The following is a 56178-nucleotide window of genomic DNA, read 5'->3' as shown; positions in this document are numbered from 1 at the left end:
CCATGGCCAGCGGCCGATACGCCGCCGGCCAATTGATGCACCGGTTGAGTGGGTGAGAGCCGCTACATCACCGGGTTGAGCGTGGTGTGGGGGCTCTGGCCGTAGGTCTGTCGATACAGCACCGCGAACCGGCCGGTGTGTGCGAAGCCCCAACGCCGCGCGATTTCGGCCACGGTGGTGGTAGCGCGCTCCCCGGCGATCAGCTCTTGGTGCACGCGGTGTAGCCGGACGCGACGCATGTACTCGGTGGGGGTGGTATCTAGCTGGCGCCGGAACAGGTACTGCACCGCCCTCGGGGTCAGGTGTACGGCCGTCGCGATGTCGTTGATGCTCACGTCGTCGGCGGCATGCCGGTGGATGAAGGCCACCGCGTCCTTCAGCGTTTCCGGCAACGACGGGTCACCTGCCACGTGCTGTTCGGTCACGTTGGACGGGTAGCACTCAAGCAGCGCGCCGGCCAGCAAAGGAGCCATCGCCGCCACGATCATCGGCTGCTGGGCGGTGTCCGGGACGGCCAAGGTGGCGGTCACGTAATCCAGCGCTCGATGCCACGCGCGCACGGCGCCGCGCGAGATCGGGCGCCAATTCAGGAACCGGATGTGCTTCGACAGCGGCGCCTGCCAGTCCGCGGCGACCTTTTGCAGCGCGTCCGCCGGGACGGTCACCACATCGAAGCGCGCGCCGTTCACCCGCAGCGCACACGACATCCCGTGAGCGATCAGGACGGGGCAATCCACATTCGGCAAGGGAGCACCCCGCACGGTCAGCGCTCCCGACCGGGGTTGAATCACGACAACGGTTTCGCCGGAAGGGATTTCGAAGACCGATGGGCCCTGAATCAGCACCTCGTCGACCGCCATCGAACCCGCCGCGCAGCGCCCATGGGTCACGGACGAGCGGCTTGTGAGCCCGCTGACGCCCCAGCCCGGCGCGTAGGCACGGGCAAAAAACCGGCGCGCAGCCTCCGGCTCTACGGTGCGGAATTGCTCGTACCGAACCGCGGCCGTGTTTCGGGCCGGCCCGAGGTCGCGCGCGACGGCGTCACGGGCGGGGCTCAATTCGACCTGGATCGCGTCGGGCGACGCGTCCTCCGTGATGCTCGGCATGGTCGTCGTCATGGCAGGCCCGTTACCTCACCGTCTCTTCGTCGACTGCAGCTCTCGTCGGTCGCTGCGCAGCGACAGGAGCTGTCGATAGACGTTTAACGAGTCGAGCGCGATCCGGTCCCAGGAGAAGCGCGACACCGCCCGGCTCCGGCCCGCCGCACCCATGCTGTCACACTGAAAGCTCTGCGCCAGAAGGCTTCTCAACGCCACGGCCACTGCGGCCGGACTTTGTCGCGACAGCACCAGTCCGGTGACGGCGTCCACGACCACGTCGGTCAGGACACCGACGGGGAGCGCGACCACGGCCACTCCGCTGGCCATGGCCTGTAACACCGGGGTCGCCCGCGACGGCTGCCGGGGTGTGCACGCGACCACGTCGGCGGATCGCAGCAGCAATGGCAGCTCGTCATCGCCGATCGCGCCCGCAAAGCGGACCCGGTCGGCCACCCCCAACTCGGTGGCGAGGCGTTCGAGCCGGGCCCGCGCCTGGTCGTGGCCGGGTTCGCTGGCGGCGGTTTCGGCGATCACAAGCTCTGCCGCCGCGACCCTGGGCAGCGCGCGAATGGCGATATCAAACCCATTGGATTCCAAGGGATTTGGTGCGACGCAGAGGATGCGATGCAGGCCATCGCGAGCAACCGCGGGGCCCACCGGGCAGAATCGCCCGACATCGACGCCGCTGCACAGAGCGGACACTCGAGCGCGACCGTGGCGTAACCGGGCCAGCACGTTCACATCGGCTGTGCACTCGCCGGTCACCCACGTGGCGCTGCGCACCAAGAGCGGCTCGATACGCTCGCGTTCGCTGTCTCGGTGCGGGCCGCCAACAGAGTGGGCGCGCGACGTCGCCGCGAGGCCCTGGAAGCTTTGCATGATCGGTATCCGCTGCCGTCGCGCGGCAAGCTGGGCGGCCAACCCGCCCAGCCAGCCGTATGCGTGCACGACGTCAGGCTGTTCGGATGACCACAGGCGCTCCAGCGCGACTGCCCACTCCCCGACATACGGCAACACCGCCTCGACCGGCGCGGCAGCGCGGGGGCCGATGTGGATCGAGCGGGCTCGGTAGTCCCCGTCGGCGCTCAACCCCACGGGTCGCCGGCCTTGTCCCCTGACGTAGGCAGTCGCCTCATGGCCTTGGGCCGCGAGCGCGGCACAAAGTCGCTGGGGGTCATCTCCGACGAGGTCGTCACCGGTGACAATGGCGATCTTCACAACGGCGGCTCCCTTCTAACGCGCGCTACGCCCAGCCAAGAAGTTGTTACCCCGCCCGACAGAAACGAAACGCCGCCCCCGCGCTCTTCGTTCAGCGGCCTGGTGTTTCGCATAGCGGATCTCTTTCGCGCGGCGTCGCCGAACTGTGCTGCGGGCGCGCGCGGGTGGACACTGAGGACATGACGACCGACGAACCGCGGCCGGCGATCGAGCTGGTCGTGCTGCTGGCGTCGGCGGGCGGCTTGGACGCCTTGTCCATCGTCTTGCGCGACTTGCCGGCGGAGTTTCCCGCCGCCGTCGTCGTGCAGCAACACCTCGGCGGCCTGAGCAGCGTGCTACCGACGATCCTGGGCAGACAAACGCCCCATCGGGTCAGCTGGGCGGAAGACGGGCAGGCCGTCGCCCCGGGTGAGGTGATCGCGTGTCCGCCCGGGGTGCACCTGGAATTGACGCCGGACGGCCGCTGTCGCCTGCGGGAGGCGAAGCCCCACAACGAGCAGCGCTTCGACGTGCTGCTGGCGTCGGTGGCGAAGTCGTACGGAACACGGGGTGTGGCGGTCGTATTGTCGGGTTCCGGGCAAGACGGCGCGGTCGGCACCGTCGCGATGAAGCGGGCCGGCGCCATCGTCATCGCACAAAGCCCGGACACCGCCCAGTACGCCTCGATGCCGATCGCGGCCGCACGAGCCGGCGCCGATCTGGTGTTGCCGATTTACGAGATTGGGCATGTCCTCGCCGACATCGTCGCCGGAGCGCCGCCACCCAAGCCGCGGCCGCGCGGCGAGAGCCGGGAGATACCGCCGGGATCGTTGGGACAATGTCCGGCGGAGGGGAACGCCGGCGACGCGCCCGCCGCACAGCGCGACGGTCTTACGGGGCTATCCCCGAACCACTCGGCGGACAGCGCCGCCAGTCGCGCCGAACTGGCACGGCTGCGCGCGGCCGAACTTCGGCGCAGACACCAGGATCTGTCCGCGGGATTCGGTGCCAGCAAACAGACGGTGGCCGCGGCGCGACGCCGCGCCGCGGAGTCTCTGCGCCGCGCGCAACTGGCTCACCAAGCGGCCGAAGAGGCGGCCGCGCGGTGGGGGCAGTGACCGCGCCGCCGCGCTAAGCCCCGGCTCAGCCCAAGACCTCCATCAGCAACAGTGCACCGCCGACGGTTCCCAGGCTCGACCGAAAAGAAGTGCACACGACCCGTATCCGAGCCGGGCGGCCGCGGCGGTTGACCGCGTCCACCACCGCTTCGCCGGAGCTGTCGGGATCGACGAACGCGTTGCCGATCAAGGGCCGCACGCCGTCCAGCGGCAGCCCGATATCCAGCTCGGTCAACCGGGTTCCCGTCGTCTCGTCGGCCCTCAGCCCCCACAGGTCTTCGCATCCGCGGTTCCACACCACCACCCGCATCTCCCGGTCCACCACGACCATCCCCAGCTGAACCGAGCTGATCAGCGAATCCAGGAAATTCTTGGCGTTGTCCAGTTCCACGCTGCGTTCATGCAGCGTGCCGTTGATGGTGTGCAGTTCGTCGTTGGTGGACTGCAGCTCCTCGTTCATCGTCTCGAGCTCTTCGTTGGTGGACTGCAGTTCCTCGTTGGTCGTCTCGAGCTCCTCCACCGTGGACTGCAGTTCCTCGTTGGTCGTCTCGAGCTCCTCGTTTGTGGATTGCAGCTCTTCGTATGCGGCCTCGAGCTGGCGGTTGGTATCCACGACCTTGTCGAGGAGGGCACGCGTCGCGGTGACGTCGAAGAACACGATCGACACGCCAAGCAGGCCGTTCTCGGCGTCGACGAGCGGATTGACGTGGATCTCGAACCACACCGTCTCGGCAGCGGGTCGCTGCCATTTGACGTCGGGAATCCGGGTCGATCGCCGCTCCACCTTGGCCTGTTCCAGGTAGGCGCGCAGCTCGAGCGGGCGGTAGGACACTTCGAGATCACCCAGTAGCCGGCCGATGTCGCGCGCCGAGAGGCCGAAGACGCTTTCGGCCTGCTGGTTGATCATCGCGACGGTGTCCTCGCCGGTGATCACGATCTGGGCGACCGGGCTGGCGCGAAAAGCCAAGTCGCGCACCGTGGTCAAGCCGGGCAGGTCGCCGTGGCGTTCGTAGAATGCGGCGGCCGGATCGTAGGGATCCACCATGCCCCGGGCCCCGGCGAACTTGCGGAAGATCCGATTCTTGAGGCTCAACGGCGCGTAGCGTTCGCTGTGGCTCAACAACATCTCGGCGTGCCCGAGGAACAGCGTGCCCTGGGGCGCAAGCGCGAAACGTAGGCGCCCCAATACGTTTCGCTGCGTCTCGGCGTTGAGATACATCAGGGTGTTGCGGCACGCCAGCAGATCGACGCGCGAGATCGGCGCGTCCTTGACAAGGTCGTTGCGGCCGAAGATGACCGCGCGGCGCAGATCCTTGTGGAAAATGTAGCGACCGTTGACCTGTTCGAAATAGCGCGCAAGCAGGTCTTCGGGCACCGAGTCGACGGCCTTGGCGTCGTAGGACGCCGCGCGCGCCTCGGTGAGCGCCTCCTCGTCGATGTCGGTGGCATAGATCTTGATCCGCTGCCGGAACGCGTCGGGGCCCAGGGCCTCGGCAAGCAGCATGGCCAGCGTGTAGGCCTCCTGCCCGGACGCACATCCCGCGCTCCACACCCGGATCGGGTCGCCGGGTCCGCGCTCGGCCAGCATCCGCGGAATGACCTCGGCCCTGACGAATTCCCAGGCCTCCGGGTCCCGGAAGAACGCGGTGACGTTGATGAGGATGGTGTTGAACAGCGACGCGAACTCGTCCGAGCTGGCCTGCAGAACGTCGAGGTACTCCTCGAAGGTGGTGTAGCCGGCCTGATCCATCCGGTGCCGGACCCGGCGCATCAGCGACGTGCGCTTGTAGCCCGTGAAGTCGAAGCCGCGGGAATCCCGCATATAGTGTAACAAGGCTTCGAAGGCCTCGTCAGTCGTGCCGTCCATAAACGTCCCGTTCGAAAGAGCGTTCGCTTAAGGACTCGAACACTACTCGCGCCGCTAGAGCCGATTTTCGCGACCGACCAGTGCCCACACCGTCTTGCCCGAGGGCGTCGGGATGGCGCCCCACATCCGGCTCAGCGCCGAAACGATGGCCAAGCCGGACACGATTTCGGCGCCGCGATCGGGATCTTCGTGCCGGCCCGGCAGGCTGTCGCTGCCGTCCTCCACCGCGACTGTGACGGAGTCGCGATAGCTCTCGACGATCAGCACCGGCTCGCTGTGAGTATGGTCGAGCGCGTTCTCGACGAAAACCGTCGCTACCGTTGTCGCGAGCGGGATCAGGTCCTGCATTTCCCACCGGATGAGCCAGTCGTTGACCATGGCTCGGGCCAGTCCGACGCTGACCCTGCTGGCCGGGAGGTTGGTGCGCGCCCGCCGCCGGACGGCTACCGCCTGGCCCCGGACGGCGTCGAGCGCCAACTCGCGGTTGGCGTGCACCGGCACGTATCGGGTCACACCGACGGCGGCGACCGCTCGACGAACGTCCGGATGCTCGCACACCAGCAGGATTGGAACGTCCGGCCAGGTACTCACGTGCCAGCGGGCGCTGGTGAATACCATCCACGCCGACGCGGACGGCACGGACAGGCGGTTGACATCCGCGATCACCGCCCGCGGCTCGTCGAGGGCGGCCTTGATCATGGTGTCGCGGACCGTTCGGTACGTCGAGCTGTCCAGCACACCGCCCATCACCAGGATCGGTACATCCTGCTGAGGTGCCGCGTCGATCCGGATGGCCGCCCCGGGTTCATCCACCGGCATCACCGCGACGAGGGGAATGGGCCGCGAGCCGGCCGCTGAGCACGCCCAGCGCCCGTTCGCTTTCCTCGGCCAGGCGGCTGTAGTGCCGCGAGAGTAGGCCGGGACCGGCCTTTTCGACGAGTTGCCGGGCCAATTCGGCCTCTTCTTGCAGGCTGCGCAGCGCGCCCTCAACCTCCTCGTCCCGCGCGGCGAGCAAGGCATCCGCCGTCCAGGGATGGCCGACGTGGCAGCGGAAGTGGCCCTCGCTGATCGAGATCAGCGAGCCATTGCAGTCGGGGCACGTGTATCCCGACGGCGCGCCGAGTTGTCGGGTGTCGAAGTCGGTCGAAAACCGGGAGGTCATCGCGATACGGTTCTCCAGGTCCAGCGCCGCGTCGGGTTCCATGGTCCGGTCCTCGATTTCTTTCTGGGCGAGCTCTTTGAGGACCGCGCCGACCTCGGCCGCCCCGACCTGCCGATCCAGCACGCCGGCGTCGCGCGCGTTGGTCGGCAGCGCCGCGAACACCGCGTCCTCCGGGGACTGGCCGATGGTGGTGCCGCCGCGCGAGCGGATCGCGGCCAAGCCCAGCACGCCATCGTCGAGCACGCCCGACAGCAACACCCCGACCGCGCGGCGGCCGAATGCCACGGCTACCGAGCGGAACAGAGCGTTGATCGCGGGGCGATGCCCGTTCTCGGTCGGTCCCTGTGACAACATCACCCGATGGTCGGCGACCAGCACATGGCGATCCGGAACGCTGACGTAGATATGGCCGGGCTTCAGCGCCGCGCCGTCCTCGGCGGCGACCGCGGGCAGCGGGCCGCTGCGGTTGACGATCCGAGCCAGGACGCTCGGCGCACCGGGTGGGACGTGCAGCACGATCAAGTAGGCGTACGGCAAATCCGCCGATAGACCGGCGGCCAAACGCGAGAGCGCTTCGACGCCGCCCGCCGAGGCACCGATTGCGACCACACCGCACAGGCCGTCGCTTCCACCGCCCCTTTCACTGGTCGCGTCAATCACCACCCTCGACTACCCTCCCCAAGCGTACGTAACCGCGCAGCTGGTGGATAGAGACACTTGCCGTGTCAGAGGACCCGTTTACGGCCGGTGAACCGTGGTAACCGAACCCCATGGACACCAACAACACGTCCGATACCAAGCAGCGCGATCTCGAGCCGTCGCGGGTCCGGCGCGACACCGGATACCTGACCACCCAGCAGGGCGTCCGCGTCGATCACACCGATGATTCGTTGACCGTCGGTGAGCGGGGTCCCACGCTGCTGGAGGACTTTCATGCTCGGGAAAAGATCACCCACTTCGACCACGAGCGCATCCCGGAGCGCGTCGTTCACGCGCGCGGGGCCGGCGCATACGGCTTCTTCGAACCGTACGACGACTGGCTGGCCGAATACACCGCGGCGAAATTCCTGACCAGGCCGGGTACCCGCACGCCGGTTTTCGTGCGATTCTCCACGGTGGTCGGGTCCCGTGGTTCGGCCGACACGGTCCGCGACGTACGCGGGTTCGCCACCAAGTTCTACACCGAGCAGGGCAATTACGACCTGGTCGGCAACAATTTTCCGGTCTTCTTCATCCAGGACGGCATCAAGTTCCCCGACTTCGTCCATGCGGTAAAACCCGAGCCGCACAACGAGATCCCCCAGGCACAGTCGGCCCACGACACGCTGTGGGACTTCGTCTCGCTGCAGCCCGAGACGCTGCACACCATCATGTGGCTGATGTCGGACCGTGCCCTGCCACGCAGCTATCGCATGATGCAGGGTTTCGGCGTGCACACGTTCCGTCTGGTAAACGACCGCGGTGAAGGCACTTTCGTGAAGTTCCATTGGAAGCCCCGCCTCGGCGTCCATTCGCTGATCTGGGACGAGTGTCAGAAGATCGCCGGGAAGGACCCCGATTACAACCGCCGCGACCTGTGGGAGGCCATCGAGTCCGGCCAGTATCCGGAATGGGAACTCGGGGTACAGCTCGTGGCCGAGGCCGACGAGTTCAAGTTCGACTTCGACCTTCTCGACGCGACGAAAATCATTCCGGAGGAGCAGGTTCCGGTCCGGCCGGTGGGCAAGATGGTGCTGAACCGCAACCCGGACAACTTCTTCGCCGAAACCGAGCAGGTTGCCTTTCACACCGCCAACGTGGTGCCCGGGATAGACTTCACCAACGACCCGTTGCTGCAGTTCCGCAACTTCTCCTACCTCGACACCCAGTTGATCCGCCTGGGCGGCCCCAACTTTGCGCAATTGCCGGTCAACCGTCCCGTGGCCGATGTTCGAAACAATCAACAGGACGGCTACGGTCAGCACGCGATCCCACAGGGCCGATCGAGCTACTACAAGAACACCCTCGGCAGCGGATGTCCGGCGCTGGCCAATGAGGACGTGTTCCGCCACTACACGGAGCGGGTCGACGGCGCTGTGATGCGCAAGCGCGCCAAGTCCTTCGAGAATCACTACAGCCAGGCGCGGATGTTCTGGAAGAGCATGTCGCCGGTCGAGGCCGAACACATCGTCGCCGCGTTCGCCTTCGAACTCGGCAAGGTGGAAGTGCTCGACATCCGTTCGGCGGTTGTGGCCCAACTCGCCCGCGTGGACCACGAGCTGGCCACCCAGGTCGCGGCGAAGTTGGGACTCCCCGAACCGCCCGACGAAGCGGTCGACGGCGCGGTGGCCGCCTCGCCGGCGCTGTCCCAAATCGGCGTCGGCGACACCATCGAGTCGCGCAAGATCGCCGTGCTGGCCGCCGATGGTGTGGATGTCGTTGGAACGCAACGCTTCAAAGAACTGATGCAACAGCGCGGGGCGATCGTCGAAGTCCTGGCCCCCGTCGCCGGTGGCACCCTGCGCGGTGGATCCGGCGGCGAACTCCCCGTCGACCGGGCGTTCACGACGATGGCGTCGGTCCTCTACGACGCCGTGGTGGTGGCGTGCGGACCGGATTCGGTATCGACGCTTTCCAACGACGGTTACGCCGTGCACTTCGTGGTCGAGGCCTATAAGCACCTCAAACCGATCGGCGCGTACGGCGCCGGGATCGACCTGCTGCGGGCCGCACACATCGAAACCCGGCTCGCCGAGGACACCGAAGTAGTCAACGACCGATCCGTCGTGACCACGACGGCGGCGGCCGACGAGTTACCAGACCAGTTCGTTGAGGAATTCGCCGCCGCGCTCGCGCGCCATCGCTGCTGGGAGCGCCAAACCGACCCGGTGCCCGCCTAGCGATCAACGGGTTTCGGCCTTTTGCGGGCCGGGCATTCTGGCAGCGTCTAGACACAGGAAGGATGAGCCATGCCACGTTCGTCGATCAAGAACGAGAAGTTATATCAGGATCTCCGCAAGAAGGGCGACTCCAAGGAAAAGGCGGCGCGGATCTCCAATGCGGCCGCCGGGCGGGGGAAGTCGTCGGTCGGCCGCAAGGGTGGCAAGTCCGGTTCCTATGCGGACTGGACGGTCCCGCAGTTGAGGAAAAAGGCCAAAGAGCTTGGCATGTCCGGGTATTCGAGCCTGACCAAGGACAAGCTGGTCGCCAAACTGCGCAACCACTGACGAGCGCACTCAGCCGATGAGGCCCAGCCGGTCGGCCAACACCAGAAACGCTACCGCGTAATCGTTGTCGGCGGTCTGGGCCCTGATGTGCTCCCAGTCCAGCCGTTCGCGGACCGCCCGCACCACCGGAAGCAGTTTCGCGAAGTCGCAGTGATGTTCGCCCAGGGAGCGCAGTTTCTGGACGACCACCATGGTGGGCGGCAGCACCGGCATCGCGATCGCCAGCACTTCGCGATGTTCGGCGCGATCGAGTGTCGCCGGCTCCACGCGCTCCCCATTGATGCGGTGTAGGACGTCCACGACCGTATCGCCGGTGCGCGCCTTGAAAAGCCAGTCCTCCGGGGGATGCTCGACGGCGAATCCGGCGGCGGTGAGGGTTGCCTCGGCGCTGGCCACATCTGATTCGGCGACCACAAGGTCCACATCGTGGCTGGGTTCGGGCGCGCCGAAAGCCCAGAGGGCATAGGTGCCGGCCAATGCGAAGCGCGGCCCGTTCTCCTTGAGGGCGGACGCCGCACTGCGCAACGCTTCTCGCAGCTGCGCGCAGGAGGCGGACGCATCCGCGGGCGGCTCAGTGCGTGTCATGATGCATAGGTCATACCCCTCCTCCGGGGTATACAACCTGGCCCAAACCGCACCGCTTCGTTTGCTGTCCGTTTAAGTGACGGTCAGACGGGGCAAGTCTTGAGTTATGTCAGCCCCCGTTTTCCGCGCCTGCCGTGCTTACGATCGGGCGGCCGTCGTGGTTCCGGCCCACAACGAAGGGGCGAAGCTGCCGGCTTGCCTGCGGGCGGCGCTTACCGCGGCGCTGTGCGCGCCGATCCCGGTCGCGATCGTGGTGGTCTTGGACGCCAGCGACGACGACAGCGCGAAGCTGGCCGGCGAGTACGGGCCGGACATACATTTCGTCCAGGTCGATGCGCACAACGTCGGCGCCGCGCGGGCGGTCGGGTTCGGTTACGCGCGCTCGCTGTTCGCCGACGGCGACGACTGCTGGTATGCCACAACCGACGGCGACAGTCGAGTGGACCCCGGCTGGCTGGTGCATCAGCTCGAGCTTGGTGCCGACATGGTTCTGGGCCTGGTACGGGTCGCCGATTGGCGCCACCGTTCCCCCGAGGTCGCCGACCGCTTCGACGAGGCCTACCAGGCGGGCGCGCCGGGCCGGGACGGCCACGTGCACGGCGCCAACATGGGCTTCAGCGCCCGGGCCTACTGGCGGGTCGGCGGATTTCGCGCGCTGGCCTCGGGTGAGGACGTCGACCTGGCGGAGCGGTTCGAGGCCGCCGGCTACACGATTCACCGCGACGCCGAGTCGTCAGTCATCACGTCGGCGCGAACTCACGCTCGGGCCCCCCACGGATTCGCGCATTATCTCGGGCAATTGGAGAGATCGCCGGCAGGAGATCGCGCGTGACGGCGGGGTTGGTGCAGCACTGGCTGGAGTCGGGACGACTCGAGTTGCCACTGCCCGCCTCGGGACGCACCGCCGAACGCTGGCAACGCCTGGCCCGGCTGGCCGAGGACGACATCGTGGCGGCCCGGATCGCCGAGGCCCACGTTGACGCCGTCGCGATACTGCACGAGCTGGGCGGTAAGCCGCCCGATTCCGATCAGCTGTGGGGCGTTTGGGCGGCCGAGTCGTCCGACGCCGCGGTGATTGCCAGCAAAGTCAGCGGCGGCGCGATCATTCTCAATGGCACCAAGGTGTGGTGCTCGGGCGCGGGGTTCTGTACCCACGCGCTGGTGACCGCCCGACTCGACGACGGAAGACGCGGCCTGTTCGCCGTGCCGGTCAGCGAACCTGCCGTCAAAGCGTTGCCGACCACGTGGTGGAACGTCGGGATGGCCGGCAGCGACACCCGGGCGGTGCAATTCACCAACGCCCACGCCGTCGCCGTCGGGGATCCCGATGACTACCTGAATCGGCCGGGGTTCTGGCACGGCGCGATCGGCGTGGCCGCTTGCTGGCTCGGCGGTGCGCGGAGGGTCGCCGAGCCGTTGTACCGCTGCACCACAAGCAAATCGGCCGACGCGTATTCGCTGGCGCATCTGGGTGCCGTGGACGCCGCGCTTGCCGCAGGCGACGCGATCCTGGCCGCGGCGGCAGCCCAGATAGACGTGGATCCGTTCGACCGCTCCGACACCGCTCAACTGCTCGCTCGGCGCGCGCGCACGGTGGTGGAACACTCGGTCGATGAGGCCATCACCCGGACCGGCCGCGCCCTCGGGCCGGGCCCGCTGTGTCAGGACGGCCGGCATGCTCAGCGAGTGGCCGACCTGACCATCTACATACGACAAAGCCACGCCGAGCGCGATCTGGCCGAGCTCGGGCGACTCGCCGGGCGGCGGCCATGACCACACTCGAGGGCCTGCCGCGGGCTGTGAAGACCCTTCCCGCAAGCAATTGCGCAAAATTCGCCGCCAAGCCGCTGACCCGCGGCGGCACTCCGGTGCCGGTGTGGCTGGCCGCCCTCGACTCCGAACCGCCGCCGCCACTGGACCTGAGCACTTGCCCCGGGCTGGTCGTCGTCGCGCCCCACCCCGACGACGAGACGCTCGGCCTCGGCGCGACGATCGCACAATTGGTCGCCTCGGGCGTCAACGTGCAGCTGATCTCGGTCAGCGACGGCGGGGCCGCCCGGCCCGGCGCGACGCCGCGGGAGCGGACGCGTGTGGAGATCATACGTAAGTACGAACTACGCAGAGCAACAGGAGTTTTGGGGGTTTCTCCGCCGGTGTCGCTGGGTCTGCCCGATGGTGAGCTGGCCGACCACGAGGACACGCTCGCCGAACTGCTCACCGGGGTCTTCGAGGAGGCCGCGCCCGGAACCTGGTGTGCCGCCACCTGGCGGGGCGACGGGCATCCCGATCACGAAGCCGTGGGCCGTGCGGCCGCCGAAGCGTGCGGGCGCACGGGCGCCGCGCTGCTGGAATATCCGATTTGGATGTGGCAGTGGGCCAGCCCGGCCGACCCCGCGGTGCCGTGGGACCGGGCCCGCCGTGTGCGCGTGCCTTGCTGGGCGCTTGATCGCAAACGCCTTGCCGCGCATTGTTTTCGCAGCCAGCTCGAGCCGGGCGCCGCGGGCACCCCGCCCGTGTTGCCGCCGTTCGTGCTGCAGCGGCAGCTCGCGGTGGGAGAAGTGGTGTTCCGGTGACCACACGGCTGCCCGATGCCTACTTCGACCGGATGTACGACGGAGCCGACGATCCGTGGCAGCTGTCGACGCGCTGGTACGAGCAGCGCAAGTACGCCATTACCATGGCCCTGCTACCCGACCGCCGGTATCGACACGCTTTTGAGCCGGGCTGTTCGATTGGGGCCCTGACCGCGCGGCTGGCACGCCGCTGCGATCACGTGACCGCGATGGACGTGGCCGATGCGGCGCTGCGAAGCGCGGATGCGCGGCTGCGGCGGGCCGGCTGCCGGGACAGGGTGACGCTGTATCAGTCGTCCCTGGACGTCACATGGCCGCCCGGTCCCTTCGACCTTCTGATGCTCAGCGAGGTCGCCTACTACCTGGAGGCCGATGCGCTGGCCGCGGTGTTGGGCCGCGAATGCCCCCGGCTGCAGCGGGGTGCGAAAGTTGTTGCCGCGCACTGGCGCCATGTCGTGGCCGACTATCCGCTCACCGGTGACGCGGCGCAAGCCGTGATCGCGGAAACGCCCGGGCTGACGTCCGTAGCCCGATACGGGGACCGCGATTTCGTCGTCGAGGTGTTCGACACGGGTGACGGCCGGTCGGTGGCGGCGCGCGAACACGTGCCCGGCGCCCGCTAGCGCGGAAGGCCGGCCAAGGTGAGCACACGCCCCAGAGCGGGTATCGAAAAGTTATGCGCGTAGCGACCTTCAACATCTTGCATGGCCGCACCGTCGGGGACGGGGTGCACCCTGAGCGGCTCGCAGACTGCGTGCGCCGCCTGAATCCCGACGTCCTCGGATTGCAGGAGGTCGACTGCGACCAACCTCGGTCATCCCTCGCCGATCTCACCGCGGTGGCGGCCGACGCGATGGGCGCGGTGGAGCACCGGTTCGTGGCCGCGATCTCCGGCACCCCCGGTGCGACCTGGATGGCCGCCACCGGCCGCGAGCAACCCGGCACGGCGGCCTACGGGATCGCGCTGCTGTCCCGGGTTCCGGTGGACAGCTGGCAGGTGGTGCGGTTGCCGCGGATTCCGATGCGGTTTCCCATGTATCTGCCGGGACCCAACCGGGTGATGATCGTCGACGAGGAACCGCGGGCGGCCGTGATCGCGCAGCTGCACGCCCCGTGGGGCGGGCTCACGGTGGCCAACACGCATCTGTCCTTCGTGCCCGGCTGGAATCGGCGCCAGCTGCGGCGACTGATCCATGACTTGCGCGGCTTCCCGGGTCCGCGGCTGCTGATCGGCGACCTCAACATGACACCGGACGCGGTTCGCCGCTGGTCGCGCATGCGGCCACTGGCCGTGGCGCCGACGTTTCCCGCGGACGCGCCCCAGCGGCAGCTCGACCACATCCTGACCGACGACCCTCGCCTGCGCGGCGGTGCCGTGGAGTCCGACGCGATGCCGATCTCCGATCACCGGCCGCTGGTGGTCGACCTGGAATGCGTGTCAGCGCCGGGCGGACGTCCTTAGTCACCGGCCCATCCCATCGCATCGAGTCGATGCTGGACGCGATCGATGTCGTCAAGCGAGGGCATCTCGTCAGTGACGCGGGTGATCGCCACGCCGACGTCGGCATTGTCGATCGACGGGCGTTTGCGCCCGGTGAGAGTGGTCGCGATAGTGGCGACCTCGTCGTCGCATATTCGCCGTGGCAACAGCGCCAACGCCGGCGCGTAGCCGAAGCGCGGCACGCCGCTCGGGTAACCGGCGCGCAAAAACGCAATAATGCTCGACATTCCGTCGCGCAAGCTCATCTTCAACCTCCCCGCCGCCACGCCGGGCAAAGCGGGACGGTTCTTGCCGGGAATAACCCGCCGCACCGGTTTGAAACGCCGAAAAGGGGTCCGGTCCTACTGCTGGACCGGACCCCCTTCGGGATCGGCTTACTGGTTTTGCTTCTGGCGCTCTTCCGCGGCCTTTGCGCCGGCGCGTGCGGAATCGGCTTCGGCTTCCTTCTTGCCCGCGTCGCGCTGAGCGTCGGCCTTATCCTGTTGCGCCTGGCCCTCTTCGACGATGTCGTCGCGACCGGCGACGGTTCCGCCCACCTCCTTGACCTTGCCCTTGACGCCTTCCACGACGCCCTTGACGGCCTCTTGCGGTCCGCTCTTTTGATCCCCCATGGGTCGACCTCCCTCTCGGTGGTTACGTGTTTGCTTCGCACCTACCGGCTTCCCGCCGGGCGCCCGGCCAAACGCCCGCACCACATCTCCGGTCGATTGACCCTGGTCACGTCGGGGCTGTGCGATTGATCACCCGGGCGACTCGCTTTTCGAGCGAACTTGTTTGAACGGAGTTTTTATGGGTAGCTCTAGCCGGCGACTACCAAGGGGGTGGATTCCCTGAGCACCATCGCTGTCATCGGGGCGACCGGCACGGCCGGATCCCGCGTCGTCTCCAGGCTGAGGGCCCGCGACGTCGGGGTGGTCGAGATCTCACGCGCGCACGGCGTTGACGTGATCTCCGGGCGGGGGCTGTTCCAGGCACTGGCGGGGGTGGATGTCGTGATCGACGTCTCCAACCCGATGCCGGCCGATGGGCACGCCAGCATCACCCAGACGGTGGCCACCGCAACCCGTAACGTCGTGGGTGCGTGCGCCGCGCGCGACATCCAGCGTCTGGTGGTTTTGACGATCGCCGGCATCGAAGATCCCGTGTTCGACGGCTTTCCCTACTACGAGGCGAAACGAGCGGCGAAGGACATCGTGCTCGAGGGTCCGGTGCCGGCGACGATCGTGAAATCGACCCAGTGGTACGAGTTCGCCACCAATCCCGCCGCGGTGAGCTCTCACGACGGCGAGGTGATCGTCCAGGACTGGCTGGTTCAGCCTATTGCCGCCGACACCGTCGCCGACGTGCTGGTCGAGGCGGCCCTAAGTCAGACACCCGCGCCGCGCACCATCACCGGCCCGGATGCGATCCGACTGCCTGAGCTGACGACCAAAATGCTCGCCCAGCAAGGCGATAACCGCCGCGTCCGCACCGTGCAGCCCGACCTGGCCGCGCTCGCCTCCGGCGCGCTGCTCGCGTCCGACGGCGCAGTCGTCGTCGGCCCCGACGTCGACGCTTGGCTGCTCACCCTTTCCCCCGCCGGCACTGACGGCGATTCGGCCGGGGACGGCAGCGATCCGAAGACCGGCTTGCCGACGCGGGATTTTTCAAACACGAGCCGTTAGGCGCAGCCGGGGAAACGAAATCGGTTAGTCGATCGGCCGCAAGTAAGGTCACGGTTCCGTCACGATCGGTGTGACGATTGCTTAAGAACTGGCCGGGTTTCCTAAGAAATCTCAGCAATGGCGGGCCAATTTGGTTGCCCGCTTAGCAAAAACCCCTCTAGTGGCCCTTTCGGGAGGAGCGTGAAGGGCGATGTTCGTTTCCAGCGAACACCCGCACTTTTCTCTTCCGCTACTTTGGGTTTGGAGGGATCGGGAACCTCTGCAGTAAGTCAATTGATCTATTTCGAAGGACAACACTGATCATGAAAATCAGCAGTATCGTCGCGCGCCGGCGAGTTGCCGGCATCAGCGCGGGCTTTCTGCTCGGGGGCTTGACCATGGGCGTAATTGCTGCCCCGTCGGCGGCCGCAGCGCCCGACTGCAGCCCTGGCGGTGTGAACGCCACCGTCTCCTCGGCGCAGGGCGCGGCGCAGCAGTACCTGGCCGCACATCCGGACGCCAACCAGGTGGTCACGGCCGCCTACGGCCAGCCGCGGCCGGAGGCCGAGTCCAGCCTGCGCGGCTACTTCACCGGGCACCCGCAGGAGTACTACGACCTGCGCGGCATCCTGGCGCCGATCGGCGACACGGAACGGCAGTGCAACGTCACGGCCCTGCCGCCAAATCTGGAGTCCGCCTACCAGGAGTTCATGGCCGGCTGACTTCGCCGACAACGACCCGCCACAGCGCCGTGGCGGGTCGTTTCGCGTTCATACCGGGCGGGTAATTGTGCAGTCAGCCAATGGGACTGGAGGCAACGATGCGGCTGCGTCGCAGCGATCTCAGCAAGCCGGGAATCGCACGCAAACGCCGGGGCAAGGGCTTCGCCTACTACGACGCCGAGGGCAACCGGCTGTCCGATCCGGCCACCCTGGCGCGCATCAATGATCTCGTCATTCCGCCGGCGTGGAAGAAGGTGTGGATCTCGCCGCACGCGGGAGGCCACATCCAGGCCGTCGGCACCGATGCGGCCGGACGCCGCCAGTACATCTACCACACCGCCTGGCAGCAGGAACGCGCCGAGGAGAAGTTCGACCGCGTCCTGGAGCTGTCCACGCAGCTGCCGATGTGGCGGGCGCGCGTCGCCAAAGACCTGGCGCGCCCCGGCTTGACCCGCGAGCGCGTGCTCGCGGTCGCGCTGCGCCTGCTGGACCGCGGCTACTTTCGCGCCGGCGGCGAGCAGTACGCCGAGGAACACGAGTCCTACGGACTGGCCACCTTGCTGTGCAGCCACGTGACGGTGCACCGCAACGCGGTCGAATTCGACTTCCCCGCGAAGAGCGGGGTGCGTCGCACGGTGGAAATCGAGGACGCCGAAATCGTTCGGGCGGTGCGCGCGCTGATGCGACGCTCGGAAGGCACCGACCGATTGCTGGTGTGCCGCACGGAATCCGGGTGGGTCGACATCCGGTCCGACGACCTCAATGCCCGATTCAAGGAAATGGTGGGCGACGAGTACACCGTCAAGGACCTGCGGACCTGGCACGGCACCGTACTGGCCGCCGCGGCGTTCGCCGACGGGGACCCGCCCGTCTCGCAGCGGGTGGTCAAGCGCGTCGAGTCCGCCGTCATGAAGGAGGTCGCCGAGGAGCTGGGCAACACCCCGGCGGTGGCGCGAGGGTCGTACGTGGACCCGCGCGTCGTCACCGGTTATGAGCAGGCACTGACGATCGAGGCGGCAGCACGTCGCGCCGAACGCGCCCGCCGACCCGAGGCCACGCAGGAAATCCTGGAGAAGGCGACCCGCATGCTGATTCGCCGAGTAGCCAAGGGCCAGAGGCTATCCGGCTCCTCGGAACTGCCCAAGAGCGCGTGACCTGACGCCTCGCGGCGTTCGGCGCCGTCTCGTCCACATTGCGAAGAATTTTCGTCAGGCGAGGTGGCAAACCGCGGGCCCGACCGGCCGCCTTACCAGCACAAATCCCGGTCACTGCGGCATCCGCCTCGGGTCCTTGACATTTCGCAGGATGTCCTGCGTGGGGGCGCCGAGCCGTGTCCAGCCCACTGGTGTCGGCTTGGAAATCTCCGCGGGACAAGCTAATTGGCGTCGCAAAGCGCTGCGTGGCCGGCATGACGGCGGAGAACCGGTCGAACAAAAGCGTTTACGTAATGACCTATAGGGTATTTCGCCCGCCATGCTCCGTTTAGGCTCCGCAAAGAATGTGCTGGTTTGGCACGTCCATGGATCCTGGACGCAGGCGTTCGTCGCGGGCCGGCACAGGTATTTGATCCCGGTCGCCCCCGATCGCGGCGCCGATGGCATCGGGTTGGCCGGGCGGACATGGCCGAACGCCCGGGAGATCGCCCTCCAGGAGCTGGGAGGCCAGGACATCGATCTCGTGGTGTTGCAACGCCCGCACGATGCCGCGCTGATGGCCCGGTGGGCGGGCCGCACAGCGGGCAACGACCTGCCCGCTGTCTACGTCGAGCACAACGCTCCGCGCCCGCACGCCGAACGCAGCCGGCATCCGCTCGCGGACCGCAGCGACATCCCGCTGGTCCACGTCACCGACTTCAACCGGCTGATGTGGGACAACGGACGGGCCCCGACTCGGGTGATCGACCACGGCGTGGCCGATCCGGGCAGGCGCTACACCGGCGACGTCCTGAGAGCGGCGACGATGATCAACGAGCCGCTGCGCCGCGGCCGCACCGTCGGTGCCGACCTGTTGGAACCGTTGTCGGCCCACGCGCAGATCGATGTGTGGGGCATCGGTACGGAGTCGCTGTACGCGCGAAGCGGCGGGGTGACCGGCCGCGGCGATGTCGCGGCCCCGAAGTTGTGGGATGAGATCGCCCGGCGGCGCGTCTACCTGCATGCCGCCCGCTGGACCTCGCTGGGCCTTTCGCTCATCGAGGCGATGTTCCTCGGGATGCCGGTGGTGGCCGTCGGCACGACGATGGCCCCGCTGGTGGTGCCTTGCGAGGCGGGCGTCGTCAGCGCCGACCTCGCGGCCCTGGGCCATGGCTTGCGGGACTTCTTGAACGACCACGCGACCGCGGTGGCCGCGGGCAAGGCGGCACGCGAATTCGTCACCGGCCGCTTCGGATTGGGGCGCTTTCTCACCGAATGGGACCAAGTCATCGAGGAGCTGTGCAGTTGACCCAGAAGGGAGCCCGCATGAGGATCGCGATGATCTCCGAGCACGCCAGCCCGCTGGCGCACTTGGGCGGCGTGGACGCGGGCGGGCAGAACGTCCATGTCGCCGAGCTGTCCGCCACGCTGGCGCGGCGCGGCCACGACGTGGTCGTGTACACCCGCCGCGACGACCCCGACCTGCCCGACCGTGCCGAGACCGCGGATGGCTACTCCGTGGTCCACGTGTCCGCGGGCCCGGCCCGCGTCTTGCCCAAAGACGCGCTGCTGCAATACATGTACGCCTTCGGCCATTACCTCGACGGGCGGTGGACAAGCGAACCGCCCGACGTGGCTCATGCCCACTTTTGGATGTCGGGCCTCGCGACCCAGCGGGCCGCACGACCGCACCGCGTACCCACCGTGCAGACATTCCATGCGCTGGGACTGGTCAAGAGGCTGCACCAGGGTGTCGATGACACCAGCCCGGACTGCCGCATCGGGCTCGAGACCGTCGTCGCGCGCGGCGCCGACTGGGTGGCGGCCACCAGCACCGACGAGGTGTTCGAGCTGGTCCGAATGGGCCGCGCCCGGTCGCGAACGTCGGTGGTGCCCTGCGGCGTCGATATCGATGCGTTCCACCCGGACGGAGCGGCCGCGCCGCGGGGCGCTCGTCCTCGGATCGTGTCCGTCGGACGTCTGGTGCCGCGCAAGGGTTTTGAGACGCTGATCCGCGCCTTGCCGGGCATCCCCGACGCCGAGCTGGTCATCGTCGGTGGCCCCGCCCGCGATTCGCTGGCGCAGGACCCGGAAGCGCAACATTTGCGGCGGTTGGCCCACCGCCTCGCTGTGGCCGACCGGGTGCTGCTGCTCGGCGGGATCACACGCGACGAGATGCCCGCGGTGCTGCGGTCGGCCGACGTGGTGGCCTGCACCCCCTGGTATGAGCCGTTCGGCATCGTGCCACTCGAGGCGATGGCCTGCGGAGTTCCGGTCGTGGCCGCGGCGGTCGGCGGGATCCGCGACACCGTCGTCGACGGCGTGACGGGACGCCTGGTGCCACCGAAGGATCCCGGCGCGCTGGCCGAAGCGATCAACCCGCTCCTGGAAGATGGCCGGCGGCGCAGGGCGTTGGGTCAGGCGGGACGGGAGCGCGCGAGGGCGCGCTACACGTGGGACCGGATCGCGGCCGACACCGAACGCGTCTACGAGAAGGTGGCGGCCGTACGGCGCGGGCTGAGCGCACCGAACACCCGTTCCGGATGACATTGTGGCTCAGCGCTTCTCCAGCAGTCGCACCGACCGCTCCACCGAGTCGGGCAGTCGCCGCCGGGCGCCCAGGACGGCCGGCATTGCGGCCACGGCCTCGAGCAGTGCCCTGGCGTGGGCGGTGTCATGGCTGGCGGCCCACGCCAGGCCGGCCGCGGCCCTGGCGCACCTCCCGACGGGCCGGCGCAGACACGCGGTCAGCAGTTCGTTGCGCCTGACGCGAGCGCGTTGGACCTGGCTCGCCGATCGAGTCGTCGAGGGCTGGTGGTATGCCACCAAACCCGGGCAGAAGCACAGATCCCAGCCGTTCGCGGCGAGATCCCAAGCGAGCAAACCCTCCTCGGCTCGAAAGTGCAGGATCGGACTGAACCCGCCGACCGCCTCGAACGCCGCCTTGCGTACCACCGCCGAGCACGACTGGAAGCCCAGGATCGACGGGCCCGGCAGGGCCGGATCACGGCCCAGCGGGCTAGCGGCCAATTCGGCGACCAGCGGGTCATCGCGCTGCTGTGGCCAAACGACGGTTCTCGCGGCCAGCAGCGCGACGGTAGGATACCGGTCGAATATCGCCTCGGCGAGTGCGGGCACCCCCGGCGCCCACCATGAATCGTCGTCGCAAAACGCGACATACGGTGTGCCGCAACGTGCCACGCCGATGTTGCGCGCCACCGCGCCCTCGTTCTTGTTCAGCGGGATGACGGTCACCCGGCCGCCGCAACCGGCGGCGACGCCACGGGCGGCCGCCACCGAGTCGTCCCGGGATGCGTTGTCCACCACGACGATCGGGCACTCGCCGATGTCAAGCAGGCGGTGCAGCACGGCGCGCAGCTCGGAGGAGCGGTCTCGTGTCGCGATGACAAAAGACGTTTGGGGCGGGGCTTCGGGCGAGGCGGCCATGCCCGGTGCGACTACCCGGGAATCGGTCGGCGAAACACCGTTTCAGCACTGCACCGCCGGGTATGAAGACCGGATGCGTTCCATGTCGCGTGTACTGGTAACCGGCGGCGCCGGATTCCTGGGCGTCCACTTGTGCGACCGGCTGCTCGGCGCCGGTGTCGAAGTCGTCAGCGTCGACGACCTGTCCACCAGCCCACCTGGCGCGGCGGCCGGACTGGCCGGGCGGCCCGGATATCACTTTGTGCAGCGGAACATTTGCGATGCCGACGCGGTGCAGATCCTCGGCTCCTCGTTCGACACGGTGTTCCACCTGGCGTCGCCGGCGTCGCCGGCCGACTATCAACGGTTACCGATCGACACGCTGCGCGCCGGATCGGCGGGCACGGCGACGGCGCTGGAAATTGCCGAGCGCGCCGGCGCTCGCTTCGTTCTGGCGTCCACCAGCGAGGTCTACGGCGATCCCGAATCGCATCCCCAGCGCGAAACCTATTGGGGCAACGTGAATCCCGTGGGCCCGCGCAGCATGTACGACGAAGCCAAACGCTACGCCGAAGCGCTGACCTTCGCCTACCACCGCCTCGGCCGGGCCGACGTCGGCGTGGCCCGCATCTTCAACACCTACGGGCCGGGTATGCGCCCCGACGACGGCCGGATGGTTCCGACGTTCTGCCGCCAGGCACTGCGCGGAGAACCGCTGACCGTGTCCGGCACGGGCCTGCAGACGCGCTCACTGTGCTATGTCGATGACACCGTCACGGCGCTCATTGCGCTGACGCACCGCGATTTCAGCGGCCCGGTCAACATCGGCAACCCCACCGAGCTGACGGTGCGTGCCGTTGCCGAGATGATCCGCGACCTGGCCGGCAGCAACTCCACGATCCAGCTCATCCCACCGGCCGTAGACGACCCGCAGCGCCGATGCCCCGACATCACGCTGGCCCGCCGGGAGTTGGGCTGGGAGCCGCGGGTCGACTACCGCAGCGGGCTGAGTACCACCGTGGCGTGGTTTCGCATATTGGCCGACGAAGCGCACGCGGACTTCGTCTCGACCCCTGGGCAATTGGCGCAGTAGGAGGTGCGGTGCGGATTCTCGGCGTTAACGCGGTGTTCCACGACTCGGCCGCGGCCCTGGTGGTCGACGGCGAGGTGGTAGCGGCCGCTGAGGAAGAGCGCTTCTCACGGCGCAAGCACGGTAAGCAGGCGGTCCCGTTCTCCACGTGGGAACTTCCCGTCGGCGCCATCCGGTGGTGCCTGGATCACTCCGGGCTGGACGCGGGCGACATCGACGCGGTCGGATACTCCTACGACCCGGCCCTGATGCAGGAGGAACCCCTCGACCCGGCCGGGCTCGACCGGGACTGGGAGCACCTGCGCACCATGTACGCGGAGCGCGCCCCGCGCTTCCTGGCGTCGGCCGTGCCCGGCCTCAACCCCGCCGCGGTGTGCCACGTCCGCCACCATGTCGCGCACGCGGCGTCCACGGCGCTCGCCTCACCGCATCCCGACACGGCGGTGCTGGTGGTCGACGGCCGCGGCGAACGCACGTCGATGCTCGCCGGTGTCTACCGTGACCAGAAGCTCGACGTGCTGGCCTCCCAGGCGCTGCCGCACTCGCTGGGATTGCTTTACGAAAGCCTCACCGAGCATCTGGGTTTCGTCCGCTCCAGCGACGAGTACAAGGTGATGGCCATGGCCTCCTACGGCAGCCCGCGGTTCGCCGGGGCGCTGCGGGAGCGGGTCTACGCGTGCGGTGACGGCGGGTTCCGCACCGAGCCGATCGTATGGGACGATTTGGCGCCCGCACGCCGGCCGAACGAAGGCACGCTCGATCCCGTGCACGCCGACCTCGCCTGCAGCGTGCAGCGCGTCGTCGAAGACGTGCTGCTGGAGCTGGTGGGGTGGCTGCGCGACCGCACCGACGGCGACGCGCTGTGCCTGGCGGGAGGCGTGGCGCTGAATTGCGTTGCCAACACGCGCATCTACGCCGAGTCCGGCTTCGACCGGGTGTGGGTTCAGCCGGCCGCCGGTGACTCGGGCACGGCGCTGGGAGCGGCGCTCAGCCTGGCCGCCGCGTTCGGCGAGCCGATCGCCCCGATGCCGGCGGCGCAACTGGGCCGCGGCTGGTCCGACGACCAGATCCGGGCGGCGCTCGACGACGCGGCCGTCGGCTACGAACGGCCACCCGACCCGGCCGCCGCGATCGGCGACGCGCTGGCCGACAACCGGTTGGTCGGATGGTTCCAGGGCCGCGCCGAATTTGGGCCGCGGGCCCTCGGCGGCCGCTCGCTGCTGGCCGACCCGCGTCATCCCGCCAACCTGGAGCGCCTCAACGCGGTCAAGGGCCGCGAGCAGTTCCGGCCCGTCGCCCCGATGGTGCTGGCCGAGCGGGCCGCCGAAATCTTCTCTCGCGGACCGCTGCCCAGCCCGTACATGCTGTTCGTGCACGACGTCGCCGAGAACTGGCGCGACCGCATCCCCGCGGTCACCCATGTCGACGGCACGGCACGAATCCAGACCGTCGACCAAGCCGCGGATCCGCGCCTGCACGCGACGATCAGCCGCTTCGCCCAGCGCACCGGGGTCCCGGTGGTCGTCAACACGAGCTTCAACACCGCCGGGCGGCCGATGGTGGACAGCCCGCGCGATGCCCTCGAGGTCTTCGGCAGTTCCCCCATCGACGTGCTGGCCATCGGCCCCTATGTGCTCCGGCGACGGCGATGACACCCGATTACGCGATCGTGGTGCCCACCATCGGCCGGGACTCCCTGCGCCGCTTGCTCATCGCGCTGGAGCGGGGATCCGGTCCTGCGCCGGCGGAGGTGGTGCTGGTCGACGACCGGCCCGAGCCGGTTACCGACCTTCCGGTCACCGCCGGGCTTCCGGTGCGGGTGCTGCGCAGCGGCGGGCGGGGGCCGGCCGCGGCGCGCAACGTGGGATGGCGGGCCACCACCGTGCGCTGGGTGTGCTTTCTCGACGACGATGTGCTGCCGGACGCGTGGTGGAGATGGGCCGTGGCGACCGATCTGCGCGCCTCCGACGCGGCGGGTGCCGGCGGCTCCCAGGCGGTCATCGAGGTGCCGACGGAGGCCTCCCGCCGGCCCACCGACGACGAGCGGCGGACCCTGCGGCTGTCCGAGGCGCGGTGGATCACCGCCGACATGGCGTATCGCCGCGACGTGCTGGTGGCCGTCGGGGGCTTCGACGAGCGGTTCCCGCGCGCCTACCGCGAAGATTCGGACCTGGCGCTGCGGATCGTGGAGGCCGGCGGGCAGATTGCCCGCGGCGCCCGTCGCTGCAGCCATCCCGTCGCCCCCGCCGGCTGGTGGTCGAGCGTGCGCGCGCAGGTCGGTAACCGCGACAACGCGCTGATGCGTCGCAAGCACGGCCGATCCTGGCGCGCCAAGATCGGCGAGGGGCCGGGCAGGATGCCGGCGCACATCGCGACCACCGCGGCCGGCGCCCTAGCCATCGCGGCCACCGCTTCCGGGCTGCCGCGCCGTGGCATCGGGGCCCGCGCCGCCGCGGCGCTGTGGCTGGCGCTCACAGCCGAGTTCGCGGCCAGGCGCTGGCGCAGCGGCCCGCGCTCCGCCGTTGAGGCGCTTCGCCTTTCGGTGAGCAGCGCCCTTATCCCGCCGGTCGCGGTGGCGCACCGACTGGCCGGCGAGTGGGCGGTTCGCCGGGCCCGGCGCGATCCGCCGCTGGCCGTGCTGCTGGACCGCGACGACACCCTGATCGTCGACCGGCCGTATCTCAACGACCCCGCGGGTGTGCGGCCCACCCGCGATGCCGGCCGGGCCCTGGCCCGCCTGCGCCGGCGGGGCCTGCTGCTCGCGGTCGTGACCAATCAGTCCGGCGTGGCGCGCGGGCTGATCAGTGCGGACCAGCTCACCGCCGTGAACGCCCGGGTCAATGAGGTCCTCGGGCCGTTCGACTCCTGGCAGGTGTGCGTGCACGGCGAGGCGGACGGCTGCGGGTGCCGCAAGCCGCAGCCCGGGATGGTGCTGGCGGCGGCCGAGGCGCTGGCGGTGCCGCCGGCGCGGTGCGTGCTGATCGGCGACACCGGGGGCGATGTGGAGGCGGCCCTGGCCGCCGACGCACAGGCCGTGCTGGTGCCGACCACGCGCACCCTGCCCGCGGAAATCCACCACGCCCGCGCCCATGCGCGGGTGGCCGAAACCCTCAGTGACGCGGTGTCTTTAGTGCTAAGGGAGTGCCGGTGAATACCGCCGTCGTGGCCCGCCTCGATAGCGCCGGCGACGTGCTGATCACCGGCCCGGCGGTGCGCGCGGTGGCCAATTGCCACGACCGGGTGGTGATGCTGGCCGGACCGCGCGGACGCGATGCCGCCGAACTGCTGCCGGGCGTCGACGAGATCCTCGAATGGCAGGCGCCCTGGGTGGATTTCGACGCACCGGAATTGACGGCCGCACATGCCGATGCGGTGATCAAGCAGCTGCGCGATATCGCGCCCACCAAGGCCTACATCTTCACGTCGTTTCACCAGTCTCCGCTGCCGTTGGCGTTGTTGTGCCGGATGGCGTCGGTGCCCTGGGTGGGTGCGATCTGCGCGGACTACCCCGGCACCCTGCTCGATCTGCGGCACCGCGTGCCGACGGGGATCCCGGAGCCGAGGCGGGCGCTATCGCTCGCCGAGGCGGCGGGTTGCCAACTGCCCGCCGGTGACGACGGCGCGCTGCGGATCCGTACCGTCGATCCGCTGTGTCCGAGGTTGGCGAGCCGGATCGGCGCCGGCCCGTTCGTGGTGTTCCATCCCGGGGCCGCGGTGCCGGCCCGGCGGCCGAGCCGGGCGCGCAGCGCCGCCATGGTGGCGGCGCTGGTCGGGGCCGGCCACCGGGTCGTGGTCACCGGCGGCCCCGAGGAGGCGGCGCTCACCGCCGACGTCGCGGGCGACCTCGCGGTGGACCTGGGTGGCCGGACCAGCCTAGCCGAACTGGCGGCGGTGTTTGCGGCGGCGGACGCGGTCGTGGTTCCGAACACCGGGCCGGCGCACCTGGCCGCCGCCGTCGGCACGCCGGCGGTGTCATTGTTCGCGCCGGTGGTGCCGGCCGCGCAGTGGCGGCCCTTCGGGCGCCGGGTGACGGTGCTGGGCAATCAATCTGCACCGTGTCGCGACAGCCGTGCCCGGATCTGCCCGGTGCCGGGCCATCCCTGCCTGGACCACATCACCGACGCCGAACTGCTCGCCGCGGTCAATGAAGGAGGAACGCCATGATCGAGATGCACTTCGATGCGCTGCGAGACGCGGTGGGCCGCACCAGCTCCGAGGCGGTCCGGCTGCGTGGCTGGGGCCAACAGCTCGCGTGGGTGCTGACGAGCGGGGGCCGCCTGCTCGCGTGCGGGAACGGCGGCAGCGCGGCGGAGGCGCAGCATCTTACCGCCGAAATCGTCGGCCGCTTTCGCGAGGAGCGAATACCGCTGTCGGCCATCGCCTTACACGCCGACACGTCGGCGTTGACCGCGATCGTCAACGACTACGGCGAGGAGGAGATGTTCGCGCGCGGGGTCCGGGCGCACGGGCGGCCCGGCGACGTGCTGGTGGCTCTGTCCACCAGCGGCACCAGTCGCAACGTGCTGGCCGCGGCCAAAGCGGCCCAAGACATCGGCATGCTGACGTGGGCGCTGACCGGGCCGGAGCCCAACGTGCTGGCCGCCATGTGCGACGAGGCCATCTGCGTGGACGCCCCGACCACGGCCACCGTGCAGGAGATCCACTTGATGCTGATCCACGGATTGTGCCTGGCGCTCGACGACGTGCTGCTGCGAGAGGAAACGGCGTGACCGCCAAACCCCTTGTCATCATTGGTGATTCGATCCTCGACATCGACGTGTTGGGCTCGGCGACACGGCTGAGCCCCGAGGCTCCGGTGCCGGTGGTCGACGCCGAACGGCTCGTACAACGGCCGGGGGGCGCCGGGCTGGCGGCCGTGCTGGCGGCCCGAACCGAGACCGGCGTGGCGTTGATCACCGGCATCGCCGACGACGACGCGGGCCGACGGCTGCGCGGCCTGCTCGCGGCCGCGGGAGTCACGGTGCTTGCGTTACCGATGACCGGGACCACCGTGACCAAGACGAGGATACGGGCGCGGGGTCAGTCGATGCTCCGGCTCGACCGGGGTGACGGCGCCCCCGTGAACCACCGGCTTCCGGTTGAGGTCGGGGAAACCTTGGCCGGCGCCCGCGCGATTTGTGTCGCCGATTACGGCGCGGGCTTGACGGCGCTGCCCGCCGTCCGCCAGGCGCTGACGGAAGCGGCGTCCCGCGTCCCCGTGGTCTGGGACCCACATCCGCGCGGCGCGCCGCCGGTGCCCGGATGCGCCCTGGTGACCCCGAACGACGAAGAGGCGCGCCACTTTTGCGGCGATGTCGCGGGCGACGCCGCTGAGGTGCTGCTGCGGAAGTGGGGTGCCGGCGCGGTGTGCGTCACCCGCGGTGCCCGTGGCGCACGCGTGCACGGACGGCGGCTGGGCGCCCACCACGTGGGAATCCCGGCGGGCGCGGCGGCGGGCGCGGCCGATGTCTGCGGGGCAGGAGACCGGTTTGCTGTCGCCGCGGCCGTGGCCCTGGGCGCCGGTGCCGACCCCGTCGCCGCGGTCGAAGCGGCGGTCGCCGACGCAGCCCGGTTCGTGGCCGCGGGCGGCGCGGCCGCGGTCTCGACGCCGGTCCCCCGCCACGGCGCCGACATCCTTTCCGCCGAAACGCAATTCGAGGATACCGTTGCGGTCGACGCGATCGCCCTGGCCGAACGGCTGCGGCGCGACGGACGATCGGTGGTGGCCGCCGGCGGTTGCTTCGACCTCTTGCACACCGGACACGTTCGGCTGCTTCGACAGGCCCGCGAACTCGGCGACGCCCTGATAGTCCTGGTCAATTCGGACAAGTCGGTGCGGGCGCTCAAGGGCACCGGACGGCCGGTGATGCGCGACGTCGACCGCGCCCGGGTCCTGGCCGCGCTCGCGTGCGTCGACGCCGTGGCGATCTTCGACGGACCCACCCCCGAGCGCTTGCTGGACACCCTGCGGCCCAACATCTGGGTGAAGGGCGGGGACTACGAGGCCGGCGAGCTCCCCGAAACCGAAACCGTGCAACGCCACGGCGGCACGGTGATCATCCTGCCCACGGTGGCCGGTTACTCCTCTTCCCGCCTGATCGCCGCGGCGACTTCCGCCCGCACACTCACCGAAAGGTCTTGATATGACGGCACAACCACTTGACGGCGTGCTCATCACCGGCGGCTCGTCCGGCCTTGGCGCGGCCACCGTGGCCGCCGTGCTCCGGCGCGGCGGCGTGCCGCTGGTGATCGACAAGAAGCCGCCCGCCTCGGCAGCCTCGGACGTGCCGTACGTGGCCGCCGACCTGGCTGACACCAGCGCGGTTGCCACTGCCGTCGAGTCGCTGGCCGAACGGGTGGGCGGCCGCATCACCGGTGTCTTCACCGCGGCGGGCATCGACTGCTGCGGCACGCTCGAGCAAGTGCCGGCCAAGGAATGGGAACAGGTCATCGCCGTCAACCTGATCGGCACCGCCGCCGTCGTTCGCGCCGCGCTGCCGTACCTGAGGTCGACCGGTGGGCGCATTGTCACGTGCGCCTCGACGCTGGGCATCAAGGCGGTCAGCGATGCCACTGCCTACTGCGCATCCAAATTCGGGGTCGTTGGCTTCACCCGCGCGCTCGCGGCCGAACTCGCGGGCGAGGTCGGCGTGACGCTGCTCATTCCCGGTGGCATGCACACCGCGTTCTTCGACGGCCGGCCCGACCAGTACAAGCCACCGGCGGACGCCAAGCTCAACCGGCCCGAGGACGTCGCCGAGGCCGTGCTTTTCGCTCTCTCCCAGCCCGCCGGATGCGAGGTGCGCGAAATGGTGGTCTGTGCCGCCACGGAGTCGTCGTGGCCATAGGCCCGCAGGCCGACCTCAGCACCGACGGAGGCGAAACCATCGTGGTGCTGCGCGCCTTGGGGCTCGGTGACTTACTGACGGGGGTGCCCGCCCTGCGGGGACTGCGCCGGCATTACCCCGAGGCGCGGGTGATGCTCGCCGCCCCCTCCCGCTACCGCGAACTCGCCTTGCTCACCGGAGCCGTCGACGACGTGCTGCCGACCGCGCGCCTGGGCGACCTGCAACCGCTGCCGCAGCCGCCGGAGCTGGCGGTCAATCTGCATGGGTGCGGGCCGCAGAGCATCGACCATTTGCTCGCCTGGCGGCCCCACACGGTGCTCACTCATTGCCATCGCCACCATCCCGCCCTGGCCGGACCACCGTGGCGCACCGACGTGCACGAAGTGCATCGCTGGTGTGCCCTGCTGGAATGGGCCGGAATCCCTTGTGAAGCGGACAACGTGAGGCTGCCGCGACCCACGGTACATCCCGATCGAATTGGCGCGGTCGTGATCCACCCCGGGGCCTCGGCGCCGGCGCGGCAATGGCCAGCAGACCGGTTCGCGGCGGTGGCGTCCGCGCTGCGCGATGAGGGCCACGAAATCGTCATCACGGGATCGGCCGGGGAATTCGGGCTCGCCCACGAGGTCGCCCGTGCGGCCCGCTTGCCGCGGACCGCGGTGGTGGCCGGCCTGCTGGACCTGACCGCGTTGGTCGCGCTGATCAGTGACAGCCGGCTGGTGATCTGCGGGGACACCGGGGTGGCTCATCTGGCCGCCTCGACCGGCACGGCGTCGGTGGTGCTGTTCGGTCCCACCGCTCCCGGCCGTTGGGGGCCGCGCGGTCCGGCCCCCCTTATCGCGCTGTGGACGGGCGGTGTCGGTGACCCGCACGCCGACGTGCCGCACGAAGGGCTTCTTGTGATCACGGTTGACAGGGTGCTGGCGGCAAGCCGCGAAATCTTAAGGGAGACGGCATGAATAACGCGCCGCGTGTCGGTGTGGTGGGCGTCGGCTACGTCGGTCTGACCACCGCCGTCTGCGTGGCCGCGGCGGGCCTGAACACGGTGGCGGTGGATATCGACTCCGAACGGGTGCGAAAACTGACGGCCGGCATCCCGGTAATCGACGAGCCGGAGCTGCCAAAGCTGCTGCGCGACGGGCTCGCCCGTGGCGTGCTGGCCTTCAGCGGCGACTTCTGCGCGCTCGCCGATCGCGACGTCGTCTTCGTTTGCGTCCCCACTCCCAGCGCCGACAACGGGCGGGCGGACCTGGGTGCGGTGCGGTCGGCGGTCGACCGGCTCGGCAACGTCGTGCGGCGCGGCGCCATCGTGGCGTTGAAGTCGACGGTTCCCGTCGGCACCACCTCCGCCATGGCCGATCGCCTGCGCGACAAGGAGATTCGCGTCGTCTCCACACCCGAGTTTCTGCGCGAGGGCCGAGCCGTCCACGATTTCCGTCACCCCGACCGACTGGTCATCGGCACCCACGACGAGTCGGCGGCCGGGGTGGTGCAACGCTCGTACGGGCTGGGCGCCGAACTCGTACTGCGGATGAGTCCGGAGAGTGCCGAACTGGCCAAGTACGCAAGCAACGCTTTCCTGGCCGTCAAACTCTCCTACGCGAATTCGCTGGCCACCCTGTGCGCGCGCGTCGGTGCCGACATCGGCGACGTCACCGGTTGCATGGGTGCCGATCGCCGGATCGGGCCGGATTTCCTGCGGCCCGGCCCGGGTTGGGGCGGTTCCTGCCTCCCGAAGGACACCGCGGCGCTGCTGCACACGGCTCGCCGTCACGGCGTCTCGTTCGTCGAAGTCGAGGCGGCGCGGCGCACCAATACCGCCCAGGCCCCACGGATCGCCACGGCACTGCGGCACCGGATCGGTCGGCCGCTGACCGGCTGCCGAATCACCGCGTTGGGGTTGACATTCAAGGCCGCGACCGGCGACACGCGGGATTCCCCCGCGCTGGCCGCCTGCCTGAAACTTGCCGAGGACGGCGCCCAGGTGATGGGTTATGACCCGCAACTGCCGAACCTCGATCCCACTGCTCTGCAACGGGCCCGGGTGACCGCCGTGGATGACCCGTATCGGGCCGCCAAGGCGGCGGAGGCGATCGTGGTGCTGACCGAGTGGCCGCAGTTTCGTAACCTCGATTGGCATGCCATCGCGCGAGACGCGCCACTGGCGCTGGTCCTGGATACCAGGAACACACTCGACCCGGCCGCCGTGCAAGCCGCCGGGCTGGCCTACCTGGGAAACGGTGCCCCGTGCGGATTTTGACGTCGCTCGGCTACGCAGGCCCGGGGGACAAGCGTCTCCGAAAACGTGAAATGGCCCGAAACCAGCAATTGCTTCGGCGTTGCTATGGTGGCGGACCAACGCCCGACCGACCGATGCAGGCATAAGGATCACGATTCCGGGTATGCCGGGGGTTGTGTGCCGAAGCCGCACGGAGGCCGGGTTGTGGTTGTAACTGGGCCCACCTGCGGTTTCCCACGCGTGACGTCGCTGCCCGGACCGTCGAACCCATGGCGCCCCGGGCCCGTTCGGCGCGACGAACAAGCCGACGCGGGCGACCACTCGCGCGCCCGACGCCACCCCAACCGTCCGCCTAGGAGGGCAACCAATGTCTAAACAAGAGGTCTCGGACTACCTGCTGGAGCGACTGCGGGCGTGGGGCGTTGAGCATGTGTACGGCTATCCGGGCGACGGCATCAACGGGATCCTCGCCGCATTCGGGCGCGCCGACAACCGGCCCAAGTTCATCCAGTCGCGTCACGAAGAGATGAGCGCGTTCGAGGCGGTGGGGTACGCCAAGTTCACCGATCGGGTCGGCATATGTATGGCCACGTCGGGCCCCGGCGCGATTCACCTGCTCAACGGTCTTTACGACGCCAAACTCGACCACGTGCCCGTCGTGGCGATAGTCGGTCAGACAAACCGCAGCGCCATGGGCGGGTCTTATCAGCAGGAGGTGGACCTGCTCAGTCTGTATAAGGACGTTGCCAGTGACTACGTTCAAATGGTCACTGTCCCAGAGCAGTTACCCAACGTGTTGGACCGCGCGATCCGGGTGGCCATGGCCCAGCGCGCGCCCACGGCCCTGATCATCCCGGCCGACGTGCAGGAGCTGCCCTATTCGCCACCCACCCACGCCTTCAAGATGGTGCCCTCGAGTCTGGGCATCGAGTGGCCGGCGGTCGTTCCCGACGACGCCGCGGTCAAGCGCGCGGCTCAGGTGCTCAACGACGGAAAAAAGGTCGCCATGCTGGTAGGGTCCGGCGCGCGCGGGGCGCACGAGGAGCTGGCCGAGGTCGCCGATCTGCTCGGGGCCGGGGCGGCCAAGGCGCTGCTGGGCAAGGACGTGTTGAGTGACGAATTGCCTTGGGTCACCGGCTCGATCGGCTTGCTGGGAACCCGGCCGAGCTACGAGCTGATGCGCGACTGCGACACCCTGCTCACGGTTGGGTCCAATTTCCCCTACACGCAATTCCTGCCGGAGTTCGGGCAGTGCCGCGCCGTGCAGATCGATGTCGACGGCCGGTTCATCGGCATGCGATACCCCTACGAGGTCAACCTCGTTTCCGACGCGAAAGCCGCGCTTCGGGCACTGATTCCACACCTGCGCCGCAAGGAGGACCGGGGTTGGCGCGACGCCATCGAGGCCAAAGTGGCGCGCTGGTGGGAAACCATGGACATGGAAGCGAAAGTCAGCGCCGATCCGATCAACCCCATGCGGTTGTTCTCCGAGCTATCCTCGCAGCTGCCCGACAACGCCGTCGTCACGGCCGATTCCGGTTCGGCGGCCAACTGGTATGCGCGAAACCTGCGGTTCCGTGGCAACATTCGGGGCTCGCTGTCGGGCACCCTTGCGACGATGGGTCCCGGTGTCCCGTACGGCATCGGCGCGAAGTTCGGCCACCCGGAACGACCCGTCATCGTGTTCAGCGGTGACGGCGCCATGCAAATGAACGGCATGGCCGAACTCATCACGGTCAAGCGGTACTGGCAGGAGTGGGACGATCCCCGCCTGATCGTCGCAATCCTGCACAACAACGACCTGAACCAGGTCACCTGGGAGATGCGAGCGATGGCCGGCGCGCCGAAATTCGCGGAATCCCAGAACCTTCCCGACGTCGACTTCGCCGGCTTCGCCGCCAGCCTCGGCCTTAACGCGATGGCCATCAAGGACGCCGACGAACTCGGGAATGCCTGGCGCAACGCCTTGTCCGCGGACCGTCCCACCGTCTTGGACGTCTACACCGATCCAGACATGCCGCCGATTCCGCCGCACGCCACCTGGGATCAGTTCAAGGCGGCCACCGCCGCGGTGCTGTCCGGTGACGAGGATCGCGTCGGCTTCGTCAAGGTGGGCCTGAAAACCAAGGCGCAGGAGTTCCTGCCGCACAAGAACAATTGACGGGATTCAGTTGCCGCACCCAGATTCGCGGCCTCGCCACCGACCGACCGCCGATGCACATCGCGTAGGTCCTCGCCCAAAAAATCGAAGGCCTAGCCGAGCCGCGAGCGCACGCTGCGCAGGTCGTCGACGAATAGCTTGTAGGCCTCGTCGCGGGATTCGCTGCGATCGCGCAGCACCGACGACGGGTGCACGGTTGCGACCACGATCGGCTCGGGCGTTAATTCGACGTCGACCGCGGCGGGCAGCTGGATGACCTCGCCACGCTGGGCGGACACCCGAAAGGCCGCTCCGAGAAGCGATTGCGCGGCGGTGGCACCGAGGCAGACGATCACCTGGGGCCGCACCGCCTCGATCTCGGCGATGAGCCACGGCCGGCACGCGACGACTTCGGTGCGGGTCGGTTTCTGGTGTATCCGCCGCTTGCCCTTACGGGTGAACTTGAAATGTTTGACGGCGTTGGTCTGATACGTCAGCGTCGGGTCGATGTCGGCGTCGTCGAGCGCCCGGGCCAGCAACCGCCCCGCGGGCCCGACGAAGGGCAGGCCGGCACGGTCCTCCTGGTCCCCCGGCTGCTCGCCCACCAGCATGATGGGCGCGCCCCGGTGCCCGTGACCGAACACCGTTTGGGTGGCGTCGGCAAATAACGGGCAACCGTGGCAGCGCTCGGCCGCGGCTTTCAGGGAATCCAGTCCGCGATCCTGCGGCAGGTAGCGCGCGGCGCTGGTTTTTGGCGTTTTTGGCGCGGCCATGGTTCAGGCCAGGATCAGCCCTTGCCCATGATGGCGTCGCGCGCCCGGTCCATCATCGCCGCGAACGGGCCCGCGGTCAGGTTGGCGGCCTGGGATTCGACGCCCGGGTGCGGCCGGGTGGGGGCGATCGCTTCGGCGAGCTTGGCGGCGCGGCCCATCCTCGCCAGCTCCTCGTCGCTCAATTCCTCGCCCAGCTTGGCGAACTCGTCCTTCTCCTCGTGCTCGGCGTGCTCGATAACGGCGTCGCGGAGCTCCGTCAGGTGGCGGGTGAACTCCTCGCTGTCGACGTCGAGCTTTTCCAGCTTCTGCAGGACCGTCTTGGCCTCGTGCTCCTCCTCCAGTCGCTTGTCCACCACCGCGGCACCGTCGGCGATCTTCCGCTTGGCGCGCGGGTGAACGACTTCCTCCTCGGCGGTCTCGTGCACCGCGAGCAAGCGCCGGAGTTCGACGAACGCTTTCTCTCGTTCTTTCCCGGAGGCCGACAGGGTTTCGGCGAACATCGACTTGATCTGCTCGTGCTGACTGACCAGGAAGTCGACTACATCGGAGCGCGATTTTATGGCGGCCTGAGCCATGATGTCTCTCCCTCTGATTACACATCCGCGCGCGGGCTGTTGCGCGCTCTGTAGCGGCTACCCGACCGACGCGGCCACCAAACGACGTGCGTCGCGGCAAGAAAAACACGTGTGATGTGCGCCGATCGGGGTAATTCTCCCGAGTGAGCCGCTGGACTCGACGGCTGCGACGTTTAGGGGCGGGGTGCGCCCTCGGCGCGGTCGTGGGAGGCTGTACGGCCCCGGGACGGCGTTAAAGAGCGCGCCCCGCGTTGTGTGGTGGCCCGTGGGTGCGGGGCTGACGCAGAGGAGGAACCGATGAGCGCGACACGAAATCCCGCACGGGCGGCGGTCGAGATCGACAACGACGTCGAACTGATCAGCGGACAGATCCGGGCGCTCAGGGAACTCGCGAAGCAGGACGACGAAGCGCCGATCAGCGAAGGCCAGCGCTACGACTTCAGCATCAGGTGGGGCACCGTGCTGGCCGGGCGGCTGCGACGCCTGGTGCACTACAGCTCGCTGGGTCGGCTCGACGACTCGGACGAGCGCACGTTCGACGCGCTGCGCAACGAACTGCGCACACTATCGCACCTGATCGATCGATTCCGGCTCGCTCAACCGAATTTCACCGACGCTGCGCCCGCGACGGCGAAGAGTTTCCGCCGCCGGAGCCGTTGCTGAGAAAGTCCTTACCGCACAACACGATTCCGGTCCGCGGCTTGGCGCAATCCGGGTTGCGACAGGTCAACGCGCCTCGACGAGAAAACCCACCGTGCGCACCTATCCGGCCACGGGTTTCTCAAACGTGGACTTATAGAAATTGTCGTTTCGACGGCGCGCCACCGTTCGGCTACATTCTGGGCAGGCTGCCGGGCTAAGGAGGCCACTGGCGTGAATCCTCAGGATCCGTACGGGTACGGCCCGCTGAGCTACGACCCGCTCGGTCGCATGCCACCCGCCGGCCCGCCGGTGCAACCGCCGGTCGTCACACCACCGCCCGCACAGCCTTACCGCCCGCCCGTCAACCCGTTGGCCACGCAGTCTTTGGTGTTCGCGTTCGCGTCCCCGCCCGTCGGTGCGGTTCTGGGACACCTGGCGCTCGCGCAGATCCGCCGCACGGGTGAGCTCGGCCGAAACCGCGCGCTGGCCGGGGTGGCGCTGTCGTACGCGTTCGTCAGCCTCGCGGTCCTCACCCTGGTCGCATGGGCCACCCTGGCCGCGTTCACATCCACGTCGAGCCACCCGGCGGCACCCGTCACCACCGCCGCGGCGCCCCCGGGCCCCACGGTTGCGCCGGACGCCATCGCCACGGTCTTGCCCGGCCTCGGCGACCTGAAGACCATCACCGACGACCAGAACCTCGACGCGGGCCAGACGTGGGACCATCCGGCCAGGTCCGACCGGGAAGGAACCATCGACCGTCCGGAGTGCTGGGGAAGCATCGCCCCGGGCACACCCGACGCCTACAACGTCGATGCCATCTTCGGCTACCACGCGGCGGAATTCTCCGACACGCGCAGCCTGCTCAAGTCGGTCCAGGTGATCCAGGCCGTCGCGGCGTTTCGTGATGCGCCGGCTGCCCAATCACAACTGCAGAAGCTGCTGGACGGATGGCGCCAGTGCGGCGGCACGACGGTGAGCGTGACGATCCCCGAGGCGGGAGCGATCCCGTTCGCCCTGAGCGCTCCGGCCGATGCCGGCAACGGCATCACCACGATGGATCTGGCGCCGAAGGGTCTGCAGGTGCGCTCCGCGCGCGCGGTCGCGGCCAAAGCCAATGTCGTCGTGGACCTGTACGTCTCCTACAGCGGCACCACCGACGCCGTCCGTCCCCGGCAATCGGCCGTGAGCATCGCGAACTACGCGCTCAACAAGATTCCCGGCTGAGGCGAGTCCGAGCCGGGCCCGTGGACGAATTCAAGGGGCGGTTCCCGTACTCAGCCCACACTCGGCGCCCCAGTAGGGTGGTCTCATGAAATATCTTGACGTCGACGGGGTCGGACGGGTCAGCCGAATCGGCCTGGGCACGTGGCAGTTCGGGTCGCGCGAGTGGGGCTACGGGGAGGGATACGCGTCGGGCGCCGCGCGGGACATCGTGCGGCGGGCCCGCGCCCTGGGGGTGACCCTGTTCGACACCGCCGAGATATACGGGCTGGGCAAGAGCGAGCGGATCCTCGGCGAGGCGCTCGGCGACGAGCGCGCCGAGGTCGCGGTGGCCACCAAGGTCTTCCCGGTGGCCCCCTTCCCCGCCGTGATCAAGCAGCGCGAGCGCGCCAGCGCGCGGCGGCTGGGGCTCGACCGCATCCCGCTGTACCAGATCCACCAGCCCAACCCGGTGGTCCCCGATTCGGTGATCATGCCGGGGATGCGCGACCTGCTCGACGGCGGAAAGATCGGGGCCGCCGGCGTTTCCAACTACTCGCTGGCGCGATGGCGAAAGGCCGACGCCGCGCTCGGGCGGCCGGTCATCAGCAACCAGGTGCATTTTTCGCTCGCCCACGCCGGGGCGCTGGAGGACCTGGTGCCCTTCGCCGAGCGCGAGAACCGCATCGTGATCGCCTACAGCCCGCTGGCGCAGGGGCTGCTGGGCGGCAAGTACGGCCTGGACAACCGCCCCGGTGGCGTTCGCGCCGTGAACCCGCTGTTCGGCACCGAGAACCTGCGCCGCATCGAGCCGCTCCTGCAGACGTTGCGCGATGTCGCGGCGCAGGTCGACGCCAAGCCGGCGCAGGTGGCGCTGGCCTGGCTGATCAGCCTGCCGGGAGTGGTGGCCATCCCCGGTGCCTCCAGCGTCGAGCAGCTCGAGTTCAACGTGGCCGCCGCCGACATCGAGCTACCCCCGGATTCTCGCGAGGCCCTCACCGGCGCGGCGCGCGCGTTCCGGCCGGCGTCGTACGGGCGCTTCCTGGTCGACAAAGTCCGCGAGAAGTTGGCGCGTTAGGACTGGGCGGACTCCGCGAACGCCGCGGGGCTGGCGGGAGCTCCCCTGGCGACCACGACCGGCATCGACGTCGACGCATGGGTGCCCAGGATCAAGTGGACCACGTCGATGAGGTCCTCGACCGGCATCAGCTTGCCGGGCATGCAGCCGCGGGAGGCCCACAGCGGGACGGCCTTCATGGCCAGTTCGGCGTCCCAGCCGGTGGTCATGCCCGTCGCCGCGTCGCCCTCGCCGCCCCCGCACTCCCCCACGATGAGGCAGGTGAAGCCGATGTCCGGGTGCTCGGCCCGCCAGGCCTCGACGAGTCGCTCGAGGGCCGCCTTGCTGACGCCGTACCCCCCGAGACCCGGCCAGGGCGGCCCGAACGTGCCCGCGTCGGAGGAGAGGTAGACCGCCTTGCCCGCGGAGGCCGTCAGGTGTGGCACCGCGGCCGCCGTCACCAGCGCCGCGCCGATGACGTTGGTATCGAAGATCCGCCGCCACGTCTCGGCGTCCGTGTCGACCATTCGCACGAGTGGCCCGACGGCCGGCGTGTAGACGAGGTTGTCGATCCCGCCGAGCGCGTCCGCGGCGGCGCCGATCGCCGACCGGCAGGAGGCCTCGTCGGTGACATCGCATTCGACGGCGATCGCAGCCGGTCCCGCCTCCTTCGCCGCGACCTCGATGCGCTCGCGGCGCCGGGCGAGCAGCGCGACCTTATCGCCGCGTTGCGCCAGGCCGACGCCAATGCAGCGCCCCAGTCCGCTCGAGGCGCCAACCACCACTGTCCTTGACATATCCGCCCTCTCCTGTAACGAGCCCGCTGCAGCCACAGCGTATCTACCAGCGGCGGGCTGCGTAACTGTCGGGCGGATTTGCGGCAACCGGCTCAGGCCTCGTCGGGGACCTGCAGCACCACGGCCGTGTGCGCTTCGACGGTCAGCGCCCCTCCGCCGGGCACTTCGTCGGCGGGCGACGTCTCCTCGGGTCCGGTGAATACCACGACATGCCAGCTGGCGCCGAATTCCTTTGGCGGCAGGGTGAACTCGATGGACTCGTGGTGGGCGTTGAAGCACAGCAGGAAGGAGTCGTCGAGCACCCGCTGCCCCCGCGCGTCGAGACCGGGGATGCCGTGGCCGTTGAAAAACACCGTGACCGATTTCGCGAACCCCGCGCCCCAATCCTCGTCGGTCATCTCGGTGCCCTCGGGGGTGAACCAGGCGATATCGGGCAGGCCGTCCTGGCCGCGGCGCCCCACCGGCTTGCCGGAAAAGAACCGGCGCCTGCGGAACACCGGGTGGTTCGCGCGCAGCGCCGACACCGCGCGGGTGAACTCCAGCAGGCTCGCGTCTGCGTTGGCCCAGTTGATCCAGGTGAGCTCGTTGTCCTGGCAGTAGCCGTTGTTGTTCCCGTTCTGCGTGCGACCCAGCTCGTCGCCGTGGCAGATCATCGGCACGCCCTGCGACAGCAGCAGAGTGGTCAGGAAATTGCGCTGCTGGCGGGCGCGCAGGTCATTGACACCGGGGCCGCCCTCGTCGTCAGTTGGCCCCTCCACGCCGCAGTTCCACGACCGGTTGTGGCTCTCGCCGTCGTTGTTGTCCTCGCGGTTGGCCTCGTTGTGCTTTTCGTTGTAGGACACCAGGTCGCGCAGCGTGAACCCGTCATGGGCGGTGACGAAGTTGATCGACGCCACCGGCCGGCGCGCGGTGTGCTCGTAGAGGTCGGCCGATCCGGACAGCCGGTAGGCGAATTCGTCGAGGGTGGAGGGCTCACCGCGCCAGAAGTCGCGCACGGTATCGCGGTACTTTCCGTTCCACTCCGTCCACTGCGGCGGGAAATTGCCCACCTGGTAGCCGCCCGGCCCGACGTCCCACGGCTCGGCGATGAGCTTGACCTGGCTGACCGTCGGATCCTGTTGCACGAGTTCGAAGAACGTCGCCAGCCGATCGACGTCGTAGAACTCACGGGCCAGCGTCGCGGCCAGGTCGAAACGGAAGCCGTCGACGTGCATCTCGGTCACCCAGTAGCGCAGCGAGTCCATGATCAGCTGCAGCGCGTGCGGATGCCCGACGTTGAGGCTGTTGCCCGTGCCGGTGTAGTCCATGTAGTAGCGCTTGTCGTCATCGACGAGCCGGTAATACGCCGCGTTGTCGATGCCGCGCATGGACAGCGTCGGGCCCAGATGGTTGCCCTCTGCCGTGTGGTTGTAGACCACGTCGAGGATGACCTCGATGCCGGCCTCGTGCAGGGCGCGCACCATCGCCTTGAACTCCTGCACCTGCCCGCCCGCCGAGGCGGCGCTGGAATACTTCGGGTCGGGCGCGAAGAACGAAATCGTGTTGTAGCCCCAGTAATTCGAGAGGCCCTTCTCGATCAGCGTCGAGTCGTTGGCGAAGTGGTGCACCGGCATCAGCTCGATCGCGGTGACGCCGAGGGTTTTGAGGTGCTCGATCATCACCGGGTGCGCCACGGCCGCGTAGGTTCCGCGCAATTGATCGGGGATGTCCGGGTGGGTCTGCGTCAGGCCCTTGACGTGCGCCTCGTAGATGACCGTGTCGGCGTAGTGGTGGTCCGGCGGGCGGTCGTTGCCCCAGTCGAAGTACGGGCTGATCACCACCGACTTGGGCATGCTGGCGGCGGAGTCGTCGTCGTTGCGGCTGTCGGGGTCTCCGAAGTTGTAGCCGAACAGCGACTGGTTCCAGTCGAATGTGCCGTCTATGGCCTTGGAGTACGGGTCCAGCAACAGCTTGTTCGGATTGCACCGCAGCCCGGCCTGCGGGTCGTACGGACCGTGAACGCGATAGCCGTAGCGCTGACCCGGTTCGATGTTCGGCACGTAGGCGTGCCAGACGAACCCGTCGACCTCGGGCAGGGTGATTCGGCTTTCGATGCCGTCGGCGTCGAACAGACACAGCTCCACGCGCTCGGCCGCCTCGCTGAACACCGCGAAGTTGGTGCCCGCGCCGTCATAGGTCGCGCCCAGCGGATAAGCCTTGCCCGGCCACACTTCACCGGTGGGCGTGGGCGCAAGGGCTACTGGGCCGGTCATAGCGCAGTTGATACCCGGCCGACCCGGCGGTCAAACCGCGCGCGGCCGCAAGCGCGCCCCCTGGCGACCCCGATGTGTCCGAAATCGCCTGGTTCACAACGAGATTACGGCTTCAGCATGACCTTGACGGCCCCGTCCTGCTTTTTCTGGAAGATCTCGTAGGCGTGCGGGGCCTCGTCGAGGGACAGCACGTGGGTGGCGAAGGTGTCGACGCCGAGCGGATCGTCGTCGGTCAGCAGGGGCATGATGTCGTCGACCCACTTCTTCACGTTGGCCTGTCCCATCCGCAGGGTCACTTGCTTGTCGAAGAGGGTGAGCATCGGCAGGGGGTCGGCCATCCCGCCGTAGACGCCGATCAGCGAGATTGTTCCGCCGCGCCGCACGATGTCGATGGCGGAATACAGGGCGCTGAGTCGGTCCACACCGGCGGTCTGCATGAGCCGCTTGGCCAGCACGTCCGGCAACATGGTGCTCGCCTGCTGAACCAGCCTGGCGACGGGGGAACCGTGCGACTCCATGCCCACCGCGTCGATCACCGAGTCGGTGCCCCGGCCGTCGGTCAGGTCGCGGATCGCGTCGCCGAGGGGGGAATCGAGCCGGCCCAGATCGATGGTGTGGATGCCGCGCGCCGCGGCGCGGGCCAGGCGTTCGGGCACCAGATCGACGGCGATTACCCGGTAGCCGAGATGGTCGGCGATGCGTGCCGCCATGTCCCCGATGGGACCCAGGCCGAGCACGGCCACCGACCCACCGTCGGGAATGTCGGCGTAGGCCACCGCCTGCCACGCGGTCGGCAGCACATCCGACAGGTACACGAAGCGCGAATCCGGCGGTCCCACAGGAACTTTGATGTGGGTGAACTGGGCTTGCGGGACCCGCAGCAGTTCGGCTTGGCCGCCGGGAATTTCGCCGTAGAGCTCTGAATAACCGAACAACGCCGCGCCCATGCCCTGATCGCGCACCTGGGTGGTCTCACACTGGGTGTAGAGCTGCTTGCCACACATGTGGCACCGGCCGCAGGAGATCTGGAACGGGATGACGACCCGATCACCGATCCGCAGATCGCCCGTTTCCGCGCCGACCTCGCGGACGATCCCCATCGGCTCGTGCCCGAGGATGTCCCCAGGGTTCATGAAGGCCCCGAGAATTTCGTAGAGGTGCAGGTCGGACCCGCAGATGTTCGTCGAGGTGACCTCGACGATGGCGTCCGTTGACTGTTCGATCTTCGGATCGGGGACCGACTCCACGCGAACGTCGCGCTTGCCCTGCCACGTGACGGCTTTCATGTGCATGGCACATACCCGTGTCGCGCCGGCCGAAACGCCGCAGCCCGCCATCCATTGCGGAACGGTCGCAGCTATGCGCGGGGGCCGCGATGCGGTGGCTTGAGCGGATGCTCGTTGTCGATCAGCGCTTTGGCGATGTCGATCACTTTGGTGTTCGATTGCTGCGATAGCCGGGTGAGGAGTTCGAACGCTTCGACGGCGTCGAGGTTGAAGCGCTCCATGACGACGCCTTTGGCCTGACCGATGATATCCCGTGACGCCAGCGCGCTGCGAAACTGGTTTTGCCGGCGCATCATCGACCACGCCAACGCCACATGGGTGGCGAAAACCCCGCCAATCTCTAGTGATTCGTCGTCGAACACGTGCGGATGCTCGGCATAGAAGTTGAGCGCCGCCATGCTCTTACCATCGTCGAACAACTCGTACGACACGATCGAGCGGACCGGGGTCTCCGCGAGCGCGTCGCGCTGATAGCGCGGCCAGCGCTGGTCGACATTCAAGTCGTCGACGAACATCATGTGGTGCCGCCACGCCGCGGTCAGGCACGGCCCCTCCCCGCGCCGGTCCTGGATCGTATCGAGGATCGTCGCGTAGCGATGCGTGGCGACCACGTTGGTAACCGCCTTGCCCTTCTCGGCCAGGGTGATCCCGGCGTATTGGCAGCCCGGCATGTGCTGAACACCAGTTTCGACGAGTTCACGCAGTCCGGCCGTGGTCTCCGCCCCGTTGCGGTCCATATTGGTCATCAGTTCCGTCAACTGAGCGACGACTGTGTTCTGGCCGTCCGGCATTCCATCACCCCCCTCAAGGGCTTCACGGGCGCTGCTGCACGGCAGCGGTGCGCCCCCCGTCGCCTGCCACGACCCGGCGGAGCACCTCCCGACGCGTCGACCCATAAAGCGCAGTCTAGGAGCCAGACAACCAAGTGCAAACACCTCAAACGAACATCCGGAAGGCGCCCGGGTGCGCATATGAACGGGCCGAGCGAGCCCAACCGCAAGGCGGCTCGGTAACGCGTCGGTGACCAACCCTTTTCGTGTGTCATGTTGCGTTGTCTTTGGCCCGCGCGCCCTTCCCCGCGTTCCGCAAGCTGCGGTTGGTGGACCGCAGATCGGTGTTGACCGCCGATAGCGTGGCGTTGTCATCTTCCAGGCTCAGGATGCGGGCAATGCCGGCGAGGTTGACCCCGGCGTCGACCAGGGCGCTGATGCGCTGGAGCCGGGCCAGGTCGTCGGGGCTGTAGCGCCGCGTTCCGCCGTCGCTTCGCGCCGGCCTCAAGAGCCCGTGCCGTTCGTAGAGGCGAAGCGACTGCACCGGGATGCCGGAAAGTTCGGCGGCCACAGAGATTCCGTACACCCCGCGATCCGACGCCGGCGCCCCCGTGGCGCCAGTGTTCTCGGTCATCGGACATCTCCTCGACTGATTCGCTCGGAAAATCTGTTTATCACACTTGCGCAGTGCTGTCGATGGTGATATATGAAATCTATGTCTTTTGACATAGAAAGACATAGGAAAAGCCGTTTCACAACCAACAGATTGGAGTGAGAGGTGACCGCCATGCTGATGCGTACCGATCCGTTCCGTGACCTGGACCGCTTCGCCCAGCACGTACTCGGCACGGCCGCGCGGCCCGCAGTGATGCCGATGGACGCCTGGCGCGAGGGGGAACGATTTGTCGTCGAGTTCGACCTGCCGGGCATCGACGCCAACTCGCTGGACATCGACATCGAGCGCAATGTGGTGACCGTGCGTGCCGAGCGGCCCGCCGTGGACCCGAACCGCGAGATGCTGGCCACCGAGCGGCCCCGAGGGGTGTTCAGTCGCCAGCTCGTGCTCGGTGAAAACCTCGACACCGACAGGATCGAGGCGTCATACCAGGAAGGCGTCCTGAGCCTGCGCATCCCGGTGGCCGAAAAGGCCAAGCCGCGCAAGATCTCCGTCGCTCACGGCAACGGGCACCAGGCCCTCGACGACACCGCTTCGAAGCGGGAGGTCATAGACGCCTGATCAGCCGGCGGGCGGGGCGGCGACCGCGACCTGGCCGCCGCCGCCGCCCTTTGCCCGAGGAGGCAAGGTCTCAGATGAAATGGCATCTAGACGGCCAGACGCCTGACATCGAACAGGCCCTGGCCGGCGGCGATCCGCAACGGGTGGGCTGGTTCCGGTTCTACTTCGCCGACCAGCGGTGGGAATGGTCCGCGCAGGTGCAGCGGATGCACGGCTACGAGCCGGGCAGCGTCACCCCGACCACCGACCTGGTGCTCGCCCACAAACACCCCGACGATCGCAGGCAGGTCGCGGCCACGATCGATCAGATCCTGAACGCCCACCAGGCGTTCAGCACCCGCCACCGCATCATCGACACCGCCGGCAACGTGCGCCACATCGTCGTCGTCGGTGACCAACTCTTCGACGATCAAGGCGAAGTGATCGGAACGCACGGGTTCTACGTCGACGTCTCCCCGCCGCCAGAACGGGCGCAGGAGGACCTTGTCACCGCGAGACTGGCCGAGATCAGCGAGAACCGCGCCAGCATCGAGCAGACCAAGGGCATGCTGATGCTGATCTACCGGATCAACGACAATGCCGCGTTCAACCTGCTCAAATGGCTGTCCCAGGAGGCAAACGTCAAGCTGCGGCTGTTGGCCGAGCAGATCGCCGAAGACTTCCTCGGCGCCGGCCTGCCCCTCAACTCGCAGGAGTTCGACCACCTGCTGGTGACCGCGCATCGTCGCATCCGCCGCTCCAACGACCGGCCGGTCACCCGATAGCGGAGTGGCGGCCGGCCCAAACCAATTGCGCGACGCCGTTTTCGATTCCGGCGGCGAGCGCCTCGACGTCGGGCGCGGTGTCGTAGTCGGCGGTGAAGCCGGAGGCGAACGTGTCGGCGTAGCTGAGCATCGCGATGCCGGTGCGCAACTGCAGGGCCATCGGGGTATCGGCAAGACTTCCAGCACCTGCCGGCCCATCAGTTTCTGCTGCGGGAACGGTGGGAGAGCCACGCCAACAGCGAATCGCCCACGCGGAGAACGCGAATGGGGCGTTTTGGCCGCCGAGACCAACATGTCAACCACCCCGCTCGGGTCGTGAACTGGGCCTACAACGTCCCGCGCCAGACATCGAGGGCCTCTCGCGCCGAGTCTTCGAGTGCCCCCGACGTGTCGATCCGGTGCGCGGTGTCCCAGCCGGCGCGCTCGGCGGCCAGCGCCGCGGCGATCTCCGGGGTCACCTCCGAGTTGCCCGGCTGCCGGGTGGTGATTCGGCCGGCCGCCGTGTCGACAGTCGACGAGAACATGAGTTCCACCGTCGCCGAGTGCGTTTCGGAGGCGAGGCGATGGGCCCGCGCACGCATCCGCGGATCCCGCCAGGTGCCGTCGAGGATCACCGATTGCCCATCGGCCAGCAACGAACGCGCCCGCCGCAGGGCGAACTCGTAAACCACCGCGACGTTGTCCGGGCTGTAGAGCCCCTGATCCAGGACGCCGGCGTCGCCCGCGATCGCGCCGGATTCCCGCAGTTCCCGGCGGACGTCGTCGGTCGAAATGACCTGGGCGCCAGTCTGTTCGGCGAGCGCACGGGCGACGGTGGACTTGCCGGTGCCCGGGTTTCCGCCGACGAGCGCCAGGCGCACGGTGGCGCCGCGAAGGCGCTCGTCCGCGATCGCGAGGTGCCGGGCGGCATCCTCGGCGGCCTCCGGCTTGCCCTGCGACCCTCGCACGCAGTCGATCTTCGCCCGCACGACGGCGCGGTAGGCGACGTAAAAGTGCCCTAGCGCCGGCGGCGCCGTCCGCGCCGAGTGCGCGGCGTAGCGTTCGAGGAAGTGCTCGCCAAGTTCCTTGCGGCCGAGGAACTCCAGATCCATGGCGAGGAACGCGGCGTCATCCACGCAGTCGACGTAGCGAAGATTGTCGTCGAACTCCAGGCAATCGAGCAGCGCCGGTTCGTCCTGGCCGCAGAAGATGTCGTCGGCGAGCAGATCGCCGTGGCCGTCGACGATGAGTCCGTCCTCGATGCGGCGCCGGAACAGTGGTTCGCGGCCCGCGATGAATTCGCCGGCAAGCCGCGCGATTCGCGACAGGGTCTCGGTGGGCAGCGTGTCCGCGTGGCGGTCGAGTTCGACCAGGTTGTCGCGCCAGCGTCGGTCGATCGCGCCGGGCTCGCCCTGCGCGTCGATCGCGCGGCCGCGCTCGGCGCGCTCGTGAAAGCTAGCCAGCACGGCGGCGATGGTGTCCAGGAGGCGTCGAACGGAGCCGTCGGCGTCGCGGGTCGCGATGGACACCAGCCGGTCGTCGTCTCGGTAGCGACGCATGACGACGATCGGTTCGGCCGCGCCGCCGCCGGGGTCGGACAGGCGCGCGACCCCGAGGTAGCTGCCGGGCGACAGCCGGCTGTTCAGCTCGACCTCCCGGAGGCACGCGCGCTCGCGCTGCTCCGGCGTGCGGAAGTCGAGAAAGTCGGTCAGGACCGGCTTCTTCGCCTTGAACGCGCGGTCGCCGGCGAGCACGACCACGCCCGTGTGGGTTTCGTGCACATCCGCATAGGGGGCGAAAGGCGCAGTATCGGTCACCAACTAAGCGTCCGCCGCCCCGGACGTCCGCGCCAAGTCTTAAGACGGCCGCGCCACGATCTCCGGCATCCGGACCGAGTGGACGACGGCGTTACTGACCGAACCCAGCAGCGTCCCGGTGATGCCGCCCGGATGACGGCCGTCGCATCGCCGGCGCCGAGGCGGCACCGTTCGGCAGGGCCGTTAGACCCCACCCACGCGCCATTGATCCTGCCTGTTTCTGATCGGTCAGCGGAGCGACCCAGTGGACCCGGGTGCCGCCCTCCGGTGGATTGGTGATCTCGCAGGTGCCGCCGAGTTGTTCGGCGCGGTACTTCATGTTGGCCAAGCCGCTGTTGCGGGAGTTGTCGGCGGGTATGCCGCAGCCGTTGTCGCTGACGTCGAGGATGAACATGTCGGCGACGTCTACCTCGACGGTCAGCCGCGACGCACCGGAGTGGCGAAGCGCGTTACTGACGGCCTCCGTGGTGACCGCTTCGGCGTGCTCGGCGAGCTCGCCGCCGACGGCGGTCATCGGTCCGTGCAGGCGCAGTGTGGTGACGATCTCGCGGTTTTCGGTCAGGTCGGCGACCACTTGCTGAATCCTCTGCCGGAAGTCGGCATTCTTGCCCAACGGGGATTTGAGCTGGAAGATCGTCGTTCGGATCTCCTCGATGATGGTTTGGAGATCGTCGAGGGTGCGGTTGAGCCGCTCGGCCACCTCCGGCGATCGCGCCCGCGCGAGCGTGCCCTGCAGGTCCATGCCGGCGGCGAACAGTCGCTGGATGACGTGGTCGTGCAGATCGTGCGCGATGCGCTCGCGCTCGGCGAGGATGGTCAGTTGGCGCGCGTCGTCCCGGGCCGCCGCCAGCACCAGCGCTATCGCGGCGTGGGTGGCGAAATCGCTGACCAGGTCGAGGTAGCTTTCGTCGAACGGTGGCTGGTCGGCGGCGCGGGCGATCGCAATCACGCCCGCGACCTGGTCGTCGGCGCGCAGCGGCATCAGGATGGCGGGGCGCTGCCCGACATCCGTGAACGCCTGGATCGGGTACCGCAGCGACTCGGTGATCACGGGTTGGGCGGAACGGAAGACCTCGCCGCTGGTGGAACCCTGCACCGGAACTTGGCGGCCCATGACCTCGTCGGCGTGAACTCCCACCGCCGCGGAGACCACCAGCGTGTCGGTTTCGTCGTTCGGCAGGTCCGCGTCGGCCGGGACAAGGACGATCGCCTGTTCGGCGTCGGTCAGGATCCGCGCGCTTTCGGCGATCAACCGCAACGGGCGCCGCTGCGGCTCGGCGCTGGACAGCAGGGCGGTCGTGATCTCGCGGCTGGCCTCCATCCACTTCACCGCCAACCGCTCGCGCTCGAACAGTTGCGCATTGTCGATGGTGGCCGCGGCCGCGAACGCCAGCGCGCGAGCGGCAACCTCATCGGATTCGGAGAACACCCGCGCCGGGTCGACGTGGGTGAGGTAGATGTTGCCGAACACGATGCCGCGGATGGTGATCGGCACCGCGAGGAACGCACGCATGGGCGGGTGGTGCTCGGGAAACCCCACGGCGGCCTGGTGTGCTGTCAGGTCATCCACGTGCAGTGCCGGCGTGTCCAGGAGCGACAGGCTCAAAAGCCCCTTGCCCACCGGCAGATGGCCGATGCGTCCGACTGTGTCTGCGTCCATTCCCTCATGGACGAACCTGAGCAAGGTGCCCTCGGGATCGCGTATGGCGAGCGCGCCGTAGGTCGCGGAGGTCAATTCCCTGGCCGCGGCGATGATCCGGTGCAACGTCGCGTCCAGGTCGCCGACGTCCGCGCCGATCTCGACGAACACGCGCAGCAGTTGCTCCATCTGATCGCGCGCCGCCAGCAACTCGTCGAGCTGCGTGTGCATCCTGCTGACCAGCCCACGCTGGCCGAGCCCGGCAAACGCCGAGCCGCGTTCGTCGCCGCCGGCCACCGGACCTCGTACCTCCACGACAACTCCTGGCAAGTGGCAACCTGCGTTGGCGAACAGCGAGGTGTCCAAGTAGCGCGAAGATGCCGCAGCCAGCTTAACGCCAAGGGGTCGGGCACCCAAGATCAACAGGCGTGCGCCAGCGGTGCCGACCAGCAAACCACGCGGGCCGCTCTGTCCTCGCCGCCGATCAGTCCGGCGGCGCTTCCGCCCGGGTGGCCGGCCGGCCGGGCCGTTGATCCAGTCTGGAGGCGAACACCGCCGCCTGCGTCCGGCGCTCCATGCCCAGTTTGGCCAGCAACCGCGACACGTAGTTCTTCACCGTTTTCTCCGCGAGGAACATCCGCGCGGCGATCTGCCTGTTGGTCAAACCTTCACTGAGCAGCGCGAGCAGCGTTCGCTCCTGTTCGGTCAGCCCGGACAATGGGTCTTCGCGTTCCGCTGTCCCCCGAAGCTTCGCCATCAGCGCGGCGGCCGCCCGGTTATCCAGCAGGGATTTGCCGGCGCCGACCTCTTTGATCGCGTGGGCCAGCTCCATGCCTTTGATGTCCTTGACGACATAGCCGCTGGCCCCGGCCAGAATCGCCTCCAGCATCGCCTCATCGGAGGTGAACGACGTCAACATCAGACACCGCAGATCCGGATGATCGGACACCAGATCGCGGCACAGCTCGATTCCGTTCCCATCGGGAAGGCGCACGTCAAGCACCGCGACGTCGGGCTGCAAGGCCGGTATTCGCGCCTTCGCCTCCGATACGGAACCGGCTTCGCCGACGATTTCCAGTTCGGGGTCCGACGCGAGCAGATCGGCAAGACCGCGCCGAACGACCTCATGGTCGTCGACGAGGAAAACCTTGACCATGAAGGGCCCTTTCTGAAACGACCGACTCTCAATATCGCATGTTTTCATCATCGCCCGCCTCACAAATGCTGCTGATTGACGACCAACAGCGAACAGTCGGCGTGTCGCCGACGGTCGCGGGCGCAAGCAATCACCAGCCCGTGGGCCACCTCGGTTTCGATCTTCACCAGCTTGCCTAGGCCCCAATTACCTTGACCGCCTGGCGAATCGCCGACTTCGAGCCGTCGATGCCCACCACGATCGACTGCGGGGTTGCCAACTCTTTGACGGTCTTCATGGCCGCCGCCTGCGTCTTAGTGGCGGACCACGAGCACAGAACAGTCCGGATGGCCCACGATCGGGTGGCAGTTCCAGATGGCCAGCCCCGCGATCTCCAGGGCGTCGGCGCTGCCGACAACGGCCAATTCGATGGCGCTGCCCAGCCTCTCGCCGGTCTTCACGCCGGTGCAGGCGGCGACCGTCTGGCCCCGCACGTCCCGGATAGCGCCCGACCCAGCTCTTCGGTCGCCGATCGAGCTGGCGCACGGTGGCGTGGCACCATCCGCGCCTGGAGGTGCGCATGCAAATCAGCGCCGCGTCCTGCGATCGATCGACCAACTCCTGCCCGGGATCGCCTGAGAGAATGGCCGTTTCGACCGATCCCGGTGCCCAACCGTGCCGCTCTTGATCACGCGCCAGTCCCCGACGTCGGCCTTCATCGTCAACTCCTAGATAGAAAAGACTGGGCGGTAACCGAATTGGCGATCCTTCGCAGCCGATCCGCGCCTCGTATCTGCCTTCGACACTCAGGCATGCGAACGGCGCACGACAGGGTCCTTGGTCCTCAGGCGTCACATCATTGGACCCCCGTGCAATTGCTCGGCGGCCCTACGGCCTTTCGGCCTCCCAGCGGCCCTGCCGGCCGGGACGAACGATCCTGGCCACCAGCTCGGTTGAGGCCTAACGTCGATGGTGAACCGGAACTCGGCAAGGAAATTGACGGCTATGAAAACGATGACGCTGCACACCCAGACTCTCAGAAAAGCGGTGCAGCTCGCGTGCCGGGCTCCGTCCGTGCGCAACAGCCAGCCGTGGCGGTGGGTCGCCGAGGGCGGGGTTTTGCGCCTCTTTGTCGACCGCGACCGAACGGTGCCGGGCATGGACCCTTCCGGTAGGGAAGCGATCCTCAGCTGTGGCGCCGCGCTCGATCACCTTCGGGTCGCCATGCTCGCCGCGGGTTGGGGCGCGGAGGTCGAACGGTTTCCCAATCCCAATGACTGCGACCATTTGGCCACGATCGAATTCCGTTCCGTCGAGCACGTCACCCGCGCGCAGCGCGACCGCGCCAACGCGATCCTGCAACGCAGAACCGACAGGCTGCCGATGGGTCAGCCCACCTACTGGGAGCTGTTCGAACCCGTGCTGCGCAGCACGTTCGACGAGAATCTGGTGACGCTCGACGTGCTCGCCGACGACGACCGGCCCACGCTGGTCAAGGCCTCACAGCTCACCGAGGCGCTTCGCCGCGACGACGCGGCGTATCACGCCGAACTCGAATGGTGGACTTCGCCGTTCGCGCCGAACGAGGGTGTGCCGCCGAGGGCGCTGTTGTCCGACAAGGAAAGCGGCCGCGTGGACGTGGCGCGCGAATTCCCGGCCGGGGACCACGAGGATCGGCGTCCCGAGGTCGCGGTGGACTGGTCGAAGATTTTAGTGCTGTCCACCCCCGAAGACACCAGGGCGGACGTGCTGCGGTGCGGCGAAGTGTTGTCGACCGTGCTACTCGAATGCACGATGGCATTCCTGGTGACCTGCACGCTCACCCATCTGATCGAGCTGGACGAAAGCCGCGACGTCGTACGCGGCCTGCTGGACAACGACGCCCAGCCGCAGGTACTGGTCCGCGCCGGCATAGCGCCGCCGATGGAAGCCGTTCCGCCCCCGACTCCGCGGCGTGCGCCCGACGATGTGCTGGAGATCCGCTAGCGGGAATTGCGCCGCCCGCGCCGAACAACGCGACCCGTTGATGTTCGCCGTCTCCGCTCACCGACACATCATCCGCCTAAATGGCCTGTGCTGCACAGCGGTTCGGGTGACGATGGCTTGCCGTCCTTACTCGTTGACCCACTCGACGATCTCGGACAGTTCGCGTCGCGGTGTCGCCGGCAGCGGGTCGGCGTTGATCGGTGCCCAGCCCACCCGGAGCAACATCTGCGGGTAGTCGGCGCCGCCGAAGATGTCGGAGCGGACCGACTCGCGTGTGTCGGCGATCTCCAGTGGTTCGGTGACCGGGCAACTGGCCAATCCCATCGAAGTCGCGGTGAGGAGCACGACGCTGGTGGCCTCGCCGGCGCGCAGCTGCGCCAGCCGGTCGTCGGCCCGGGTGCCCAGCGCAAGCACCACGGCATTGTCGTCGGCGGCCGACGATTCCGGTGGCATGGCCAACGTGGGACCGGCAAAGAGCCGGCCGGGGATTTTCGCTTCGGGGTCCGACGGCGGTGTGCTGTGCGCCGGGACCCCCGCCACCGATGCGTAGCGCCCGCTCCACGCCGTGAGCTCGGCCAGGTAGTCACGATTGAAGTGTTCCGAAACGGATTCGGCGACGATCTTGTTCAGCTTGTCGAGGTCCTCGACTTGGCACAGTGTCACGCCATTTCGGACCGCCCGCGCGGCCATGAGGGCGATGTCACCGATCGGCACCGGCCAGGAGCTGTAGTGGCGACGATCGGTTCGACGACGCGGTATCGCCGCGGCGAGCGCTATGTCGACGGCGTTGGCGGGGTAAGGGGATAACTCGATCGCGGCAAGGTGATTGGCGTCGTCCGGATCCGGCAGCCGAGTCACCTTGGATAGCCACCCGACGGCGGCGAAAGCGATTACGCAGTGCTGCAGCGCCGTGCCGCAACTCAAGATCAGGTCCCGGCCGTCGGGGTCGGTGTTGGGCAGTTGCCGTTCGGAGTCCGCGTACAGATGCAGGCTCGCGTCGTCGACCCGCCACCGCCACGGTTGCGTGTTGTGCACCGAGGGTGCGCGAGCCGCCAGGGTCAGCACAGTCCGGACTGTGCCGGCATCCGGAAAGCGCGCATTCATGGCTCTCGTTTCCTTCGGTAAAGCTTCGTCACATCCACGATCGCGTAATCACGCCGGGTCATGCGAGAGCACGACGGCACTAGGCAAAAGGACTTTGTGCCAATTTCTGGTGGGCATGACCATTCCTAGGCCGCGATGACGGCCACGTCGACGGATAACTGGTCGCCGACGGCGCGGGCTGCCACCCAATCGCCGACGCGCACCGCCCGTTCGAGATCGTCCACCAGCGGACTGCGGGCCCCCAGCTCAGCAAGCCACGCCGACACCACGTGCGCGATCTCATGACCGGGCACCGCAACGGTGCGGTCCTGGTGCAGGCGATCGGTGACGCGGTACAAGCGATCCCTCATGGCAGCCCCCTCGATCGGCATTACGGTTCATCCGACCACTGCGCCGAGCCGGCCCGTAGGGCCGAACGGAACTCAATGGGAGTACTTCGGTCCCTTCGTTACACAGGGGCGCCTCAGGCGGACTTGTCGGTGACGGCAGGCTTTTCCGCGTTTCCGGCGGTCCGGCCGCGCGCGGCCAGCGCGCCCGCGATCGACGTGGCGGCGATCGTCAGCAAGGCGCCGAACATCAGCGCCGAGGCTTCGCCCGCGACGAGAAGGTGTTCCTCGTTGCCGACGGTGGCCGCGGCCACCGGCACTCCGAGCTGCGCCGCCGACAGCGCCGCGAGGGTCAGCGGCTGACCGAACAGCCTGCCCGCGCAATGCGCCAGCACGGCACCCAGTCCCAGGCCGAGCCCCAGCAGGATGAGCTTCGGGTGCGCGCCCAGCTCGCGCACTTGCAGCGAGGCGCCCAGCCAGACGAAGAACAGCGGGCCGAAAAACCCCTCGGTGATGCCGAACAGCTGTCGCGCCAGCCGTCGCGGTTCGCCGGCCAACGCGATCACCAAACCGAACGCGAAGCCCGCCAGCATGATGGACACGTGGGTGCTGACGGCCAGCGCCGCCAGCGCGAACAGCACGGCCAGGTTGGTGCGCAATTCCAGTGCGAACCGCTGCTTTTCGGAGTACTTGTGCATGCGCCGGCGCCAGCCCTTGCGGTCGAGCGCGCGCAGCAGGATAAAGAGCACCACCGCGCAGGCCGCGATCGAAAGCCCACCGAGCGCCGCGATCGGCGCCCGTCGCAAGTCAATTACCAACGGCAGCAACACAATGCACGCGGCGTCGGCGATTGCGATCTGCACGGTCACCGACAGCACTTCCGGGCCCTGCAACCGCAGCGAATCGATCACGGGCAGCGCCAGCGCCGCCGACGAGGACGCCATCAGGACCGCGTAGAGCGCCGCGTGTCCGGTGCCGAACGCCGCCGCCAGCCCGACACCGAGGGCCGCCGCGACGGCACCGATCACGACCGCGCGCAACAGCGCCCGCGGCGCCGCCGAGCGCAGCTGTGGGTCGCGGACGGGAACGTGGGTGCCCACCACAAACATCACCAGTGCGAAGCCGATGTTGGCGAGCAATTGAAGGGTGGGATTGGTGTCATCGATGACACCGAAGCCGGTCTTGCCGACGATGAGCCCCGCGAGTAGCTCGCCGATGACGACCGGTATCCGCAGGCGCGGCACCGATGCCAGCAGCGGACCGGCGAAACCGATCGCGGTCAGCAGCGCCAGGGTGTCGAAACCGAAGCCGTGCACGTCAGCGGCCCTTGTGCCGCAGCGAGCCCACTAGGCTTCCGGCTGCTTGCGGGCGATGTTCGGTGTCGGCATGAAGTCATTTTGCCTCGCCGTTCGCGGTCAGCCCGGAAACGACATGGGAGTCGAGCGGGGGTCAGGCGATGTCGGCGACGAAGGCCCCTCCGCGGGCGCTGTGCTCATGCGAAGTCACAGCCGGGGTTGGGCGCGCTGTCGGAGGTGGGTGCTCCCGCCGGATCTACGTAGGTCACCTCGAGGACAAGCGGCGTCGTTCCAAGGTTGCGGGCGAGGTGCACGTGCTCCGGGCCCGAGGGGTCGGTGATGGGCGCCCCGGGACCGTAGATGCCATCTTCGTGACAGTCCGATCCATAGTGCGTCAACACGCCGGACTTGATGACGCCATAAATCAGACCTTGATGTGTGTGCCAGCCGGTGCTCCCATCGGGCGAAATCGTAACCTCGCTAACGATGTAATCCTTGCCGTCAACGGTTTGCTTCGACAAGGTCACCGCCGTGACCCCGATCGGTGGCGTTGCGTGTGCCGTCGCGGGCAGCACGGTGGCCACGCACACCCACAGGGCAGTTGCCGATGCCGCAGACTTGAATCCGGCTGGCCGCGCGTGCAAACGGCTCACTGCATTCCTTCCGGTCGCCAGCGCGGTGATTGCCTTGCTCGACAACCATCGCACGATCGGCGCACCGACGAAGCGCTTGCGGACAGTCCGCGACTGTCGACGCCGCGTCGACGCGGTCATAGCCACCGCGCGGGATTCGCGCCTGTGATCCCTTCCGGAACCGGCAAGGTTGGCAGAAGATGGTTTATGCGCAGGTCGGCAACCGTCGCCAGTTGCCGTCGGATTGGTTACCGGACGAAGGAGCCCGCCATGTTTCTCCCGACCTCCATTCGTCGCCGGGTGGTAGTCGGCGCAATCGGAGCTGGCGCAGTCGCCGGCACGCTGTTATGTGCTACCGCGGGGACCGCCTCGGCTGATCCGCCGCCTCGGCCGGCCGACTGCACTGCCGGGGACGTAGCCGGTGTCGCTGCCGGTGTCGCGGCGTCGCTCTCGACCTACCTGTTCACGCACCCGGACGTGAACGGGTTCTACACCGGCCTTCAGGATCGGCCCAAAGATCAGATCCGCGACGACGTGCAGAACTACTTCAGCGCCAATCCGCAAGAGCAGGCCGACCTGGAGAACATCCGCCAGCCTCTGGTCGACATCCGGCAGCGTTGCCAATGGACCCCACTAGTCGGGGAGAGCGGCGCCACTCCCTGAGTGATCGAGCTCGCGTCGGCGGTGATGGGAAGGAGATCGGAATGAATCTGTGGGTGCGGTCTTGGACCGCCGCGGGGGTCGCGCTGTTTGCCCTTGCGGCAATCCCGGAAATCTATGCCGTCGTCCAGCCGTCAGGTGTTGCCAACGCCGACGTCTGCGCGAGCGTCGGCAGGCGTGTTTCGGTGAGCGGGTGCACCAACGTCGCCGACACGGTCAACAGCTATGCCCCGCCGCCGGCCGACTACGCGCCGCTGCCGCAGGACTTTCCGCCTCCGCCACCGCCGAACGTGAACGTCTGCGTCAATGCGGGCCGGCGAATTAATGTGAGCGGGTGCTACTAGGAATCTAGTCCTCTACTTGTCGGAGTCGTCAGACTCATCGCGCTCATCGCGCTCGCCGGAGTCGTCAGGCTCATCGGACTTATCGTCAGATCTATCGGACTTGTCGGATTCGTCGAACTTGTCGAACTTGTCGGCGAATTTCGTCAAGAGCTCAGCTAGTGCGCGGGCCTCCTCGGGTGCCAACAAGTCTTCGAATAACCGCTTGTCGCCGTCAGCGACGCGCTCCAGGCAAACCGCGTTGCTCTTGATACTGACGTCCCACCGGCCCTCCGCCTGACGTGCCATGAGATCCCACCTTCCGACCCGACGCCCGCACTTCTGCATTTGTTTACCCACTCCTGCTGTAGCGCAACGC

General features: G+C 68.2%; 56 protein-coding genes and 3 pseudogenes (1 of these 59 only partly in view). 32 read left to right on the top strand and 27 right to left on the bottom strand.

Annotated elements, in window-relative coordinates:
- A protein-coding gene (locus JWP83_RS13155) for an FAD-dependent oxidoreductase (RefSeq protein WP_297730472.1) crosses the window boundary here: on the top strand, positions 1-56 show its 3' portion. 1300 nt of this gene lie to the left of the window's left edge; only the last 56 of its 1356 coding nucleotides appear in the window; the start codon falls outside the window, past its left edge; it ends in the stop codon at positions 54-56.
- A 6-nt stretch (positions 57-62) separates the two neighbouring features.
- On the opposite strand, the gene JWP83_RS13150 is transcribed toward JWP83_RS13155, so the two are convergent.
- Both JWP83_RS13150 and JWP83_RS13145 read right to left on the bottom strand, forming a co-directional pair.
- Entirely contained in the window at positions 63-1118 is a 1056-nt protein-coding gene (locus JWP83_RS13150; RefSeq protein WP_297730470.1) for a helix-turn-helix transcriptional regulator, read from the bottom strand.
- A 15-nt stretch (positions 1119-1133) separates the two neighbouring features.
- The gene (locus JWP83_RS13145) at positions 1134-2318 is read right to left on the bottom strand and encodes a glycosyltransferase (RefSeq protein WP_297730468.1); all 1185 of its coding nucleotides are present in this window, start codon (positions 2316-2318) and stop codon (positions 1134-1136) included.
- A gap of 179 nt (positions 2319-2497) precedes the next feature.
- Here JWP83_RS13145 and JWP83_RS13140 point away from each other — a divergent pair, with 179 nt between their 5' ends.
- Positions 2498-3415, top strand: a complete 918-nt coding sequence (locus JWP83_RS13140) for a chemotaxis protein CheB (RefSeq protein WP_297730465.1) — start codon at positions 2498-2500, stop codon at positions 3413-3415.
- 25 nt (positions 3416-3440) lie between these two features.
- On the opposite strand, the gene JWP83_RS13135 is transcribed toward JWP83_RS13140, so the two are convergent.
- Genes JWP83_RS13135 through JWP83_RS13125 form a run of 3 tightly spaced genes read right to left on the bottom strand, consistent with a single transcriptional unit; the run spans position 3441 to position 7101 of the window.
- Complete coding sequence (locus JWP83_RS13135) at positions 3441-5282, bottom strand: CheR family methyltransferase (RefSeq protein WP_297730463.1); 1842 nt, start codon at positions 5280-5282, stop codon at positions 3441-3443.
- Positions 5283-5336: 54 nt separating this feature from the next.
- Positions 5337-6095 (bottom strand): STAS domain-containing protein, encoded by a 759-nt coding sequence (locus JWP83_RS13130; protein ID WP_297730460.1) that lies wholly within the window; start codon positions 6093-6095, stop codon positions 5337-5339.
- Positions 6088-7101 carry a chemotaxis protein CheB gene (locus tag JWP83_RS13125; protein WP_297730519.1) on the bottom strand — a complete coding sequence of 338 codons (1014 nt, stop codon included), beginning with the start codon at positions 7099-7101 and terminating at the stop codon, positions 6088-6090. The genes JWP83_RS13130 and JWP83_RS13125 overlap by 8 nt, the downstream gene beginning before the upstream one ends.
- Before the next feature lie 113 nt (positions 7102-7214).
- Here JWP83_RS13125 and JWP83_RS13120 point away from each other — a divergent pair, with 113 nt between their 5' ends.
- Together JWP83_RS13120 and JWP83_RS13115 are read left to right on the top strand one after the other, a co-directional pair.
- Entirely contained in the window at positions 7215-9323 is a 2109-nt protein-coding gene (locus tag JWP83_RS13120; RefSeq protein ID WP_297730458.1) for a catalase, read from the top strand.
- A 69-nt stretch (positions 9324-9392) separates the two neighbouring features.
- Entirely contained in the window at positions 9393-9650 is a 258-nt protein-coding gene (locus JWP83_RS13115) for a Rho termination factor N-terminal domain-containing protein (RefSeq protein WP_297730456.1), read from the top strand.
- A gap of 9 nt (positions 9651-9659) precedes the next feature.
- On the opposite strand, the gene JWP83_RS13110 is transcribed toward JWP83_RS13115, so the two are convergent.
- Positions 9660-10235: a nucleotidyltransferase gene (locus JWP83_RS13110; RefSeq protein WP_297730454.1), complete on the bottom strand. Its 576-nt coding sequence runs from the start codon at positions 10233-10235 to the stop codon at positions 9660-9662.
- A 106-nt stretch (positions 10236-10341) separates the two neighbouring features.
- Here JWP83_RS13110 and JWP83_RS13105 point away from each other — a divergent pair, with 106 nt between their 5' ends.
- The 5 genes from JWP83_RS13105 to JWP83_RS13085 are packed head-to-tail and all read left to right on the top strand — an operon-like array spanning position 10342 to position 14270.
- Positions 10342-11067 (top strand): glycosyltransferase, encoded by a 726-nt coding sequence (locus tag JWP83_RS13105; RefSeq protein ID WP_297730452.1) that lies wholly within the window; start codon positions 10342-10344, stop codon positions 11065-11067.
- A complete protein-coding gene (locus JWP83_RS13100; RefSeq protein ID WP_297730450.1) occupies positions 11064-12008 on the top strand; it encodes an acyl-CoA dehydrogenase family protein in 945 nt (314 codons plus the stop codon). The genes JWP83_RS13105 and JWP83_RS13100 overlap by 4 nt, the downstream gene beginning before the upstream one ends.
- A gap of 26 nt (positions 12009-12034) precedes the next feature.
- Positions 12035-12808 (top strand): PIG-L family deacetylase, encoded by a 774-nt coding sequence (locus JWP83_RS13095; protein WP_297730517.1) that lies wholly within the window; start codon positions 12035-12037, stop codon positions 12806-12808.
- Complete coding sequence (locus tag JWP83_RS13090) at positions 12805-13431, top strand: SAM-dependent methyltransferase (RefSeq protein ID WP_297730448.1); 627 nt, start codon at positions 12805-12807, stop codon at positions 13429-13431. Before JWP83_RS13095 ends, JWP83_RS13090 begins: the two co-directional genes overlap by 4 nt.
- A gap of 53 nt (positions 13432-13484) precedes the next feature.
- Positions 13485-14270: an endonuclease/exonuclease/phosphatase family protein gene (locus JWP83_RS13085; RefSeq protein ID WP_297730446.1), complete on the top strand. Its 786-nt coding sequence runs from the start codon at positions 13485-13487 to the stop codon at positions 14268-14270.
- On the opposite strand, the gene JWP83_RS13080 is transcribed toward JWP83_RS13085, so the two are convergent.
- Together JWP83_RS13080 and JWP83_RS13075 are read right to left on the bottom strand one after the other, a co-directional pair.
- Positions 14267-14554 (bottom strand): DUF3349 domain-containing protein, encoded by a 288-nt coding sequence (locus tag JWP83_RS13080; RefSeq protein ID WP_297730444.1) that lies wholly within the window; start codon positions 14552-14554, stop codon positions 14267-14269. The two genes, JWP83_RS13085 and JWP83_RS13080, sit on opposite strands and share 4 nt — an antisense overlap.
- 129 nt (positions 14555-14683) lie before the next feature.
- Complete coding sequence (locus JWP83_RS13075) at positions 14684-14920, bottom strand: CsbD family protein (protein ID WP_297730443.1); 237 nt, start codon at positions 14918-14920, stop codon at positions 14684-14686.
- A 210-nt stretch (positions 14921-15130) separates the two neighbouring features.
- On the opposite strand from JWP83_RS13075, the gene JWP83_RS13070 reads away from it, so the two are divergent.
- The 5 genes from JWP83_RS13070 (at position 15131) to JWP83_RS13050 (ending at position 20354) form a co-directional block, all read left to right on the top strand.
- Positions 15131-15973 (top strand): SDR family oxidoreductase, encoded by an 843-nt coding sequence (locus JWP83_RS13070; protein ID WP_297730442.1) that lies wholly within the window; start codon positions 15131-15133, stop codon positions 15971-15973.
- 302 nt (positions 15974-16275) lie between these two features.
- Entirely contained in the window at positions 16276-16674 is a 399-nt protein-coding gene (locus tag JWP83_RS13065; RefSeq protein WP_297730440.1) for a heme-binding protein, read from the top strand.
- Between the two features lie 98 nt (positions 16675-16772).
- Positions 16773-17828 carry a DNA topoisomerase IB gene (locus JWP83_RS13060; RefSeq protein WP_297730515.1) on the top strand — a complete coding sequence of 352 codons (1056 nt, stop codon included), beginning with the start codon at positions 16773-16775 and terminating at the stop codon, positions 17826-17828.
- Positions 17829-18147: 319 nt separating this feature from the next.
- On the top strand, positions 18148-19116 hold the full coding sequence (locus tag JWP83_RS13055) for a glycosyltransferase (protein WP_297730438.1): 969 nt from the start codon (positions 18148-18150) through the stop codon (positions 19114-19116).
- A 17-nt stretch (positions 19117-19133) separates the two neighbouring features.
- Entirely contained in the window at positions 19134-20354 is a 1221-nt protein-coding gene (locus JWP83_RS13050; RefSeq protein ID WP_297730436.1) for a glycosyltransferase, read from the top strand.
- 9 nt (positions 20355-20363) lie between these two features.
- Here the strand turns inward: JWP83_RS13050 and JWP83_RS13045 are convergent, their stop codons facing one another.
- Positions 20364-21254, bottom strand: a complete 891-nt coding sequence (locus JWP83_RS13045; protein WP_297730433.1) for a glycosyltransferase — start codon at positions 21252-21254, stop codon at positions 20364-20366.
- On the opposite strand from JWP83_RS13045, the gene JWP83_RS13040 reads away from it, so the two are divergent.
- The 10 genes from JWP83_RS13040 (at position 21253) to JWP83_RS12995 (ending at position 33571) form a co-directional block, all read left to right on the top strand.
- On the top strand, positions 21253-22326 hold the full coding sequence (locus JWP83_RS13040) for an NAD-dependent epimerase/dehydratase family protein (RefSeq protein WP_297730431.1): 1074 nt from the start codon (positions 21253-21255) through the stop codon (positions 22324-22326). The two genes, JWP83_RS13045 and JWP83_RS13040, sit on opposite strands and share 2 nt — an antisense overlap.
- An 8-nt stretch (positions 22327-22334) precedes the next feature.
- Positions 22335-23975 (top strand): carbamoyltransferase C-terminal domain-containing protein, encoded by a 1641-nt coding sequence (locus JWP83_RS13035; protein ID WP_297730429.1) that lies wholly within the window; start codon positions 22335-22337, stop codon positions 23973-23975.
- Positions 23972-25474, top strand: a complete 1503-nt coding sequence (locus tag JWP83_RS13030) for an HAD-IIIA family hydrolase (RefSeq protein WP_297730427.1) — start codon at positions 23972-23974, stop codon at positions 25472-25474. The genes JWP83_RS13035 and JWP83_RS13030 overlap by 4 nt, the downstream gene beginning before the upstream one ends.
- Positions 25471-26487 (top strand): glycosyltransferase family 9 protein, encoded by a 1017-nt coding sequence (locus JWP83_RS13025; RefSeq protein ID WP_297730425.1) that lies wholly within the window; start codon positions 25471-25473, stop codon positions 26485-26487. Before JWP83_RS13030 ends, JWP83_RS13025 begins: the two co-directional genes overlap by 4 nt.
- Entirely contained in the window at positions 26484-27053 is a 570-nt protein-coding gene (locus JWP83_RS13020; protein WP_297730423.1) for an SIS domain-containing protein, read from the top strand. Before JWP83_RS13025 ends, JWP83_RS13020 begins: the two co-directional genes overlap by 4 nt.
- Complete coding sequence (locus JWP83_RS13015) at positions 27050-28465, top strand: PfkB family carbohydrate kinase (RefSeq protein ID WP_297730421.1); 1416 nt, start codon at positions 27050-27052, stop codon at positions 28463-28465. Before JWP83_RS13020 ends, JWP83_RS13015 begins: the two co-directional genes overlap by 4 nt.
- 1 nt (position 28466) lies before the next feature.
- On the top strand, positions 28467-29171 hold the full coding sequence (locus JWP83_RS13010) for an SDR family oxidoreductase (RefSeq protein ID WP_297730419.1): 705 nt from the start codon (positions 28467-28469) through the stop codon (positions 29169-29171).
- A complete protein-coding gene (locus tag JWP83_RS13005) occupies positions 29162-30130 on the top strand; it encodes a glycosyltransferase family 9 protein (protein WP_297730417.1) in 969 nt (322 codons plus the stop codon). The genes JWP83_RS13010 and JWP83_RS13005 overlap by 10 nt, the downstream gene beginning before the upstream one ends.
- The gene (locus JWP83_RS13000; protein ID WP_297730415.1) at positions 30127-31431 is read left to right on the top strand and encodes a UDP-glucose/GDP-mannose dehydrogenase family protein; all 1305 of its coding nucleotides are present in this window, start codon (positions 30127-30129) and stop codon (positions 31429-31431) included. Before JWP83_RS13005 ends, JWP83_RS13000 begins: the two co-directional genes overlap by 4 nt.
- Positions 31432-31777: 346 nt before the next feature.
- Positions 31778-33571, top strand: coding sequence for a thiamine pyrophosphate-requiring protein (locus JWP83_RS12995; protein WP_297730413.1), 1794 nt, complete (start codon positions 31778-31780; stop codon positions 33569-33571).
- Between the two features lie 92 nt (positions 33572-33663).
- Here the strand turns inward: JWP83_RS12995 and JWP83_RS12990 are convergent, their stop codons facing one another.
- Together JWP83_RS12990 and JWP83_RS12985 are read right to left on the bottom strand one after the other, a co-directional pair.
- A complete protein-coding gene (locus JWP83_RS12990) occupies positions 33664-34323 on the bottom strand; it encodes a UdgX family uracil-DNA binding protein (RefSeq protein WP_297730411.1) in 660 nt (219 codons plus the stop codon).
- Positions 34324-34337: 14 nt separating this feature from the next.
- Positions 34338-34898 carry a hemerythrin domain-containing protein gene (locus JWP83_RS12985; RefSeq protein WP_297730409.1) on the bottom strand — a complete coding sequence of 187 codons (561 nt, stop codon included), beginning with the start codon at positions 34896-34898 and terminating at the stop codon, positions 34338-34340.
- A gap of 297 nt (positions 34899-35195) precedes the next feature.
- Here JWP83_RS12985 and JWP83_RS12980 point away from each other — a divergent pair, with 297 nt between their 5' ends.
- From JWP83_RS12980 to JWP83_RS12970, 3 genes are all read left to right on the top strand, one after another.
- Entirely contained in the window at positions 35196-35561 is a 366-nt protein-coding gene (locus JWP83_RS12980) for a hypothetical protein (RefSeq protein WP_297730407.1), read from the top strand.
- Positions 35562-35828: 267 nt separating this feature from the next.
- Positions 35829-36767 carry a sensor domain-containing protein gene (locus tag JWP83_RS12975; RefSeq protein ID WP_367185638.1) on the top strand — a complete coding sequence of 313 codons (939 nt, stop codon included), beginning with the start codon at positions 35829-35831 and terminating at the stop codon, positions 36765-36767.
- An 85-nt stretch (positions 36768-36852) separates the two neighbouring features.
- Positions 36853-37821 (top strand): aldo/keto reductase, encoded by a 969-nt coding sequence (locus tag JWP83_RS12970; RefSeq protein WP_297730403.1) that lies wholly within the window; start codon positions 36853-36855, stop codon positions 37819-37821.
- On the opposite strand, the gene JWP83_RS12965 is transcribed toward JWP83_RS12970, so the two are convergent.
- From JWP83_RS12965 to JWP83_RS12945, 5 genes are all read right to left on the bottom strand, one after another.
- On the bottom strand, positions 37818-38585 hold the full coding sequence (locus JWP83_RS12965; protein WP_297730513.1) for an SDR family oxidoreductase: 768 nt from the start codon (positions 38583-38585) through the stop codon (positions 37818-37820). The genes JWP83_RS12970 and JWP83_RS12965 overlap by 4 nt on opposite strands.
- A gap of 104 nt (positions 38586-38689) precedes the next feature.
- The gene (glgX, locus tag JWP83_RS12960; RefSeq protein WP_297730401.1) at positions 38690-40849 is read right to left on the bottom strand and encodes a glycogen debranching protein GlgX; all 2160 of its coding nucleotides are present in this window, start codon (positions 40847-40849) and stop codon (positions 38690-38692) included.
- 104 nt (positions 40850-40953) lie between these two features.
- Positions 40954-42135, bottom strand: coding sequence for a zinc-dependent alcohol dehydrogenase (locus JWP83_RS12955; RefSeq protein WP_297730399.1), 1182 nt, complete (start codon positions 42133-42135; stop codon positions 40954-40956).
- Positions 42136-42206: 71 nt separating this feature from the next.
- A complete protein-coding gene (locus tag JWP83_RS12950) occupies positions 42207-42926 on the bottom strand; it encodes a GAF and ANTAR domain-containing protein (RefSeq protein ID WP_297730510.1) in 720 nt (239 codons plus the stop codon).
- Between the two features lie 250 nt (positions 42927-43176).
- The gene (locus tag JWP83_RS12945) at positions 43177-43539 is read right to left on the bottom strand and encodes a helix-turn-helix transcriptional regulator (protein ID WP_297730397.1); all 363 of its coding nucleotides are present in this window, start codon (positions 43537-43539) and stop codon (positions 43177-43179) included.
- 153 nt (positions 43540-43692) lie between these two features.
- Between JWP83_RS12945 and JWP83_RS12940 the strand changes: the two genes are divergently transcribed.
- Entirely contained in the window at positions 43693-44142 is a 450-nt protein-coding gene (locus JWP83_RS12940) for an Hsp20/alpha crystallin family protein (protein WP_297730508.1), read from the top strand.
- A 74-nt stretch (positions 44143-44216) separates the two neighbouring features.
- Positions 44217-44906: a PAS and ANTAR domain-containing protein gene (locus tag JWP83_RS12935; protein WP_297730395.1), complete on the top strand. Its 690-nt coding sequence runs from the start codon at positions 44217-44219 to the stop codon at positions 44904-44906.
- Here JWP83_RS12935 and JWP83_RS12930 read toward each other — a convergent pair.
- From JWP83_RS12930 to JWP83_RS12905, 6 genes and pseudogenes are all read right to left on the bottom strand, one after another.
- Positions 44896-45116 (bottom strand): annotated as a pseudogene (locus JWP83_RS12930) (WS/DGAT domain-containing protein); the annotation flags it as partial. The gene JWP83_RS12935 and the pseudogene JWP83_RS12930 overlap by 11 nt on opposite strands.
- A 116-nt stretch (positions 45117-45232) precedes the next feature.
- Entirely contained in the window at positions 45233-46702 is a 1470-nt protein-coding gene (locus tag JWP83_RS12925) for a bifunctional aminoglycoside phosphotransferase/ATP-binding protein (RefSeq protein WP_297730393.1), read from the bottom strand.
- Positions 46703-46741: 39 nt separating this feature from the next.
- Positions 46742-46831: pseudogene (locus JWP83_RS12920) on the bottom strand (hypothetical protein); the annotation flags it as partial.
- Between the two features lie 94 nt (positions 46832-46925).
- Positions 46926-48572, bottom strand: a pseudogene (locus tag JWP83_RS12915) (GAF domain-containing protein); the annotation flags it as partial.
- Positions 48573-48825: 253 nt separating this feature from the next.
- Positions 48826-49497 (bottom strand): response regulator transcription factor, encoded by a 672-nt coding sequence (locus JWP83_RS12910; protein WP_297730391.1) that lies wholly within the window; start codon positions 49495-49497, stop codon positions 48826-48828.
- Positions 49498-49790: 293 nt separating this feature from the next.
- Positions 49791-49970 (bottom strand): hypothetical protein, encoded by a 180-nt coding sequence (locus JWP83_RS12905; protein WP_297730389.1) that lies wholly within the window; start codon positions 49968-49970, stop codon positions 49791-49793.
- Between the two features lie 511 nt (positions 49971-50481).
- Between JWP83_RS12905 and JWP83_RS12900 the strand changes: the two genes are divergently transcribed.
- On the top strand, positions 50482-51462 hold the full coding sequence (locus JWP83_RS12900; protein ID WP_297730387.1) for an NAD(P)H nitroreductase: 981 nt from the start codon (positions 50482-50484) through the stop codon (positions 51460-51462).
- Between the two features lie 126 nt (positions 51463-51588).
- Here JWP83_RS12900 and JWP83_RS12895 read toward each other — a convergent pair whose 3' ends face one another.
- The 4 genes from JWP83_RS12895 to JWP83_RS12880 all read right to left on the bottom strand — a co-directional run bounded on the left by JWP83_RS12895 (position 51589) and on the right by JWP83_RS12880 (position 54840).
- Positions 51589-52566, bottom strand: coding sequence for a nitroreductase family protein (locus JWP83_RS12895; RefSeq protein WP_297730385.1), 978 nt, complete (start codon positions 52564-52566; stop codon positions 51589-51591).
- Positions 52567-52691: 125 nt separating this feature from the next.
- Positions 52692-52916 (bottom strand): hypothetical protein, encoded by a 225-nt coding sequence (locus JWP83_RS12890; RefSeq protein WP_297730383.1) that lies wholly within the window; start codon positions 52914-52916, stop codon positions 52692-52694.
- A gap of 113 nt (positions 52917-53029) precedes the next feature.
- Positions 53030-54208 carry a cation:proton antiporter gene (locus JWP83_RS12885; protein ID WP_297730381.1) on the bottom strand — a complete coding sequence of 393 codons (1179 nt, stop codon included), beginning with the start codon at positions 54206-54208 and terminating at the stop codon, positions 53030-53032.
- A gap of 176 nt (positions 54209-54384) precedes the next feature.
- On the bottom strand, positions 54385-54840 hold the full coding sequence (locus tag JWP83_RS12880; protein WP_297730379.1) for a cupin domain-containing protein: 456 nt from the start codon (positions 54838-54840) through the stop codon (positions 54385-54387).
- Between the two features lie 249 nt (positions 54841-55089).
- Here JWP83_RS12880 and JWP83_RS12875 point away from each other — a divergent pair, with 249 nt between their 5' ends.
- Together JWP83_RS12875 and JWP83_RS12870 are read left to right on the top strand one after the other, a co-directional pair.
- Positions 55090-55482, top strand: a complete 393-nt coding sequence (locus JWP83_RS12875) for a heme-binding protein (RefSeq protein ID WP_297730377.1) — start codon at positions 55090-55092, stop codon at positions 55480-55482.
- A gap of 41 nt (positions 55483-55523) precedes the next feature.
- Positions 55524-55823, top strand: a complete 300-nt coding sequence (locus JWP83_RS12870; protein ID WP_297730375.1) for a hypothetical protein — start codon at positions 55524-55526, stop codon at positions 55821-55823.
- Positions 55824-55835: 12 nt separating this feature from the next.
- Here JWP83_RS12870 and JWP83_RS12865 read toward each other — a convergent pair whose 3' ends face one another.
- Positions 55836-56108, bottom strand: coding sequence for a hypothetical protein (locus JWP83_RS12865; RefSeq protein WP_297730373.1), 273 nt, complete (start codon positions 56106-56108; stop codon positions 55836-55838).
- Positions 56109-56178 lie beyond the last annotated feature (70 nt).

Origin of the sequence: Mycobacterium sp. (assembly GCF_025965855.1) — a bacterium.
Taxonomy (GTDB): domain Bacteria; phylum Actinomycetota; class Actinomycetes; order Mycobacteriales; family Mycobacteriaceae; genus Mycobacterium.
This window is presented reverse-complemented; position numbering and strand designations above follow the sequence as displayed.

Bases quoted from the DNA above. Each gene is read 5' to 3' on its own strand.
- JWP83_RS13150 (WP_297730470.1), bottom strand. From the start codon at position 1,118: ATGACGACGACCATGCCGAGCATCACGGAGGACGCGTCGCCCGACGCG.
- JWP83_RS13140 (WP_297730465.1), top strand. From the start codon at position 2,498: ATGACGACCGACGAACCGCGGCCGGCGATCGAGCTGGTCGTGCTGCTG.
- JWP83_RS13135 (WP_297730463.1), bottom strand. From the start codon at position 5,282: ATGGACGGCACGACTGACGAGGCCTTCGAAGCCTTGTTACACTATATG.
- JWP83_RS13120 (WP_297730458.1), top strand. From the start codon at position 7,215: ATGGACACCAACAACACGTCCGATACCAAGCAGCGCGATCTCGAGCCG.
- JWP83_RS13115 (WP_297730456.1), top strand. From the start codon at position 9,393: ATGCCACGTTCGTCGATCAAGAACGAGAAGTTATATCAGGATCTCCGC.
- JWP83_RS13110 (WP_297730454.1), bottom strand. From the start codon at position 10,235: ATGACACGCACTGAGCCGCCCGCGGATGCGTCCGCCTCCTGCGCGCAG.
- JWP83_RS13105 (WP_297730452.1), top strand. From the start codon at position 10,342: ATGTCAGCCCCCGTTTTCCGCGCCTGCCGTGCTTACGATCGGGCGGCC.
- JWP83_RS13085 (WP_297730446.1), top strand. From the start codon at position 13,485: ATGCGCGTAGCGACCTTCAACATCTTGCATGGCCGCACCGTCGGGGAC.
- JWP83_RS13080 (WP_297730444.1), bottom strand. From the start codon at position 14,554: ATGAGCTTGCGCGACGGAATGTCGAGCATTATTGCGTTTTTGCGCGCC.
- JWP83_RS13075 (WP_297730443.1), bottom strand. From the start codon at position 14,920: ATGGGGGATCAAAAGAGCGGACCGCAAGAGGCCGTCAAGGGCGTCGTG.
- JWP83_RS13065 (WP_297730440.1), top strand. From the start codon at position 16,276: ATGAAAATCAGCAGTATCGTCGCGCGCCGGCGAGTTGCCGGCATCAGC.
- JWP83_RS13060 (WP_297730515.1), top strand. From the start codon at position 16,773: ATGCGGCTGCGTCGCAGCGATCTCAGCAAGCCGGGAATCGCACGCAAA.
- JWP83_RS13055 (WP_297730438.1), top strand. From the start codon at position 18,148: ATGCTCCGTTTAGGCTCCGCAAAGAATGTGCTGGTTTGGCACGTCCAT.
- JWP83_RS13050 (WP_297730436.1), top strand. From the start codon at position 19,134: ATGAGGATCGCGATGATCTCCGAGCACGCCAGCCCGCTGGCGCACTTG.
- JWP83_RS13040 (WP_297730431.1), top strand. From the start codon at position 21,253: ATGCCCGGTGCGACTACCCGGGAATCGGTCGGCGAAACACCGTTTCAG.
- JWP83_RS13045 (WP_297730433.1), bottom strand. From the start codon at position 21,254: ATGGCCGCCTCGCCCGAAGCCCCGCCCCAAACGTCTTTTGTCATCGCG.
- JWP83_RS13030 (WP_297730427.1), top strand. From the start codon at position 23,972: ATGACACCCGATTACGCGATCGTGGTGCCCACCATCGGCCGGGACTCC.
- JWP83_RS13020 (WP_297730423.1), top strand. From the start codon at position 26,484: ATGATCGAGATGCACTTCGATGCGCTGCGAGACGCGGTGGGCCGCACC.
- JWP83_RS13010 (WP_297730419.1), top strand. From the start codon at position 28,467: ATGACGGCACAACCACTTGACGGCGTGCTCATCACCGGCGGCTCGTCC.
- JWP83_RS13000 (WP_297730415.1), top strand. From the start codon at position 30,127: ATGAATAACGCGCCGCGTGTCGGTGTGGTGGGCGTCGGCTACGTCGGT.
- JWP83_RS12995 (WP_297730413.1), top strand. From the start codon at position 31,778: ATGTCTAAACAAGAGGTCTCGGACTACCTGCTGGAGCGACTGCGGGCG.
- JWP83_RS12990 (WP_297730411.1), bottom strand. From the start codon at position 34,323: ATGGCCGCGCCAAAAACGCCAAAAACCAGCGCCGCGCGCTACCTGCCG.
- JWP83_RS12985 (WP_297730409.1), bottom strand. From the start codon at position 34,898: ATGGCTCAGGCCGCCATAAAATCGCGCTCCGATGTAGTCGACTTCCTG.
- JWP83_RS12980 (WP_297730407.1), top strand. From the start codon at position 35,196: ATGAGCGCGACACGAAATCCCGCACGGGCGGCGGTCGAGATCGACAAC.
- JWP83_RS12975 (WP_367185638.1), top strand. From the start codon at position 35,829: ATGCCACCCGCCGGCCCGCCGGTGCAACCGCCGGTCGTCACACCACCG.
- JWP83_RS12970 (WP_297730403.1), top strand. From the start codon at position 36,853: ATGAAATATCTTGACGTCGACGGGGTCGGACGGGTCAGCCGAATCGGC.
- glgX (WP_297730401.1), bottom strand. From the start codon at position 40,849: ATGACCGGCCCAGTAGCCCTTGCGCCCACGCCCACCGGTGAAGTGTGG.
- JWP83_RS12955 (WP_297730399.1), bottom strand. From the start codon at position 42,135: ATGAAAGCCGTCACGTGGCAGGGCAAGCGCGACGTTCGCGTGGAGTCG.
- JWP83_RS12950 (WP_297730510.1), bottom strand. From the start codon at position 42,926: ATGCCGGACGGCCAGAACACAGTCGTCGCTCAGTTGACGGAACTGATG.
- JWP83_RS12945 (WP_297730397.1), bottom strand. From the start codon at position 43,539: ATGACCGAGAACACTGGCGCCACGGGGGCGCCGGCGTCGGATCGCGGG.
- JWP83_RS12940 (WP_297730508.1), top strand. From the start codon at position 43,693: ATGCTGATGCGTACCGATCCGTTCCGTGACCTGGACCGCTTCGCCCAG.
- JWP83_RS12935 (WP_297730395.1), top strand. From the start codon at position 44,217: ATGAAATGGCATCTAGACGGCCAGACGCCTGACATCGAACAGGCCCTG.
- JWP83_RS12910 (WP_297730391.1), bottom strand. From the start codon at position 49,497: ATGGTCAAGGTTTTCCTCGTCGACGACCATGAGGTCGTTCGGCGCGGT.
- JWP83_RS12900 (WP_297730387.1), top strand. From the start codon at position 50,482: ATGAAAACGATGACGCTGCACACCCAGACTCTCAGAAAAGCGGTGCAG.
- JWP83_RS12895 (WP_297730385.1), bottom strand. From the start codon at position 52,566: ATGAATGCGCGCTTTCCGGATGCCGGCACAGTCCGGACTGTGCTGACC.
- JWP83_RS12890 (WP_297730383.1), bottom strand. From the start codon at position 52,916: ATGAGGGATCGCTTGTACCGCGTCACCGATCGCCTGCACCAGGACCGC.
- JWP83_RS12875 (WP_297730377.1), top strand. From the start codon at position 55,090: ATGTTTCTCCCGACCTCCATTCGTCGCCGGGTGGTAGTCGGCGCAATC.
- JWP83_RS12870 (WP_297730375.1), top strand. From the start codon at position 55,524: ATGAATCTGTGGGTGCGGTCTTGGACCGCCGCGGGGGTCGCGCTGTTT.
- JWP83_RS12865 (WP_297730373.1), bottom strand. From the start codon at position 56,108: ATGGCACGTCAGGCGGAGGGCCGGTGGGACGTCAGTATCAAGAGCAAC.